The organism is Tardiphaga sp. (genome assembly GCF_044336785.1).
In the GTDB taxonomy this organism is placed as follows: Bacteria; Pseudomonadota; Alphaproteobacteria; order Rhizobiales; family Xanthobacteraceae; genus Tardiphaga.
Genome location: NZ_JBIIOT010000001.1, coordinates 55,452 through 112,316 on the forward strand (window position 1 = coordinate 55,452; position 56,865 = coordinate 112,316).

The 56,865-nt window shown below is 60.6% G+C and carries 55 protein-coding genes, 1 tRNA gene and 2 pseudogenes (2 of these 58 running past the window's edge); 19 read left to right on the forward strand and 39 right to left on the reverse strand.

The window, feature by feature from the left end:
• On the forward strand, positions 1-611 hold the 3' portion of the coding sequence (locus ACIQ2A_RS00300; protein ID WP_398474521.1) for a transglutaminase-like cysteine peptidase. It extends 7 nt beyond the left edge of the window; 611 of the gene's 618 nt are visible here — the last part of the coding sequence; the start codon falls outside the window, past its left edge; its stop codon occupies positions 609-611.
• Positions 612-784: 173 nt separating this feature from the next.
• On the opposite strand, the gene ACIQ2A_RS00305 is transcribed toward ACIQ2A_RS00300, so the two are convergent.
• The 3 genes from ACIQ2A_RS00305 to ACIQ2A_RS00315 all read right to left on the reverse strand — a co-directional run bounded on the left by ACIQ2A_RS00305 (position 785) and on the right by ACIQ2A_RS00315 (position 2,012).
• The gene (locus ACIQ2A_RS00305; RefSeq protein WP_398474523.1) at positions 785-973 is read right to left on the reverse strand and encodes a hypothetical protein; all 189 of its coding nucleotides are present in this window, start codon (positions 971-973) and stop codon (positions 785-787) included.
• Between the two features lie 235 nt (positions 974-1,208).
• Positions 1,209-1,562: a hypothetical protein gene (locus tag ACIQ2A_RS00310; RefSeq protein ID WP_398474525.1), complete on the reverse strand. Its 354-nt coding sequence runs from the start codon at positions 1,560-1,562 to the stop codon at positions 1,209-1,211.
• A gap of 147 nt (positions 1,563-1,709) precedes the next feature.
• Positions 1,710-2,012, reverse strand: coding sequence for a hypothetical protein (locus ACIQ2A_RS00315; protein ID WP_398474527.1), 303 nt, complete (start codon positions 2,010-2,012; stop codon positions 1,710-1,712).
• 104 nt (positions 2,013-2,116) lie between these two features.
• On the opposite strand from ACIQ2A_RS00315, the gene ACIQ2A_RS00320 reads away from it, so the two are divergent.
• A complete protein-coding gene (locus ACIQ2A_RS00320; protein WP_398474529.1) occupies positions 2,117-2,395 on the forward strand; it encodes a hypothetical protein in 279 nt (92 codons plus the stop codon).
• Between the two features lie 236 nt (positions 2,396-2,631).
• Here the strand turns inward: ACIQ2A_RS00320 and ACIQ2A_RS00325 are convergent, their stop codons facing one another.
• Positions 2,632-3,162 carry a gamma carbonic anhydrase family protein gene (locus ACIQ2A_RS00325; RefSeq protein WP_398474531.1) on the reverse strand — a complete coding sequence of 177 codons (531 nt, stop codon included), beginning with the start codon at positions 3,160-3,162 and terminating at the stop codon, positions 2,632-2,634.
• 81 nt (positions 3,163-3,243) lie between these two features.
• Complete coding sequence (locus ACIQ2A_RS00330) at positions 3,244-3,573, reverse strand: DUF6949 family protein (protein WP_398474533.1); 330 nt, start codon at positions 3,571-3,573, stop codon at positions 3,244-3,246.
• Between the two features lie 238 nt (positions 3,574-3,811).
• On the opposite strand from ACIQ2A_RS00330, the gene ACIQ2A_RS00335 reads away from it, so the two are divergent.
• Positions 3,812-4,516 carry a hypothetical protein gene (locus ACIQ2A_RS00335; protein WP_398474767.1) on the forward strand — a complete coding sequence of 235 codons (705 nt, stop codon included), beginning with the start codon at positions 3,812-3,814 and terminating at the stop codon, positions 4,514-4,516.
• Between the two features lie 63 nt (positions 4,517-4,579).
• Here ACIQ2A_RS00335 and ACIQ2A_RS00340 read toward each other — a convergent pair whose 3' ends face one another.
• From ACIQ2A_RS00340 to ACIQ2A_RS00360, 5 genes are all read right to left on the reverse strand, one after another.
• The gene (locus ACIQ2A_RS00340; RefSeq protein ID WP_398474535.1) at positions 4,580-5,485 is read right to left on the reverse strand and encodes an exonuclease domain-containing protein; all 906 of its coding nucleotides are present in this window, start codon (positions 5,483-5,485) and stop codon (positions 4,580-4,582) included.
• A gap of 147 nt (positions 5,486-5,632) precedes the next feature.
• Positions 5,633-5,851 carry a DUF3126 family protein gene (locus ACIQ2A_RS00345; protein WP_211909241.1) on the reverse strand — a complete coding sequence of 73 codons (219 nt, stop codon included), beginning with the start codon at positions 5,849-5,851 and terminating at the stop codon, positions 5,633-5,635.
• 175 nt (positions 5,852-6,026) lie between these two features.
• On the reverse strand, positions 6,027-6,854 hold the full coding sequence (cysE, locus tag ACIQ2A_RS00350; RefSeq protein WP_398474537.1) for a serine O-acetyltransferase: 828 nt from the start codon (positions 6,852-6,854) through the stop codon (positions 6,027-6,029).
• A gap of 233 nt (positions 6,855-7,087) precedes the next feature.
• Positions 7,088-7,840 carry an alpha/beta fold hydrolase gene (locus tag ACIQ2A_RS00355; protein ID WP_398474540.1) on the reverse strand — a complete coding sequence of 251 codons (753 nt, stop codon included), beginning with the start codon at positions 7,838-7,840 and terminating at the stop codon, positions 7,088-7,090.
• A gap of 50 nt (positions 7,841-7,890) precedes the next feature.
• Positions 7,891-9,069 carry a hypothetical protein gene (locus tag ACIQ2A_RS00360; RefSeq protein WP_398474542.1) on the reverse strand — a complete coding sequence of 393 codons (1,179 nt, stop codon included), beginning with the start codon at positions 9,067-9,069 and terminating at the stop codon, positions 7,891-7,893.
• Between the two features lie 225 nt (positions 9,070-9,294).
• On the opposite strand from ACIQ2A_RS00360, the gene ACIQ2A_RS00365 reads away from it, so the two are divergent.
• Together ACIQ2A_RS00365 and ACIQ2A_RS00370 are read left to right on the forward strand one after the other, a co-directional pair.
• Positions 9,295-9,540, forward strand: coding sequence for a zinc-finger domain-containing protein (locus ACIQ2A_RS00365; protein WP_398474544.1), 246 nt, complete (start codon positions 9,295-9,297; stop codon positions 9,538-9,540).
• A 9-nt stretch (positions 9,541-9,549) separates the two neighbouring features.
• Positions 9,550-10,716 carry an FAD-dependent monooxygenase gene (locus ACIQ2A_RS00370; RefSeq protein WP_398474546.1) on the forward strand — a complete coding sequence of 389 codons (1,167 nt, stop codon included), beginning with the start codon at positions 9,550-9,552 and terminating at the stop codon, positions 10,714-10,716.
• A 10-nt stretch (positions 10,717-10,726) separates the two neighbouring features.
• On the opposite strand, the gene ACIQ2A_RS00375 is transcribed toward ACIQ2A_RS00370, so the two are convergent.
• On the reverse strand, positions 10,727-11,131 hold the full coding sequence (locus ACIQ2A_RS00375; RefSeq protein WP_398474548.1) for a twin-arginine translocation pathway signal: 405 nt from the start codon (positions 11,129-11,131) through the stop codon (positions 10,727-10,729).
• A 127-nt stretch (positions 11,132-11,258) separates the two neighbouring features.
• Between ACIQ2A_RS00375 and ACIQ2A_RS00380 the strand changes: the two genes are divergently transcribed.
• A tRNA-Leu gene (locus ACIQ2A_RS00380) sits at positions 11,259-11,344 on the forward strand.
• 787 nt (positions 11,345-12,131) lie between these two features.
• Here ACIQ2A_RS00380 and ACIQ2A_RS00385 read toward each other — a convergent pair.
• The 12 genes from ACIQ2A_RS00385 to ACIQ2A_RS00440 form a co-directional block, all read right to left on the reverse strand.
• Positions 12,132-13,166: an ATP-grasp domain-containing protein gene (locus tag ACIQ2A_RS00385; protein ID WP_398474550.1), complete on the reverse strand. Its 1,035-nt coding sequence runs from the start codon at positions 13,164-13,166 to the stop codon at positions 12,132-12,134.
• Positions 13,163-14,146, reverse strand: a complete 984-nt coding sequence (locus ACIQ2A_RS00390; RefSeq protein ID WP_398474553.1) for a putative zinc-binding metallopeptidase — start codon at positions 14,144-14,146, stop codon at positions 13,163-13,165. The genes ACIQ2A_RS00385 and ACIQ2A_RS00390 overlap by 4 nt, the downstream gene beginning before the upstream one ends.
• Before the next feature lie 411 nt (positions 14,147-14,557).
• A complete protein-coding gene (locus ACIQ2A_RS00395) occupies positions 14,558-15,754 on the reverse strand; it encodes an ABC transporter substrate-binding protein (protein WP_398474555.1) in 1,197 nt (398 codons plus the stop codon).
• 37 nt (positions 15,755-15,791) lie between these two features.
• A complete protein-coding gene (locus tag ACIQ2A_RS00400; RefSeq protein ID WP_398474557.1) occupies positions 15,792-16,571 on the reverse strand; it encodes an SDR family oxidoreductase in 780 nt (259 codons plus the stop codon).
• A 70-nt stretch (positions 16,572-16,641) separates the two neighbouring features.
• Positions 16,642-17,502, reverse strand: a complete 861-nt coding sequence (locus ACIQ2A_RS00405; RefSeq protein WP_398474560.1) for a VOC family protein — start codon at positions 17,500-17,502, stop codon at positions 16,642-16,644.
• A gap of 26 nt (positions 17,503-17,528) precedes the next feature.
• Positions 17,529-18,392, reverse strand: coding sequence for a VOC family protein (locus ACIQ2A_RS00410; RefSeq protein WP_398474562.1), 864 nt, complete (start codon positions 18,390-18,392; stop codon positions 17,529-17,531).
• A 25-nt stretch (positions 18,393-18,417) separates the two neighbouring features.
• The gene (locus tag ACIQ2A_RS00415) at positions 18,418-19,041 is read right to left on the reverse strand and encodes a TetR/AcrR family transcriptional regulator (RefSeq protein WP_398474564.1); all 624 of its coding nucleotides are present in this window, start codon (positions 19,039-19,041) and stop codon (positions 18,418-18,420) included.
• Positions 19,042-19,096: 55 nt separating this feature from the next.
• A complete protein-coding gene (locus tag ACIQ2A_RS00420; RefSeq protein ID WP_398474567.1) occupies positions 19,097-19,411 on the reverse strand; it encodes a non-heme iron oxygenase ferredoxin subunit in 315 nt (104 codons plus the stop codon).
• A 9-nt stretch (positions 19,412-19,420) separates the two neighbouring features.
• On the reverse strand, positions 19,421-20,182 hold the full coding sequence (locus ACIQ2A_RS00425; RefSeq protein WP_398474569.1) for an SDR family NAD(P)-dependent oxidoreductase: 762 nt from the start codon (positions 20,180-20,182) through the stop codon (positions 19,421-19,423).
• A gap of 10 nt (positions 20,183-20,192) precedes the next feature.
• On the reverse strand, positions 20,193-20,681 hold the full coding sequence (locus ACIQ2A_RS00430; protein WP_398474571.1) for an aromatic-ring-hydroxylating dioxygenase subunit beta: 489 nt from the start codon (positions 20,679-20,681) through the stop codon (positions 20,193-20,195).
• Positions 20,682-20,698: 17 nt separating this feature from the next.
• Positions 20,699-21,970: an SRPBCC family protein gene (locus ACIQ2A_RS00435; protein WP_398474573.1), complete on the reverse strand. Its 1,272-nt coding sequence runs from the start codon at positions 21,968-21,970 to the stop codon at positions 20,699-20,701.
• A gap of 18 nt (positions 21,971-21,988) precedes the next feature.
• The gene (locus tag ACIQ2A_RS00440; RefSeq protein ID WP_398474575.1) at positions 21,989-23,206 is read right to left on the reverse strand and encodes an NAD(P)/FAD-dependent oxidoreductase; all 1,218 of its coding nucleotides are present in this window, start codon (positions 23,204-23,206) and stop codon (positions 21,989-21,991) included.
• A 230-nt stretch (positions 23,207-23,436) separates the two neighbouring features.
• Between ACIQ2A_RS00440 and ACIQ2A_RS00445 the strand changes: the two genes are divergently transcribed.
• From ACIQ2A_RS00445 to ACIQ2A_RS00475, 7 genes are all read left to right on the forward strand, one after another.
• Positions 23,437-24,423 carry an amidohydrolase family protein gene (locus tag ACIQ2A_RS00445; RefSeq protein WP_398474577.1) on the forward strand — a complete coding sequence of 329 codons (987 nt, stop codon included), beginning with the start codon at positions 23,437-23,439 and terminating at the stop codon, positions 24,421-24,423.
• Between the two features lie 50 nt (positions 24,424-24,473).
• Positions 24,474-24,953, forward strand: a complete 480-nt coding sequence (locus tag ACIQ2A_RS00450) for a hypothetical protein (protein WP_398474579.1) — start codon at positions 24,474-24,476, stop codon at positions 24,951-24,953.
• Positions 24,954-24,988: 35 nt separating this feature from the next.
• On the forward strand, positions 24,989-28,456 hold the full coding sequence (locus tag ACIQ2A_RS00455) for an indolepyruvate ferredoxin oxidoreductase family protein (RefSeq protein WP_398474581.1): 3,468 nt from the start codon (positions 24,989-24,991) through the stop codon (positions 28,454-28,456).
• A gap of 99 nt (positions 28,457-28,555) precedes the next feature.
• A complete protein-coding gene (locus ACIQ2A_RS00460) occupies positions 28,556-30,217 on the forward strand; it encodes an AMP-binding protein (protein WP_398474583.1) in 1,662 nt (553 codons plus the stop codon).
• A 44-nt stretch (positions 30,218-30,261) separates the two neighbouring features.
• Complete coding sequence (locus ACIQ2A_RS00465) at positions 30,262-31,488, forward strand: ABC transporter substrate-binding protein (RefSeq protein ID WP_398474585.1); 1,227 nt, start codon at positions 30,262-30,264, stop codon at positions 31,486-31,488.
• A 73-nt stretch (positions 31,489-31,561) separates the two neighbouring features.
• Positions 31,562-32,722 (forward strand): acyl-CoA dehydrogenase family protein, encoded by a 1,161-nt coding sequence (locus ACIQ2A_RS00470; RefSeq protein WP_398474587.1) that lies wholly within the window; start codon positions 31,562-31,564, stop codon positions 32,720-32,722.
• 208 nt (positions 32,723-32,930) lie between these two features.
• Positions 32,931-33,191 carry a hypothetical protein gene (locus ACIQ2A_RS00475; RefSeq protein WP_398474590.1) on the forward strand — a complete coding sequence of 87 codons (261 nt, stop codon included), beginning with the start codon at positions 32,931-32,933 and terminating at the stop codon, positions 33,189-33,191.
• 278 nt (positions 33,192-33,469) lie between these two features.
• Here ACIQ2A_RS00475 and ACIQ2A_RS00480 read toward each other — a convergent pair.
• From ACIQ2A_RS00480 to ACIQ2A_RS00500, 5 genes and pseudogenes are all read right to left on the reverse strand, one after another.
• A pseudogene (locus ACIQ2A_RS00480) lies at positions 33,470-34,458 on the reverse strand (formylglycine-generating enzyme family protein).
• 148 nt (positions 34,459-34,606) lie between these two features.
• Entirely contained in the window at positions 34,607-35,308 is a 702-nt protein-coding gene (locus ACIQ2A_RS00485; protein ID WP_398474592.1) for a response regulator, read from the reverse strand.
• 66 nt (positions 35,309-35,374) lie between these two features.
• On the reverse strand, positions 35,375-36,283 hold the full coding sequence (locus ACIQ2A_RS00490) for a sensor histidine kinase (RefSeq protein WP_398474594.1): 909 nt from the start codon (positions 36,281-36,283) through the stop codon (positions 35,375-35,377).
• A 73-nt stretch (positions 36,284-36,356) separates the two neighbouring features.
• The gene (locus ACIQ2A_RS00495; protein WP_398474597.1) at positions 36,357-37,412 is read right to left on the reverse strand and encodes a DUF1214 domain-containing protein; all 1,056 of its coding nucleotides are present in this window, start codon (positions 37,410-37,412) and stop codon (positions 36,357-36,359) included.
• Between the two features lie 80 nt (positions 37,413-37,492).
• Positions 37,493-37,849, reverse strand: a pseudogene (locus ACIQ2A_RS00500) (hypothetical protein); the annotation flags it as partial.
• Between the two features lie 500 nt (positions 37,850-38,349).
• Between ACIQ2A_RS00500 and ACIQ2A_RS00505 the strand changes: the two are divergent.
• From ACIQ2A_RS00505 to ACIQ2A_RS00515, 3 genes are all read left to right on the forward strand, one after another.
• Positions 38,350-39,357 (forward strand): transporter, encoded by a 1,008-nt coding sequence (locus ACIQ2A_RS00505; protein WP_398474599.1) that lies wholly within the window; start codon positions 38,350-38,352, stop codon positions 39,355-39,357.
• 131 nt (positions 39,358-39,488) lie between these two features.
• The gene (locus ACIQ2A_RS00510; RefSeq protein WP_398474601.1) at positions 39,489-39,923 is read left to right on the forward strand and encodes a DUF3551 domain-containing protein; all 435 of its coding nucleotides are present in this window, start codon (positions 39,489-39,491) and stop codon (positions 39,921-39,923) included.
• A gap of 343 nt (positions 39,924-40,266) precedes the next feature.
• Positions 40,267-40,530 carry a hypothetical protein gene (locus ACIQ2A_RS00515; RefSeq protein ID WP_398474603.1) on the forward strand — a complete coding sequence of 88 codons (264 nt, stop codon included), beginning with the start codon at positions 40,267-40,269 and terminating at the stop codon, positions 40,528-40,530.
• 36 nt (positions 40,531-40,566) lie between these two features.
• On the opposite strand, the gene ACIQ2A_RS00520 is transcribed toward ACIQ2A_RS00515, so the two are convergent.
• The 5 genes from ACIQ2A_RS00520 to ACIQ2A_RS00540 all read right to left on the reverse strand — a co-directional run bounded on the left by ACIQ2A_RS00520 (position 40,567) and on the right by ACIQ2A_RS00540 (position 45,234).
• Positions 40,567-41,790, reverse strand: a complete 1,224-nt coding sequence (locus tag ACIQ2A_RS00520) for an ABC transporter substrate-binding protein (protein WP_398474605.1) — start codon at positions 41,788-41,790, stop codon at positions 40,567-40,569.
• A gap of 179 nt (positions 41,791-41,969) precedes the next feature.
• Entirely contained in the window at positions 41,970-42,926 is a 957-nt protein-coding gene (locus ACIQ2A_RS00525; protein WP_398474607.1) for a PDR/VanB family oxidoreductase, read from the reverse strand.
• Entirely contained in the window at positions 42,926-43,438 is a 513-nt protein-coding gene (locus ACIQ2A_RS00530) for an MOSC domain-containing protein (RefSeq protein ID WP_398474609.1), read from the reverse strand. The genes ACIQ2A_RS00525 and ACIQ2A_RS00530 overlap by 1 nt, the downstream gene beginning before the upstream one ends.
• 85 nt (positions 43,439-43,523) lie before the next feature.
• On the reverse strand, positions 43,524-44,840 hold the full coding sequence (locus ACIQ2A_RS00535; RefSeq protein WP_398474611.1) for an MFS transporter: 1,317 nt from the start codon (positions 44,838-44,840) through the stop codon (positions 43,524-43,526).
• A gap of 235 nt (positions 44,841-45,075) precedes the next feature.
• Positions 45,076-45,234: a hypothetical protein gene (locus ACIQ2A_RS00540; RefSeq protein WP_398474613.1), complete on the reverse strand. Its 159-nt coding sequence runs from the start codon at positions 45,232-45,234 to the stop codon at positions 45,076-45,078.
• Between the two features lie 110 nt (positions 45,235-45,344).
• Between ACIQ2A_RS00540 and ACIQ2A_RS00545 the strand changes: the two genes are divergently transcribed.
• Positions 45,345-45,911, forward strand: coding sequence for a helix-turn-helix domain-containing protein (locus ACIQ2A_RS00545; protein WP_398474615.1), 567 nt, complete (start codon positions 45,345-45,347; stop codon positions 45,909-45,911).
• An 86-nt stretch (positions 45,912-45,997) separates the two neighbouring features.
• Here the strand turns inward: ACIQ2A_RS00545 and ACIQ2A_RS00550 are convergent, their stop codons facing one another.
• The 5 genes from ACIQ2A_RS00550 to ACIQ2A_RS00570 all read right to left on the reverse strand — a co-directional run bounded on the left by ACIQ2A_RS00550 (position 45,998) and on the right by ACIQ2A_RS00570 (position 52,153).
• On the reverse strand, positions 45,998-46,789 hold the full coding sequence (locus ACIQ2A_RS00550) for a DeoR/GlpR family DNA-binding transcription regulator (protein WP_398474618.1): 792 nt from the start codon (positions 46,787-46,789) through the stop codon (positions 45,998-46,000).
• 110 nt (positions 46,790-46,899) lie between these two features.
• Positions 46,900-47,895, reverse strand: coding sequence for a 4-hydroxythreonine-4-phosphate dehydrogenase PdxA (gene pdxA, locus ACIQ2A_RS00555; protein WP_398474620.1), 996 nt, complete (start codon positions 47,893-47,895; stop codon positions 46,900-46,902).
• Positions 47,892-49,145, reverse strand: a complete 1,254-nt coding sequence (locus ACIQ2A_RS00560; protein ID WP_398474622.1) for a four-carbon acid sugar kinase family protein — start codon at positions 49,143-49,145, stop codon at positions 47,892-47,894. Before ACIQ2A_RS00560 ends, pdxA begins: the two co-directional genes overlap by 4 nt.
• 2 nt (positions 49,146-49,147) lie before the next feature.
• Positions 49,148-50,170: a 2-keto-3-deoxygluconate permease gene (locus ACIQ2A_RS00565; RefSeq protein ID WP_398474624.1), complete on the reverse strand. Its 1,023-nt coding sequence runs from the start codon at positions 50,168-50,170 to the stop codon at positions 49,148-49,150.
• A 357-nt stretch (positions 50,171-50,527) separates the two neighbouring features.
• A complete protein-coding gene (locus ACIQ2A_RS00570; protein WP_398474626.1) occupies positions 50,528-52,153 on the reverse strand; it encodes an ABC transporter substrate-binding protein in 1,626 nt (541 codons plus the stop codon).
• A 790-nt stretch (positions 52,154-52,943) separates the two neighbouring features.
• Between ACIQ2A_RS00570 and ACIQ2A_RS00575 the strand changes: the two genes are divergently transcribed.
• Entirely contained in the window at positions 52,944-53,252 is a 309-nt protein-coding gene (locus ACIQ2A_RS00575) for a GIY-YIG nuclease family protein (protein ID WP_398474628.1), read from the forward strand.
• Between the two features lie 703 nt (positions 53,253-53,955).
• On the opposite strand, the gene ACIQ2A_RS00580 is transcribed toward ACIQ2A_RS00575, so the two are convergent.
• The gene (locus tag ACIQ2A_RS00580; protein ID WP_398474769.1) at positions 53,956-55,575 is read right to left on the reverse strand and encodes an ABC transporter substrate-binding protein; all 1,620 of its coding nucleotides are present in this window, start codon (positions 55,573-55,575) and stop codon (positions 53,956-53,958) included.
• A 303-nt stretch (positions 55,576-55,878) separates the two neighbouring features.
• Here ACIQ2A_RS00580 and ACIQ2A_RS00585 point away from each other — a divergent pair, with 303 nt between their 5' ends.
• Positions 55,879-56,865, forward strand: partial view of a M20/M25/M40 family metallo-hydrolase gene (locus tag ACIQ2A_RS00585; protein WP_398474630.1) — the 5' portion only. 147 nt of this gene lie beyond the right edge of the window; the window shows 987 of its 1,134 coding nt (coding positions 1-987); its start codon is at positions 55,879-55,881; the stop codon falls past the right edge of the window.

The window sequence follows — 56,865 nt, forward strand, 5'->3', positions numbered from 1 at the left end:
GTAACACGGGGCGTATCACTGGATTTGTCGTTGCGGCAATCCTGTGCGGACTTTCTGCGACAGCGCATGCTGCTGGCGAAAAACTTTATGCAAGTCTCGGCGACACGACACGTGCGCCGATTGGTTGGGTCGAATTCTGCTCGGAGAATCCGGGCGAGTGCCGCGGTGGTGCCACGCAGCCACGCGACATCGTAATTACGCAGACGGCGTGGAAGGATCTGGTGCGGGTCAATCGTTGGGTCAACGAGACGATCAAGCCGATCACCGACATGGATCATTGGGGTGTGATCGAGAAGTGGTCGCTGCCCGACGACGGCTACGGCGATTGCGAAGACTACGTCTTGCTGAAGCGCAAGATGCTGATCGAGGCCGGCTGGCCGCGTGAAGCGCTGCTCATCACTGTAGTGCGCGACAAGAAGGGCGACGGTCATGCCGTGCTCACCGTGAAGACCGACAAAGGCGAATACGTGCTCGATAATCAGAACGAGAACGTGCTCGCCTGGACCGAGACCGGCTACCGCTTCGTCAAGCGTCAGTCGCAGAGCGATCCGAACCAGTGGGTTTCGCTCGGTGACAACCGCCCGGCCACAGCGACCGCCAGCGCTCGCTGATCACAACAGGAATTGGAGACACGCGACCCGGTCACATCCCCACCCCTCCCCGTCCCAGACCGGATCGCGCGCGGCCGAACCTCCCCCAAGGTTCGGCCGCAACTTTTTTAGGATCAGAAGAAAGCACGAGCGCAGCGCGCCAACGCGTCATACAGATCGCGTCATGCAGAGAGCTAGCTGCGGCGAATTCTGTTGGGATCGCGCGTACCATCAGCCCGGTAACCGAAGCGCGCGAGCGCTGTCGCCGCGATGCGTTGGCCGAAGCGGCGCTCCAATTCGCAGAACATCCAGACAAAGGCCGTGGCGAGCGCGCACACAATCGCCACGAAGAAAAGCGTGAGGTGAGAAATGTCAAAGGTCATGATCATCTGCCCGGGCCTGCAAGCCGAAACTTGCAATTGACGAACCAGCCGACCTGACGTCCCCTCGCGCTTATCGGGCTGCGCAAACCTCAAGCGACGCGCAGCACAGAGATACCGCAACAGCGCTCGATTGCGACTTTAGTAGCATAATCGCCGCCCACCTTTAAGCGCCGTGGGCGAAGCGCTCCCCTACGCCGGACGCATAAGGGCACTCGCACTGCACGGATCAATTTACCTATTCGCAGACTTCAACGCGGCGAACGCGCCAGCCTTTGGCGGTGCGAACCCGCTGATTGGCCAAGCGACAGCCGCCGATATCCTCGTAGCGATAGATCGAGGGGTAGCCATAGCCATACCCGTAATACGGGCCGTAGCCGTAATAGCCGGGGTAACCCAGACCAAAGCCGAAACCAGCGCCGCGGTAGAAACCGCCACGATAGAAGCCACCGCCATGGAAACCACCGCCGCGGAAACCGCCTCCATGAAAACCACCACCACCATGGAAGCCGCCGCGTGCAGAGGCCACCGACGGCACCGCAAGTGCAAGCGTTGCAACCGCGACTACTCCCAATATCACCTTGCGTAACATAGCCACTCTCCACCAGCGCCTATCGCGCGACCGTTGGTAGCTATCTAACCCATTACGGAGGGCTTGCGGAATTCAAACACCGTCACTTGTTCGCGACCGGTTGTGATGGTTCTTCAATATTAAAAACGCGACTCCGCCCCCTGCGGATCAACAGCCCTTGCAGATATTCTTGACCTTGCGGTCGACGTCGCGATCCTGCTTGTCGACGAGATCGTTGCCGGTGCTCGGCTTGCCATCAAGGGACTGCCCGGTGCCGCTGGCACCGGTTGTGATACCGGCTGGCGCGCGGCCTCCGCTTGAATTCGCGGTGCCAGCACTATTTGTGCCTGCAGCGCCGCCAGTTGCACCACCACCGCCTGCTCCGCCGGCGCTGCTCTGCGCAAAGGCCAGTGTCGATGACATCAGCGTAACAGCGGCGGCGATTGCGATAAATTTCGATGTGTAAGCCATTGGAGATCTCCCTTTCGAGGGCAACGACAGTTGGACGCACCAGTTCCCGCATCCGGAACGAATCCGCCATGCGAGGCTTGATCCGCACAACACGGATTCATGCCATGCGAAAGCTGATCGGCTTCGACGACGACACGCTGGCCAAGCTCACCCAGCTCGGCCGCGATCGCATGGCAACGATCCAGGAGCTTGCCGATGAGGCTTTCGCCGATCTTCTCAAAAAGCACGGCGTGCCGATCGACCTGCCGGATGCGCTGCGCAAGAGCGTGAAAAATGCCAGTCAGCCGCCATCACCGCGCCGAACGAAAGTGCGTGCAAGCAAGTCACCCACAACAAGGAAGCGACCACATGCCAAACGAGCCGCAAAAAGATCCGTTCGTTGAGGGTGAAGGCGCCGCGGAAAAGAACATCCCCGCCGAAGCCAATCCGTATCAGGAAGGGACTGAGGACTTCGCACTATGGAGCGCCGGCCATGAGCGCGTGGCCAGCGCGATAGAAGCGCGGGAGTCGGAAGGCACGTAACATGTAGGGTGGGCAAAGGTACGCAGCACCGTGCCCACCGTCTCATGTTCGGGCGAATGGTGGGCACGCTTTGCTTTGCCCACCCTACCGATGCGATTCAGCCGATTTTTTTCATGCCCTGCGTGAAGCGTGGACCGTTGGCCGCATAGAAGCGCGCGGCGCTGCCCATGGCGGTCACCTGCTCGGGGGACAGCGTGCGGATGACGCGTGCGGGCGAACCGATGATCAACGAGTTCTCCGGAAATTCCTTGCCTTCGGTGATCACCGAACCGGCGCCGACGATGCTGTTCTTGCCGATGCGCGCGCCATTCATCACGATCGACCCCATGCCCACTAACGCACCATCCTCGATGGTGCAGCCGTGCAGGATCACGTTGTGCCCAACGGTGCAGTTCTTGCCGATGGTGAGCGGAAAGCCCTTGTCGGTGTGGCAGGTGCAGTTGTCCTGCACATTCGAGCCTTCGCCGATCTCGATCCATTCATTGTCGCCACGCAACACCGCGCCGAACCAGACGCTCGCCTGCGATTTCAAACGGATCTTGCCAATTACATCGGCAGTATCGGCGATGAAGTAATTTCCGTCGGCCGGAAGGTCCGGGCCCTGCCCGTCGAGTTCGTAAATTGCCATGAGTGCTTGGTCTCCCTATGCGGATCACACTGCCATGAAGCAGCATGCGGAGACCAGTGCGCGTAAACGCGAAGGTTATGCTCAGGCGATAATGCCGAGGGCCTGCAGCGTCAGGACGATGAAGGTGCCCGACATCAAGCTCCAAAATCCGGCAAGCACTGTCGCAATCATCACGAACTGGATGCGATGCTGATCCGGCGCACCGGAACGCAGCGTGTTGCGCATGATGATGAAGGGCGCCGTGAAGACCAGCAGCGGCACGGCTGCAAAACCTTCCGGGGTCGGACCCTGCTGCAGCAATGCGAAGCTCGGCGGCCGGCTGACAAAAGCCTGGTAAGCGCTGGCGATCGCACCGGCGATTGCAAAACCGATAGCGAGCTGAAGGAAACAGTTGAGTGCAATGGGAGACATAAGAAAATCTTCTGGGTCAATTTGTTGTTCTCTCTTGCAATGCACCATATTGCGACCGAACGCCACAGTTACGTTAAAAAATCGTTAACGCGATCTCTTCAATTTTACGTGGAGGAAAAGAGTATGTCGGTTCCACTCAGCGAACAGCGAGGCGTTAACCATTCAAGTGCATGTTCGACCAGTTGATTCGCCCATGGAGAAGCCGTGGGTTTGTTGAGTGGTAGCTGCTTACGCGCGCATGTCCTTGCTGTTCCCGACCCACCCGACGACCCGGCCACGTCGCCAGCGTCGTCATAGCCATCTCGTGCCAATTCTGTTTGGTGTGGCTCTCGCCGCCCCTGCTGTGGCGGTGGTGGCCTATCTGCTATGGCCGACCTGGCAGAGCCAGAAGGCTGGAGATCCCGACCGCATTCCGGTGAGCGTCGGCTCCACGCTGTTCAACGTCCAGACCCATGCATTCCGCCGCAAGGTGCAAAAGCATTCGGGCCCGCAGGAGCGTGTCGATCTCAGCTATGTCTATCCTTCGCTGGAAGCGAGCGAAGCACCGCGTCATGTGACCGTGGAGAATTTCGACGAGCATGTGCAGCCAATCGACCGCATCTTCCTGTCGATCTCGGCGCATCACAATGCAACATCGCCGGATGCGCGACTGCGTACGATCTATCCACTCTATGCAGATCAGGCGTCACGCAGTGCCGACGGGCTGACCATTCAGCCCTTCTATGACAACACGCCCTATGCGAAGGAAGACCTGTTTCTGGGCAGCGCGCCGAAGTTAGCCGCGCGTTGCACGCGAGATGGGGCCACCCTAGGTATGTGCATGAGCGAACGCCGCGTCGGCGGCGCCGATCTCATCTTCCGCTTCCCACGCGCCTGGCTCGACGACTGGCGCACAGTCGGTGAGGCCATGGACCGTCTGTCGGCGCAGTTGGGCGGGCAGTGAGCGAGCTGCATCCTGACTGCACGTCCCAGTCATCGACTGGGACGCCTGCTTTCCGTTGATGCTTTATCCAACCATCTGCAGAAATTCGCTTTCCCCGACGATGCGGACAGATAAGCCCTCCGCGATCATCTCTTCGACCTTGCGATGTTTCCTGCTCTTCACGTTCCCGCGTGTCAGCCTGAGATCCTGATCGCCAACGACCAGCACTGTGACCTTCCTGCTGACCGTATCCACGACATTGCAGCCTGCCTTTGCGGCGAGGCTGGCCGCCTCGCTTCGATGCATCTGTAGAAAACCGGTGAACAGGACCGTCTCGCCGATGAGCATTCCATTACGTTCACCCGGCTGCGCATAACGCGCAAAGGCCTCGTTTCTTCGCGGCACGACCACACGCGATGCTTCGCGGACAGTGCGCCTGGCAGCCTGTCCGACCACACCGAGCCAATCCTCCAGATCGAGCCCGGAATCCTCAAGCGCCTTGAGCATGATCAACCCGCACGCCCGCGCGTCCTCTTCTGCCTCGTGATGACGGAATTTGATCTCGAAGGATTGGCTGAGATTGGCGAGGCCGAAACCGCCAGCATCCGCAAATTCGCGCCATGTGCGCCGCGCAACAGCCAGCGTGTCGAGCCAGAAACACTCCAGCTCGGTAACGCCATAACGGGTGGCTGCGCTTGCGAAGGCGCGACGATCGAACGAGCTGTGATGAGTAACAATCGTCCCGTTCAGCGACTGCGCAAGAACGGGAAAGACCTGGGCCATTGTCGGCTTGCCGACGACATCGCTCGGGCGAATGCCGTGAATGGCAATATTTCCGGGATCAAAGGGTCCTTGCGGGTCCACAAGGATCGTCAGCGACTTGAAGATCTTTCCGGCACGAAAGTGCACCAGCCCGATCGAGCAAATGCTGCCCACATCGGCGTTGGCCGTCTCGACATCCAAGGCAATGAAATCGGTAACGCGTGCCATCCCCATCCCCTCGCTGAGGATCACTCAACTTCGGGGCGATCGCAAGCATACTCGCACGCGAAACGGCTTGTGTTCTGCAACTGCATGGCCGGCATCAAGCCGGCCACAAACGCGTAGCTGCCCGCACCTTGCGGACAGTCGTTCGCTTTACTCGCTGTCGGCGAGATCTTCTTCCAAGATCGCCATCTGGAACTGGAAGGAGCGATCATCGTCTTCGTCATCGACAAACAACACGCCGACGAATTCTTCACCGATATAGACTTCGGCGGAGTCGTCCTTCTTCGGGCGCGGCACGACGCGAATCTTCTGGTTGCCGAATACGCGCTTGAGATAGGCGTCGAGTTTTCTGACTTCCTGAACGTCCACAGGCGTCTCCAATGCAGGTGATGTGGGATGGGCTGATGGAGAAACGTTTAATCCGAGATGACGCGTACGGCTAGGCCGTTTGTCGAAAATTCACGTCATCCACTGCGCGAATGAGACGCGCATTTTGCTTGCACATGCGTCGGAATTCGTATTCCGGCGCAGATCGTCGCAACGCTTACAAACCGAGTGCGTTGAGCATCTGATTCATGGTGCGCGACGGCTCCGAACACCCCGCCTCGCCCACGATTTTCGCCGGCACACCAGCCACCGTGACATTGTGCGGTACCGGCTTCACGACCACCGAGCCCGCAGCGATACGCGCGCAATGGCCGACTTCGATATTGCCGAGAATTTTTGCGCCCGCGCCGATGAGAACACCGCGACGAATTTTTGGATGGCGATCCTCGTTTTCCTTGCCAGTGCCGCCGAGCGTCACACCATGCAGGATCGAGACATCGTCTTCGATCACAGCCGTTTCACCGACCACGAAGCCGGTGGCATGATCGAGGAAAATGCCTCGACCGATCTGGGCTGCTGGATTGATATCAGTCTGGAACGCGCTGGACGCGCGGCTCTGCAGATACCACGCAAAGTCCTTGCGACCTTTGTTATAAAGCCAATGCGCAAGACGATGCGACTGGATCGCGTGAAAGCCTTTGAAATAAAGCAATGGGTCGATGAAGCGCGAGGTCGCGGGATCGCGATCGAACACGGCGACCAGATCCGAACGGAAGGCATTGCCGATATCAGGGTCGTCGCGCAGCGCTTCATTATAGGTTTGGCGGATCAGGTCGCCGGACAGCGCCGCATGATCGAGGCGCTCGGCGACGCGATGCACCACGGAATCTTCAAGGCGATTGTGATGCAGCACCGTCGAATAGATGAAGGATGCAAGCTCAGGCTCGCGATGCACGATATCCTCGGCCTCACTGCGGATTCGATCCCAGATCGGGTCCAGAGTTGCGAGTTTCGCAGTGATCGGAACGGTGCTCTGCACGGCCATGGCGGACTCGCAAATTCATCAATTGGGCAGGGACTATAGCACAGTGCCCGACGCTGTCGTAACGGGCCTCATGCCATCGTGAATGCCGGCTTACTCGGTAATTGCGCGTTAACCCTTTGGATTCGCGTGACTTACCAGGAACGATCCAGCACGCCCAATTACCGGGCGTGCGAAAGAAGTGGGCGGTCCCGCGGTGGAATCAAGGCCCCGCATCGCCGCCAGCGATGACGTGATCAGTTCTGCCGCGACAGGAAGTCGAGCACGCCTTCCTTGTAGACGCGGTCCCCAACCGCCCGCATGTGGTCGCGGTTGGGGATATCCAGCACTTCTGAGCCCGGAATGACCTTTTCGAGATCATGCGCGGAACCGGAGACATCGTCGGTGGTACCGACCGCGATCAAGACCGGCACCTTGATCGCGCCAGCCTCTTCATAGGTCATCAGCCGGCGTGAGCCCCGCAGGCACGCAGCGAGGGCGCGGCGGTCCGATCGTGTCTGGTCCGCGAAAGCACGGAAGGTACGGCCCATGGGATCGGAGACGTCATCGAGCGACGCTGCCTCAAGGGCAGTGGCGACATTTTCGCCGGGACCACCGCCCTTGATCAGACCGATGCCGATGCCGCCGAGGATCGCACAACGCAGCACCTCCGGATGGCTATAGGCGATATAGGCGGTGATGCGCCCGCCCATCGAATAGCCCATCATGTCGGTGCGCTCGATATTCAGATGCTTGAGCAGCGCACGCACATCGGCAGCCATGGTGCCAATGCCGTATTGTTCGGAATCGTAAAGTTTGGTGGAATCGCCGTGGCCGCGATTGTCGAGCGCAATGACGCGGCGGCCGTGCTTTTTCAACTCGGACACCCAGGTCGGATATACCCAGTTGACGTTCTTGCTCGAGGCGAAGCCATGCACGAGCACGATGGGCTCGCCCTCGCCTTCATCGAGATAAGCAATTTCGACTGCGCCGTTTTGGAAGCTCGGCATCCAGGATTCCGTATGATTGAGACATGCAATGTGGGTGGGAAGCGGTGAATTTAGCCGTGTGCGAGGACCGGCGCCAGTGCAGGAGGTGACACGTTAGCGCGTGTGGCCATGTTCTGAAGTAATACGTCCTGACGTGCGGCGAGCTCGCGCCTGATCCGGCGGAGCTTGGATCGCTGCAGATATGACCAGGTGATGCGCTCGGTGGTTGCCTTGATCGAGATGACGAGCCCGATCAGCATCCACAGCGCCCAGAACAGCCATAGACCAAGCTGGAAAGCGCCTGCTGCGAGGACGACCGCGCCGCGGCCAAATAATTTGATGATCGCCCGCGTCTGACCGCCTTTGGCGACAGCAAGCTTCGATGCTCGCGCCACATCCTTCGGCCCTTGCGCGATGCGCAGCGTATCCAGCGCGCCGCGTGTACCCGCCTTCTCGCCAACACGGCCAACATCCTTGGCAAAGCGCACAATGTCGCCCGCTTTCTCGGCACGGAACGCGGTCTTGATCGCAGCCACTGTTTGGCCTGGCCGAAACACCGAGGCGTTCGCCATCGCATCCTTGAGCACCGGCCCATCCACCATGCCGCGCGCCGAACGCGCTGCCCATGTGGTGAGCCCCTCGCCGATCCGCCCGACCTTTCGCGCGTCTTTCACAAGTGTCAGCCCAGCCCGCACCGGCGCGACACCGCCCGCACTGGCATAAGTTGCTGCAGTGACGGCGAGGCCTGCCGCCGCAAGGCCCAGAATCAGGTGATCGGTCTCCTCGCCGAAAGCCAGATGCTTGCCTTCGCGGATCGCGTCGCGGATATCACCGAACACGAAAAGATCGCCGGCGACGGTTCCCGACAGGCTGCCGATGTCATCGGCATTGCCGGTCACGAAGCCTGTCGCAAAGCGTTTCGCAAAATTGGCTGCGGATGTATCCACCGCCACGGCATCCCCGACACGCTGAGTGAGATCCTCGGGCAGCTTCACGTTGCGCGCTGCGGCGAGGTCGACAAAACTCTTGGCGAGATCGGCGTCCTTAGCCGCTAAAGCCTCCTCGGCCTGCTTTGCCAGCATGTCCGGGTCGCGGCGCAGCGCGGCGCTCACTTGCGCATCAGCCAGCGCCACGGGATCGTCCTGCGCCAGCAATACCGCCCCTGCGTCGCGCGCATGCGGCCACACGAGCAGGCTCACGGTCGCGCAGACCGCAATCCCCGTCAGAGCCGTATCGAGCCGAAAGCGCATTCCGAAACCTTATCCTTGCACCTCTTATCAAGTGGTGCGTCACGGTTCGGACACAACCGCCCCGACGAAAGAAGGGCTATCCGGAAACGCCTAAACTGTGTCGAATTTGCAGGACTGAATGCCAGTTCCGCAGTCTAGGAATCAGCGTCCGAGGCCAGTATGGTGCACCGCACTGAACGGCCGCGCGACGTCAGCGCGCGACTGTTGCAAGCAAAGGTAGATACGATGTCCGACCACGTGGTTCCGCACTTTCACAATGACGCCGGCGTTCCGATCATCGAGATCGGCTCGAAGGAGTTCATGTGCGTGGGCGCCAACCCGCCGTTCGACCATCCGCACGTGTTTCTCGACCTGGGCGACGATAACGAGATCATCTGCCCGTATTGCTCGACGCTGTACCGCTACGCTGCCGATCTGCCTGCCGGCCAGGCCCGGCCGCCGGAATGCGTGGTGACGGACAAGGCGGCCTGATCGCCTGACATGCCGTCGCCGCGCACCATCGTCATCGCTGGTGCGGGCATCGGCGGGTTGACTGCGGCGCTTGCTTTGGCGGCTAAAGGTTTTCGCGTTATTTTGCGCGAAAAGGCCGAGCGGCTGGAAGAAGTCGGCGCCGGCCTGCAACTGTCGCCAAATGCCAGCCGCATCCTACTCGATCTCGGCCTTCAACCGCAGCTCGCAGGCGCAGTCGTTTGCCCCGAAACAGTCAGCATCAGGACGGCGCGCAGTGGCGGCGAAGTGATGCGCCTGCCGCTGGCTGCGAGCGCCCATGCCGATGCCCCCTACTGGCTGGTGCACCGCGCGGATCTGCAGGGTGCCCTTCTGGCAGCCGTGCAGAGCCATCCCAATATCGATCTGCGCCTAGCCTCGCCGGTGCAGGCCATCGAGGCTGCCGCCGACGCCATTCGCATCGACGATCTAGAAGCCGCTGCTCTGATCGGCGCTGACGGCGCCTGGTCGGCAGTACGCGGTAAATTCTTCCCGGGCGTCCAACCGCAATTCTCCGGCCTCATTGCGTGGCGAGGCACTTGCAACGCCGCGGCCTTGCCGAGCGACCTCCGGCCCTCCGGCGTACAGCTCTGGATGGGGCCGCGCGCGCATCTGGTGATCTATCCGATGTCGGCCGGCCAGCGCATCAATCTGGTGGCCATTGTCCCCGGCGCATTGCTTGCGCCCGGCTGGAGCACGCCCGACGGCAGCGATGACCTCAATGCGCATTTCAGCAAGGCGCGCTGGCCCGCCAATGCGCGCGCCATGATCGCTACCATCGATCATTGGGGGCGCTGGCCGCTGTATACGATGCCGGATGGCGGCGTCTGGCACAGCGGCCGTGTTGCGCTGCTCGGCGACGCCGCCCACGCCATGGTCCCCTTTGCAGCGCAAGGCGCCGGCATGGCCATCGAGGATGCGGCTGTGCTGGCAAAATGTCTCGGCGAAACGCGGAACGATGGCGATATCCCTGCCGCACTGGCACGCTACGCCGCGCAGAGAGAGCCGCGCGTCACCCGCGTTCAGCGCACGGCGCGCCAGCAAGGCCAGATTTATCACCTGCAGGAGCCTATGGCTTTTGCACGCGATACGGTCATGCGTCTGCTCGGCCCAAAGCGGCTGCAGGCACGGCAGGACTGGATTTATAATTGGCGGCTCTAAAAACGAGAGATCAGTGCCCGCGCGACCGTTTGGCGGGAGCCGCAGGCGCCGGGGCTGGTGGCGGGACCGACGCCACGCATTTGCTTTTCTGCCACTGCTCATCGGCGAGCTTGGCCTGCGCGCGGGTCGAAATATAATCGTTGCGATAGGCGACTTCGCCAACCACGCTGCCCGCCGTGCCGGTCTGCGCCTTGTCGATCAGACCTTGCAATTCAGCTGTCCGCGTCTGCAGCCGCTTGCGTTCGGCCTCGAGCTGTGGGCAGTCGGAAAGATCATAGATCGACGGATCGACGAACGCACCAGACAGCATGCCATCACCCATGCTGGCGCAGCCGCCAAGCTGGACGGTTAACAGCAGCGCAGCCGCCGCAGCAATGCGAGACGGCAGATAAGGGCGAGGCACACGAGCGGTCATCGGAGCTTTCTAGGCGGTCCATGTTGAGGTTGCGTAAAGCAGCGCCGGGTGGCCGGATTGAGGCCGGAACAGCTGCGATAGATCCGATTTGGCGTGGGACGCATTTGCGGCTATGCAGACGCGGCCTGCCCCCTTGATGGAATTGGTAGACATACAAGACTTAAAATCTTGAGTCCTCTGGGCGTGCCGGTTCGAGTCCGGCAGGGGGCACCAGCAGTTGGTCCGAGGTCGCTTTCCAAGAACAGCAAACCAGCCAAAATCCATCAACAAACCATTGATATTGTGCAAGTTTAACTGAGGCGCGACGTCCGCGGTCGTCCTGGTTGTCCAGCGACATCCACGAGCTTTGTTGGTCCGGGCGCCCAATGTGTTGGTCCGCGCTTTGGATTGCTTGAATGCTCACTGACGCTAAATGTAAAAACGCAGAGGCTAGAGAGCCGACCTACAAACTCTCCGATGGTCTCCATCTACTTGTCCGCTCTAGTGGCACCAAGGCTTAACGCCTGGCCTACAGCTTCCTTGGCAAACAGAAGTCCCTCGCATTGGGGACCTACCCCGCAATCGGATTGAGCGCAGCGCGAACAGCCAAGGACGAAGCAAAGCAATTGCCGGCGCGTCGCGTTGGCTCATCGCACCAACGCAAGCTTGACCGGAGCGCAATTGAACGATCACACGCGAGCACATTCAAAGCCGCAGCGGATGAACTCATCGACAAACTCGAAAAGAGAACTACGCCGCAGTACCCCTGCAGAAAAAGCGATGGCTCGCTTCTTTGACCGAACCTGAGATTGGCAGTCGTGCGGCACGGACGACCGCGCGGGGCGCGCCTTCCACCTGAGCTCCTGCGGCCGCTTTGCGCCATAAGCGGACATCCATTCTGTCTGAGATGAAGCCTGATCATCTCATCCGTTCGCTCGACGGCTGTTCCCGGTGAAAGGGGCGGATATATTTTCCATCGAGATCGACAAAGCCGCTTGATAGGCGCCATTTTCGGATCCGCCTAGCCGATCGACGCCCCTGCTTTCGCCCGGCTGATTGCCAAGGTCAAAATGCGCTGCAGCAAGCTCGTGTAATCAATCCCGTCATACAGGGCCGCCTTGGCAAATTCCTGACTCTTCGCGATCTCTGGATTAGGGTTGGCTTCGATGAAGTAGGGCGTGCCATCTGCAGACAAACGAAAGTCGATGCGCGCATACCCATCTAGCCCCAACGTTCGGTAGATGCGCTTTGCAGTCCGCTGGATGCGAGCGGTGACTTCTGGCGCAAGATCATCAGCAGGCCCATCGAAGATGCCGACGCGCTCCTGATAGTCGGTATCGTGTTTTGCCTTTTCGGTCGCGATCTGCCGTGCGCCCTGGCCACCCAGATTACCAAACTTCAGTTCCCAGACAGGCAAAGCACGTAGCCGATTATTGCCGAGCACGGCCACATAGAGCTCACGTCCCTCAATATACTGCTCAGCGATCGCGGCTGTCTGGAGCCGCTCGTGGACAAAGGCGACGCGCTCCGCAAGTTTCTCGTCGCTATCAACGATTGAGGCCTGCGAAATCCCATTGGACCCATCTTCGCTGAGACTCTTGACGATCAAGGGCAAAGCGAGCCGCGCGGGGCGTTTGACCTTGCGATGCATCGGAAACACACCGAAGGCCGGCACCGCGATTCGGCGATTCTGCACCAGCGTCTTGGACAGGTCTTTGCCACGCGCCAGGATCAGGCCGCGCGGGTTGCACCCCGTGTATGGAATCCGCATCAGCTCGAGCAGGCTCGCGATGTGCTGATCGAACGTGGTCGTGTAGTGAAATTCTTCCAGCAACGTATAGACCACATGGGGTTTGAAATTTTCGACCTCGTCGCGGATCGGCCGGATCTCCTCCTGAACGGCGAGCGGACGAACGTCATGGCCGGCCGCGCGCAATGTGCTGACGACGTCAAATTCCGTCTTCCAGAGATTGATCTCCTGTGCGCTGTAGCCATCGGTTGAGTCCGGCGGTACGCAATCGGGGTGCATGAGAACGAGCACGCGCAGCCGCCTCATAGCGCAATCCATTTGCGCCTGGACGGACCAAACAACGCGTGCATGGTCTTGGCCGTCAGAAGAATGGTGAAATTGACCAGCAGTTGCTGTTCGGGTCCGGATGCACGTAGATCCAGCTCGCGACACCGTGAGATCATGTCGTCTAAAACGGCATCGAGTGTGAGCTGGTTCTCGCCCGTCCATCGCGCAACCATCTGCCTGACCTGCGCTCGATGCCGCCTGATGAAGGATGCCGCCGGCTGCGCGCGTTGATGCCGAGGATCGGCTGAGAAAAGACGATTGAGGTCGCGATCGTAGGTTGTCTGCGGCGTGAAAGCATAGAATGCCTGTTTAGTCTGATAGTGTTCGCTGAGCGTTTGGCGCAGCTTGGACAGAGAATCGACACGCTCGCGTGTGGTGACCAGCTGCTTTGCGCCGGCGATCTCGCTCATCAGCTCATCGACATATTCAAGCTTCTTCAGCGCCGGCCAGCCGGCATAGCGGGCTCGCCAGTTCGACCGTGGTCGCAGCCACACCGCAAAGGTCTCCGCGAAATCCTCGTCCGGATGACTCTGTGCATACCAGCGCCGTAGGTGCTGAACGTAACGCCGGCTGGCGGGATTTGGCCGATAGTAAAGTGGATAGCGCTTGGACGACAGGCCGAACAGTTGTTGCCAACGACGGCGACGTTGCAACTGGTATGCATGCTGCACGGCGTGGCCCGTCTCGTGACGAAGAATAGCCATGCACTCCGATCGGGTGCTGCCCTCGGCCTCGAACATCATCTTCTTCTCAAGCTTCATCAGGCGCGGATGAGCGAGATAGAACGGGATAGCAACGCCTGGCACATGCGCCGGACTGAACCATTCGCTCGAAATCCACATATGCGGCCGAAGCAGAATGCCGCGATCCCCGAGCTCCTCATACAGAGCGCTGATACAATCCTCGAGCCAGGTGCCTGCGATCGTCACCCTCAAACTGCTGAAGCGTTGCTTGAGCAACTCCTCATCCGACAATTCTTCCCAAGGATGCTTCCGAAGCGGCATAAAAATCCGTGACGATAGAGAACTTTGCTTTGGATGGTGTCATAGGATTCGGATCGCAACAACCAACTCGCCTTCGCGTGCAACTCTCAACACTAATACCATCCAGATTCAGCGACGCCCCCATTGCGCCAAGGGCGGTCATCCCGAATTCGCTTCTTACGGCTCAAACCAGCTGAAACAATCTTCGCATGCAACATATTCTAGCTTCATGGCTACACCGTCAACGCTTACGCGCAGCATGTTGCGCTGATCCGCTACGGCGGCGGCCTCAGTTATTTTGCGAGCTGGCTTCTTGCCTGTGAATTTGCTGCAGCATCACAATGCTGCGCTTAGTCCGCAGCATCGATTAGAGCACGATTATTGTCGTTACTGGATCGGACAGCCTCCCTCACCCTGCGGACGAAAGGCGCGCGCTGCCGGAACACGTGCGATTTGTTTGTAGTAATCATAAGGTCCAACAGATTCTTCGGGACTTTTGACCTGAAAGACATACATGTCGTGCGTAGCACGACCATCCGTCCGAATGGTCACTGTTCCAAACAGCGTGTTTTCGATGGGACCACGCCGCATCTCAGCGTAGACGCGAGAGACTTCTGTCGATCTGATCCGTTCTACAGCCTCGAGATAGGCAAGCAACTGTGAATAAACACCAGCGTGATTCATAGTGGGCATTCTACCTTTGTTCTTCGCGGCGAAGCGCCTGCTCCAGGAGCGCGTCGCATCATTAGTGTCCCAATAAAACGCCTCGCTCAGCACAAAATTCTTGGCGGACGCCAGGCCGAGACCATGCACATCGTTGATTGTCAGTAACATCGCAACCATCGTCTGCCTCGGCTTCGGCAAGCCGAACTCGACCGACTGCTTGATCGACGTTGTTGTATCTCCGCCAGCATTGGCCACTGCAATGACGTCCGGGTCCGCGGATGCGGCCTGCAATAAATATGACGCGAAGTCCGACGTATTTATCGGATGGCGAACAGTTCCGATCACGTCACCGCTGGCCTGCTTGATGGCGACACCTAGATCTTTTTCGAAAGCGAGGCCAAACGCATAGTCAGCGGCAACGAGAAACCATCGCTTGCCACCGCGTTTCACTATCTCGGTACCGATCGCATTCGACAGGGACCAGGAATCGTAGGTCCATTGCATGGTGTTAGGCGAACAAGCCGTTCCGGTGAGATCCGAGGTCGCCGGGCTCGACGCCAAAAACGCCGCTCTACTTCCGCGCATCAGTTCGGAGACCGCCAACGCCACGCCGGAATTGGGAACATCGAGCACAGCATCGACTTTATCGATCTCAAGCCATTTCCGAACAATACTCGTACCGATATCGGGCCGGTTCTGGTGGTCAGCGATCTTCAGATCGACGGTCCATCCAGGATGTTTGCTTTGGAAGTCGATGATGGCGAGCTTCGCGGCCTCGACCGAGCCCGGCCCGGCTGCATCGGCATAAAGGCTGGATTGATCGTTCATCAGGCCGATACGCACTGTCTCTGCCCCTGCTGCGGCCGGTAGCAAGCCAGCCACGACGCAGGCGACCGCGCGCCAATGTCGATTGCTCATTCGAGGCCTGCTGCGCCATACGGGTTCGGGTGCCATGTCAGAACGTTCCCGGATAGGCACCGCCATCAATCAGGATATTCTGACCTGTCATATATGCGGCCTGCGCCGAGCATAGAAAGGCGCAGGTCGAGCCGAATTCGTCGGGGTGACCGAAACGCTTTGTGGGATTTTCTGCGATGATCTCGCTGGTCACGTGATCCACGGGACGCTTCGTGCTGTTGGCCAGCGCCTGCAGGTTGGTCTTTAGCCGGTCTGTATCAAAAGTGCCCGGCAGAAGATTGTTGATGGTGACATTGTGCGAGGCCGTGCTGCGCGCCAGGCCGGCCACGAAACCTGTCAGACCGGAACGGGCACCGTTGGAGAGTCCGAGCATGCCGACCGGCGCCTTCACCGCATGCGAGGTGATGTTCACGATGCGGCCGAAACGGCGCGCGATCATTCCATCGATGGTGGCCTTCATCAGTTCGATCGGCGCCAGCATGTTGGAGTCCAGCGCTTTGATCCAGTCCTCGCGCTCCCAATTGCGGAAGTCGCCAGCGGGCGGGCCGCCAGCATTGTTGATCAGGATATCCGGATCCGGACACGCCTGCAGGATAGCCCGGCGCCCTTCGGCCGTCGTGACATCCGCAGCAACGATGCGCGGTTTCGTCCCGGTCGTAGCCGCGATATCATCCGCTGCCTGCTGCAGCACGGCCTCGCGACGGGCGACGATGACGAGATCGACGCCTTCATGGGCCAGTGCCATGGCGCAGCTTTTTCCGAGCCCCTGGCTCGCCGCACAAACGATCGCCTTGCGACCGCGCAATCTAAAATCCATGTTTCCTCGCACTCATTGCTCCGCGCGTGCATGATGCCGCGCGGTTTCCAGTGATCGTGTCAGGTCGAGGTCATTTGCTGGGCAGCGGCATACCGGCCGGCTTGGCACCCCACATGCAGAAACTCGACGGCTCAAAGCCGAACTGGCGCGGCTGATGCGTGGCCTCGTCCTCGATCTCTTCCACGCCGACGGAATATTCGAACACCATGCCGTCTGGGCCTTTGAAATAAAGGAAGCGCGCACCCGAGGTCGGATGACGTCCGGGGCCGAAAACGATCGGCACCCGGCGCTCGCTGAGGAAATAATACGAGCGCAGCACGTCGTCGCTGCTCTGCACCTGATGATTGACGTGCTGGATGCCGGCCTTTGGCGCACGGACGAGCGCAATGGTGTGGTGGACGGCGTTGACGCGCATCAGCGGGATATCGCCGATCCGGTCACTGACCCGCGCGTTGCAGACCTGAGTCCAGAAATGTTCGTCCCGTGCAGGATCGGTCGAGTTCAGTCCGATATGGCTAAAGCCGGTGATCCCCGCATCACGGGTGGCGAAATAGCGGCGGCCACTGCGCTCCGGCCGCACCACCAGCTCGATGTGATTGCCGGTCGGATCGCGAAAGCCGATGAAACTGCGCACCTTGCGCTGCTCGGCCTCCTCGACGGAGCCCGCATGCACATGATGGCCCAGCCGTTCGAGCGTCGCCGCGGCCTCCTGCAGGCTTGCCTCGTCCTCGACCTCGAAGCCGACGGTCTGACTGGCGGGATCGCCTTCCGTGTAGCACAGCGTATGCGAGCGCTCGTCGGACCGCAGATAGAGCGCCTTCTTGCCGCGCTCGGCGACCTGCAGCCCCAGGCAGCTGGTGGCGAAGGTCTCGGCCGACTCCATGTCCGGCGAACCGAGCCTGACATAGCTGACATCTTTCAGATTGATCATTCGCTTTCTCCGAGTTCAACGCATCGTCACGGGGCGCGCAATTCGGCCACGTCCTTGCTTTCGCTTCCCCAACTGCAGAGCGACTCGAGAGCGAGCGGAAACTGGCGGGCCGGTCGGCGCATCGCGCCGGGCTGGGCCATTCCGCTCACATAGGAAAAGATGATTCCAGCAGGGCCTTCGACGTGAAGGAACATCTGCTCCGACGCCGGCTCGCGACCCGGTCCCTGCACGATCCGCACCTGGCTTTCCTGCATGAAATAGCTGTTCTGCATCACGTTATCGAGGGCCTCGACCTCGAACGCCGCATAGAGCAGGCCATTGCGATCGGAGGGATAGAGCGCCACGCGGTGGTGATAGTCGTCGATCTGCAGATAGGCGATGTCGCCGACCCAGTCGCGGACCTGCGCGCCGACCGTTGCCCAGAACTCGCAATCCCGCGCGGGCTCTGTCGATCGCAGGCCGATATTGTGAAGCGTTGTGATGCCGGCATCGCGGCTCGGAAAATAGCGACGCCCGCTCTGGGCTGGGCGAAGCACCAGATCGATCGCATTGCCGGATCCATCCTGAGCCAGCAGCGCCATCCGTACGTATCGCGTACGGCAAGCCTCAGGTGTCGCACGCGAGACGACGAAATCCCGCTTGCGCAGTGCCTGCTCGATCTCGTTCAGGGCCTCCTCGCTCCAGACCTCGACGCCAATGCTGGCGCCCTCGCGCGCATCGCTTGAAAAGCTGACGGTGCGGAACCGATTGTCGGATCGAAAGGCAATCTCGCCCTCCCCGTTACCGACGCTCTGCAGGCCAAACATTTCTCCGGCGAACCGCGCAGCTGCCGGCAGTTCCGGCACCGCCAGCCGCACATAGCAGATCGATGTGATGAGCATCTTCGACATCTGCGACATCGCACCCTGCTCCGTACTATCGTGATCGCGACGATGGCTGGCGGTCGGCGAGGAACACCTTGATCATCTTGCGCCAGAGCGAGAACAGCTCATCGAACCATTTCGGATCATTGTCCCACAGTGTCCGCAACGCCATGCCGCGCACCAGGCTGAGGGTCAGCGCCACAATGTCCGACGCGAGCGGCCCGGACACACCGCTGGCCGCCAGAGCCTCGGTCCAGGCCGTCTCCACCGGACGCCGCGCCTTGCGCGAGATTTCGAGAATCTGCTTGCGCACCGATTTGTTGGTCGAAGTCGACAGCACGATGTCGATGGCCACCATGAAATGTTCGCTGAAGAAGAATTCGCGCGCATCCTCGATTACGGCTTCGATCAGGTCGCGCGGGCGATCGACGGACGATGCACGCTTGCGACTGACCGCCTGGGCCTGGTCGAACACGAATTCGAGTGTGGCGACGACCAGCGTGTCCTTGGTCGGGAAATGGTGCAGTTGCGCGCCTCGTGAAAGACCTGCCTGCTCGGCAACTTCGGCCGTGCGAAACCGCGCATAGCCACGCTGGCGGATCAATGCCGACGCTGCTTTCAGGATGCGTGTCCGCGTCTCCTCGCTGCGTTCGGCCTGGGTGCGCCTGCGCACCACCGGCGCGCGCCTCGCCGATTTTACTGATGACGTCCGTTTGGCCTGTTCGTTCATCCTAGACCTCGATGCAAACCTGCCCGTCCACGAGCGTGACGGGATATGTCTTCAAAGCAACTTCGCAAGGCATACCGGTAGGTTCGCCCGTCGTGACGTCGAACGTGCCGAAATGGAAGGTACATTCTACCGTCGTGCCTGTGATGATGCCTTCGTCCGACAGCGACACTTCGCCGTGCGTGCATTTATCCGCGGTCGCGTAGATCGTTCCATCGACCCGGTAGAGCGCGACGAAGGAGCCGTCGGGCAAGGCCGCCTTCCTGATCTCGCCATCGACCACATCATCCACGGGACATAGCTTTATCGTTTCTGCCATTCCGCCGTCCTAGAGCATCGTGCTGCCGCCATTGACGCTGATGACCTGACCGGTCACGAACGACGCTTCGGCGGATGCAAGATAACTGACCATGGAAGCGACCTCCGCCATTTCGGCGGGACGCCCCATGGGAATGACGCTCACGAACTTAGCCGCCAGCGCCGGTTGCTGCTCGGTGATGGCGACCATCTGCGGCGTGTTCACCGCGCAGGGCGCCACCGTATTGACCGTGATTCCCTCGCGCGCGAATTCACGTGCCATGCCCGTTGTCAGGCCATGGACGCCGCCTTTGGCCGCGTTATAGGCCGCATGATCCCACAGCCCATTGCGTACGGAGTCCGCGCCAAGATTGATGATGCGTCCATAGGACTGCGCCCGCATCGGCCGGATCGCATACCAGGAACACCACAGAACCGTCCACAGATTGCGATCGATGGTGGCTTTCAAAGTCTCGGGCGTATGCTCGCTGAATGCCTTGATAATCCCACCGCCGGCATTGTTAACGAGCACGTCGAGCCGCCCGAAACGGGAGGTCGCGAGATCGATCGTCGCTTTCGCCACCTCCTGGTCCGACAGATCGCCTGCCTGGCTGGCAACCTCGACATCGAACTCCCGGCCAAGCCGCGCCGCAGCGCGACCAAGCTCGGCTTCGTCGAGATCCGCAATCACGAGTGTCGCTCCGTCCACGGCGAGCCGCTCGGCAATCGCATAGCCGATACCACGGGCGGCACCGGTCACGATTGCAACATTACCTTTCAATTTCCCGGTCATTGACTTGCTCTCACAGAATGATGCTGACGCGGCCCTGGGCGCGCAGACCCTCGCTATCCAGCAGGCAGCGCTTTTCCTTGATACGGAACGAGCCCTGATGCGGGGTGAGCAGATAGCGGTTGCTGCCAAAATAGGTGTCGGTGACCGCGTCCTTGGTCCGGTACGTGATGAAGGCAGACGCGACTTCGACGTCGCTTCCGATCTGGCGCCTGATCCGGACGTTGCTGACCAGATGCCGGGTCCGCGAATGCGGAAATTCCGCATGCGCCGTGCGCTTCATCAACCGCTTGACGCGCTCGCTGAGCCGGAAACGATCGTCAGCCACGTAGAACAGGTTATTGTCGGGCGATGCATCGACGGCGAGGTCCGTCGCCGGCACGTAATAGATGGCATCGTCGGTGAACAGCTCCAGCCATTCCGGCAACCGCCATTCGTCGAGCAGTTCGGCCTCAGCGAACAGGAAGTCTTCGATATCGGCGCGCACGAATGTCTGCATCATGACCACCTCCCCGTCACTCATGCCGGCACCTGAAACACGCGTTCGTTCCAGTTCGACCAGAATGCCCGCATCTGCGCCTCGTCATCGTAAGACGGGCTCTCCTTTCCCATGCCCTTTGAAATGTCGTTCCATTGCGCCTCACCAGCATTGCGGAAGCCGCGCTGACATTGCTCCAGCGCCTCGACGTCATCGGGTGTGGCAAAGCCGCCGGGACCGAGGAATTCGAGAAAGTTGAACAGGCGATATTTGCGCGCCCAGTCGGTTTCTTCCTTCGGTGCAAGCGCCCAGGCACTGATGGTCATATGGTCTGGTGCAGTCGGGTAATAGGTACGCACCGTCACCGCCATGATGTCGTTGATGACCAGATTGGGGAAGATGAACAGGTTGCGGTTATAGGTGGCGATGCGATCGGCGCGCTCCTTGCCGAAGCGTTCGAGCAGGCGTGCATAGAGCCGGTCGAGCTCACGTTTGCCGTCCTCGCCCCATGACGGGATCCACTGGGCCACCGGACGGCCCCAGGGCGCCTTGTATTCAAGCACGGCATGACCCCTGCCGAGATCGTAAGCCGTACCGGCGAAGGCGACGGGCGCCAGACTGCCATTGGTGGCTTTGAGATAGTCGAGATAGGTCGCATGCGTCGTCAGCGCGTGATAGCCGTCGATGCTGTTCTCGGTCAGCAGCTTCCAGTTCGCGCGCATGGAATATTCCTGCGTGCCGCCGACGATCGTCATGCCCTCTTCGGCCTGATCGCAGATCACGTCGAGATACTCCAGCACCGGCCCAAGATAGTCGGTCAGGCTCTCGACCTTGGCGTCGAAGCAGATGAAATTGAGGCCGCGATAGCTTTCGAAACGCGGAACCTGCTGCATGTTGGACGTGCTGCGCGACTTGAAGTCTTCTGCATAAGATTCCTCGCCCGGCTGGCTGCGCAGCGTGCCGTCGAGACCGAACACCCAGCCATGATAGAAACACTGGAACGATTTTGCGCGACCGTGCTTCTCGCGGCATACCTGCGCTCCGCGATGCGGGCAGGTATTGAGCATCGCCTTCAACTCGCCCTGTCCGTCACGGGCGAACAGGATGTTACGACCGCCGACCGAGCGGGTGACGAAATCGCCGGGCTTATCAAGCTCCGAGCTATGGCCCAGATAGAGCCAGCATTTGTCGAAAATGTTGCTGCGCTCAGCTTCCAGGATCGTCGGATCCGTGAACGCCTGACGCGACACCTTGAAGATCTTTTGCGCCTCATCGATCTGGAGCGCCGTATTCATCTTTGTGAATGCGTTCATCTCGTTTCCTCGCCGTTTTTAGTTTTTAAGCGCTTTTCGCAAATCGAAGGCAGGCGACTCGAAGTCGGCCCGGGCCGCAGACGTCGCCTTTCCTGCAAGCCGCCGCAGCATCGCCATGTCTTTGGCAGAATTGATCGCGACCGCGCCTGCCACCATGCCGTCGCGCAATGCGATCACCGAAAACCTGCCGCTGGCCATGTCACCGCGCACGATCACGTCATCGGCCACGGGATCACCGACCACCTGAATGTTCAGGTCATACTGATCGGACCAAAACCAGGCGGGGTCGGCATATGGCCGTTGGATGCCAATCATGTTAGCAGCCACGCAGGCCGCTTGGTTCTGTGCATTGGCCCAGGTCTCGACCCGAAGACTTCGGCCATGACACGCGCTCCATTGCAGCGCGACATCGCCCGCGCTGAAAATATTATCGATCGCTGTCTTGCCGAATGGATCGACTTCGATGCCAGCCCTGGCGTCGAGACCGACACTCTGCGCGACAGATGCGATCGGATCGACACCGATTCCGACCAGCAAGACGTCGGCTGCGACCTCTCGCCCGTTGCTGAAGCGGACACCTTGCGTTGTCCCCTCGACAACAGTCGTATCGAAGACAAAGTCGACGCCATGGGCACGGTGTCGGGCCTCTACAAAATCGCTGATCACCTTCGGGAATGCGCGCCCCAGCAGCCGCGGTCCGGCTTCAACCACAACGACACTGCAATTCAGCGTCGCGGCAGCAGCCGCAGCCTCCAGACCGATGACGCCACCACCCAGCACCACGACGCGCGCGCCCGCCTCCAACGATTTCCGCAACTGCAGCGCATCCTCGATGCTACGGAGATATTGGATTCGCGCCGACGTCCGTTCAATTCCGTCGATCCGGCGCGGTTGCGTGCCGGTGGCGATTAGCAAGCGGTCATACGAGACCTTATCGCCGCGCGACGTCGAGACTGTCTGCCGCTCGGAGTTGCAGGCGACAACGGCTGTCCCGGTGACGATATCGATATCGAGCGCTCCGCTCCACTGATCGATCGGCTTGAGATAAACAACCTGATATCCAGACTTGGTCAGCATCTGCTTTGAAAGCTGCGGTCGCTCGTAAGGGGGATGCGCCTCTTCACCGATCATCGTGATCGCGCCTTGATAGCCGTTGGCACGCAACGCTTCGGCTGCACGGCCACCTGCCTGGCCCGCGCCTGCAATCACAATGCGACCGATCTCTGCTGCCGGCACATATCCTCCCTTGCGACACTCGTCGCGGCATTCTTGCTTTTTGCTTTTCGTTTTTTTGTTTTGTTAGTTGTCGCTGCCTGCGACGATCGGCACCTGAACGTCGCAATGAGTTTTTGCAAATCTTCGATTGCATCAATCTTAGAAACAGTCCAACCTGCTTGTAAAGCGATAAAGTGCCGCTGCCGTAACTCTTGCAGTGCAGCACTAAACAAGAGATCGGGGAGCAGCGCGTGACCACGAGGGTGGACGTTCATACGCACTTTGTGCCGAAGGCGATCCCGCAGGCGGAAGGCCGCAATCCTCTGTGGCCGTCGATCCTTCATAAAAGCGATAGCAGTGCGGTGATCGTTGATGGGAAGGTCTTCCGGATCATCGATGATCGTAGTTGGAGTGGCGAACGCCGCTTGCATGACATGGCGGACGACGGCATCGACATCCAGGTGGTGTCACCGATGCCGGAACTGCTGTCGCATTGGTTCCCTGCGGGCGACGCCGATATTCTCGCGATGCATATCAATCGCGAAATTGCTGCATTGTGCGCTGCACGACCGGATCAGTTCGCCGGGATCGGCATGGTGCCCATGCAGGACGTCGCACGCGCAGCGCGGCGTCTTGATGACGTGAAGGCGCTCGGGCTTTGTGGCGTCGAGATCGGCACGCATATCAACGGCACGGCGCTTGGTGCGGCAGCGCTGGACGAGTTCTACGCGGCTGCTGAGGCAGCCGATCTGTGCGTGATGATCCATCCGTTGCATCCGGCCGGGATGGATCGGATGGCAGGCCGCCCTGAACTTGCAGCGGTCGCCGCCTTCCCGCTCGAGACCGCACTCGCTGCGACATCACTGCTCACGCACGGAGTAACCGAGCGCTTCCCCAAACTGCGCATCTTGCTCAGCCATGGCGGCGGTGCACTTCCGTGGTTATTGCCGCGCATGCAGCATGCGGTATCGCTCGGACCTCCTTTGCAGAGCCTGTTTGCGCGCGATCCGCATGCCATGGCGCGCAGCTTCTTCTACGACACCGTACTCTACGATCCGCGCGCGTTGCGCTTCCTCGCAGACCAGGTCGGCATCGACCGAATCGTGGTCGGCTCGGATTATCCCTTTACGATCAAGCAGGATCGCCCCTCCGCATTCGCGGAAGCTGCGCTGGCGTCGAGCCCTGCCGCATTCATCGCCGCCACGGAACAGTTGTTGCAGCGACAGCTTCAAAGCTGAACCACCAAGCCACCAACGCCAACAGTTGGGGTGACTGACGGGAGAGACACTTGGGCGTTTGTTATTCATACCGGCAATCCTGCTCGCTTGGACCGCTACCGCCTCGCACGCCAGGGCGCCCTGATCCGCAGGTCCCGCGCGATGCAAAGTTCGGTTCCTGCCGGCACGGCAAGATCGGTGCATTCTACTTCTATGCAGCGGGCTCTCGCGACGATCCGGCATTTGGGTTCTTCGACATCGAACTATCGGTGCAACTGATCAATGCAGATACTCTCAGGGTCGAGCTTTACTGCGTCGCCGACGGATATCAGACCGCTCGAGGCATCGGTAGCGACCATCCGATCCGCATCGCTGTGCTGGCTGGCAACGAAGTGGTGACCACGGTGGAATGGCGCTTCTCGGATGTCATTTGCGGGCACGCCGATCCAATGAACTTCTCGACGGATATTTCAGTGCCCGGCGTCGCTTTCGCTGGGATCGACGGCATCGCCCTCGACAAGGTCGAGGGACGGTCAGCTCCCTGCCGATGACGTGCCCCTTTTTGTGAAGCGATTGGACAGCCTCGATGAGCCTGATGCAGGTCGATCTCGACGATAAATACCAGCTCGAAGCGAAGCGGATCTACCTGTCCGGAACGCAGGCGCTTGTCCGTCTGCCGATGCTCCAACGCGAGCGCGACCGGATTGCAGGCCTGAACACGGGCGGCTTCATTTCGGGCTATCGCGGGTCGCCGCTCGGCATGTACGACAATGCGCTGTGGCGCGCGAAGGCCTTCCTCAAACAGCACGATATCGAATTCGCGCCGGGGCTGAACGAGGATCTCGCCGCCACCGCGGTGTGGGGCACGCAGCAGGTCGGCCTGTTTCCCGGCGCCAAGGTCGATGGCGTATTCGGCATCTGGTACGGCAAGGGGCCTGGCGTCGACCGCTCGGTGGACGCGCTCAAACACGCCAATTCGGCGGGCACATCGCGCCACGGCGGCGTGCTCGCGCTGGCTGGCGATGATCATGGTTGCCAATCCTCGACGCTGGCGCATCAGAGCGAACAGGTCTTTGCCGCCGCCCTGATGCCGATCATCAATCCTGCGACCATTCAGGACTATCTCGACCTCGGCCTCTACGGCTTTGCATTGTCGCGCTATTCAGGCTGCTGGGTCGGCTTCAAGGCGATCTCGGAGACCGTGGAGAGTTCTGCATCGATCATCAATGATCCCACCCGACTTGAGATCGTGACGCCATCGGATTTCGAGATGCCGCCGGGCGGGCTCGGTATTCGGTGGCCCGACGCGCCGCTGGAGCAGGAGCGGCGCCTGCACGGGCCGAAGATGGCCGCTGTGGCCGCCTTCGCCCGCGCCAATGGGCTCGACCGCGTGGTGATCGACGGCAAGCCCGCCCGGCTTGGCATCGCTGCTGCCGGCAAGGCTTATCTCGATCTGCGCCAGGCGATGGCGGATCTTGGTATCACCGAGTCCATTGCCCGCGACATCGGGCTCCGCGTCTACAAGATCGCGATGACCTGGCCGCTCGAGGAAAGCGGCGCCCGGCGGTTTGCCGATGGGCTGCAGGATATTCTGGTGGTCGAGGAGAAACGCAGCTTTATCGAAGACCAGCTCGTCCGCATCCTCTACAACCTGTATGCTGCACGGCGGCCCAGCATCGTCGGTAAGTGCGATGAATCCGGGGCCGTGCTGCTGCCCAGCGAGGGCGAATTGTCTCCCACGCTGGTCGCTGGAGCTCTGGTTGCACGGTTGCGGCGGCTCGGCCATCACAGCCCGGAACTCGAACAAAGGCTGGCCCGGCTCGAAGCCTTCGATCGGCCTGTCGCTGCTGCGGCGCCGACCCAGCGCACCCCGTATTTCTGCTCCGGCTGTCCGCATAATTCGTCCACCAAGGTGCCCGAAGGCAGCCGCGCGATGGCCGGCATCGGCTGCCACGGCATGGCGCTCTATGTGCCGAGCCGGCGGACAGCCACTGTGGCCCATATGGGCGCTGAAGGCGTGACCTGGATAGGCCAGGCGCCCTTCACCAGCGAGCCGCACATCTTCCAGAACATGGGCGACGGCACCTATACGCATTCCGGATTGCTGGCGCTGCGCGCCGCCGCAGCTGCCGGCGTCAGTATCACCTACAAGATCCTCTATAACGACGCCGTGGCCATGACCGGCGGCCAGCCGGCCGAAGGCAGCCTGACCGTTTCGCAGATCGCCCATCAGGTCGCAGCCGAAGGCGCCAGGCGCGTCGCCATTGTTTCCGACGAGCCCGATAAGTATCCGGCCGGTTATTTTCCAGCTGGCGCGACGGTGCATCATCGCCGCGACCTCGATGCCGTGCAGCGTGACTTGCGCGACATCAAGGGCCTGACGGTGCTGATCTATGACCAGACCTGCGCGGCCGAGAAACGCCGCCGCCGCAAGCGCGGCCTTTATCCCGACCCGCAAAAGCGCGTTTTCATCAACGATCTCGTCTGCGAGGGCTGCGGTGATTGCTCGGTCGCATCGAATTGCGTGTCGGTGCAACCGCTGGAAACCGAATTCGGCCGCAAGCGCAAGATCGATCAGTCGAATTGCAACAAGGACTATTCCTGCGTCGAAGGCTTCTGCCCGAGCTTCGTGACCGTTCATGGCGGCGCGCCGAGGCGCGCGAAGAAGGCCGCTGACGCCGCCGGCGATCTGTTTGCTGACCTGCCGCTGCCTGCCCTGGCGCCGCTCGATTCGCCCTACAGCATCCTGGTCACCGGGATCGGCGGCACCGGGGTGATCACCATCGGCGCCCTGCTCGGCATGGCCGCGCATCTGGCAGGCAAAGGCTGCTCGGCGCTGGACTTCACCGGTCTCGCGCAAAAGAACGGCGCGGTGATGAGCCATGTGCGCATCGCCAACACGCCGGACGAACTCACGACAGTGCGAATTGCACCGGGCGGCGCCGACCTCATTCTCGGCTGCGACGTGGTGGTCTCGACCAGTCATCCGGCTCTCAGCCGGATCGATCGCGGCGCTACCCGCGCCATCGTGAATGCGGACCTGCAGCCCACCGCGAGCTTCGTCATCAATCCCGATCTCGATTTCGAGATGGGCACCATGAAGCGCATCCTTGGCGACGCCGTGGGCGATCGCAATCTCGACGTCATCGATGCCACCGCCATGGCGAGCGCATTGATGGGCGACAGCATCGCCACCAACGCCTTTATGCTGGGCTTCGCCTTCCAGCGTGGTGCCGTTCCGCTGCCGCTCGACGCGATCATGTCGGCGATCGAGATCAACGGTGCGGCCATTGCAATGAATAAGCAGGCCTTCACCTGGGGCCGGCTCGCGGCGCATGATCCATCGCGTATTCGCAGCGTGCTTCAGTTTCGCAGCCGCGCCGCCGAACCGAGCCGGACATTGGACGAGACGATCGCCCGGCGTGTCACGTTCCTGACCTCGTACCAAAACGCCGCCTATGCGAAGCGCTATCGCAGCCTCGTCGATGCCACTCGCCGCGCCGAGACGGCTGTTGCTCCGTCCTCGACCGCATTGACCGAAGCGGTGGCGAAGAACTTCTTCAAGCTGATGGCCTACAAGGACGAGTATGAGGTCGCACGCCTCTACACCGATGGTGAATTCGCGGCCAAGCTCGGCGAGCAGTTCGAGGGCGATTACCGGATCAGCTTCAACCTCGCGCCGCCCCTGCTGTCCCGCCGCGACAAGGCGACCGGGCATCTGCGCAAATCGGAATATGGCGCATGGATGATGCCGGTATTCCGTCTGCTCGCCGCCCTGAAGGGCCTGCGCAATACACCATTCGATCCGTTCGGCCGCACCTCCGAGCGGCGGCAGGAACGGCAACTGATCGACGATTACGAAACGCTGCTGCGATCTCGCCTGGGCACGATGCAAGGCGCGCAACTGCCGTTACTGGTGAAACTCGCAACAATCCCGGAGACGATCCGGGGCTACGGCCATGTCAAGCACGCCAATATCGTGAAAGCCGCCGAGGAGCGCCAGCGCCTTATCCTGCAACTGGATAATGAAAGATATGCAAACGCGGCCGAATAGAGCCGCGATTCAATAATCACGACTGCAAGCTTTCTATCAACACAGACCCAGTCAATGGGCGCGCGATCAAGAACGTCATAATCGCGGGAGGATGCCACCATGCGTGGCCTGATGATGGATACGCCGTTGCTGCTGACGGATATGCTTCGCCATGCGGCGATTGCGCATGGTGCGACGGAAGTCGTGTCCCGCATGATCGACGGCGGGATACATCGCTATTCCTATCGACAGGCACTCGATCGGTGTCGCCGGCTGTCTGCGGCGCTGGCCGCCTTCGATCTCGCGCCCGGCGACCGCATTGGATCGCTGGCCTGGAACACGCATCACCACTTCGAGCTGTTCTACGGCATTCCAGGTCAGGGCTATGTGCTGCATACGCTCAATCCGCGTCTGCACGAAGACACGCTGGTCCAGATCATCACCCATGCCGAGGACACGTGGATCTTCATCGATGCGGCGACGCTGCCACTGGCGGAATTGCTGGCGCCACGCCTCCCCCAGATCCGTGGCTGGATCTATATGGACGCGACCGAAACCATCCCGCAGACATCACTCGGCAACGTCATCAGCTACGAAGCACTGATCTCCTCCCAACCGCCCGGCCACCAGTGGCCGATCCTGGACGAGAACGCCGCCAGCATCATGTGCTACACGTCCGGCACCACGGGCGCGCCCAAGGGGATCGTCTATTCGCATCGCTCCATCGTGCTCGCCTCGCTGTTCATGAGCATGGCCGACATGGTCGGCGGCTATCGGGGCGGACACCGTGAAACGGTGATGCCCGTTGCGCCGCTCTTCCATGCCAATGGCTGGATGATGCCGTTCACCGCGCCCATGAACGGGCAGAAACTGGTGCTGCCTGGCCGCAATTTTGAGGCCGACAGGCTTTGCGACCTGATCCAGTCCGAAGAGGTCACGGTGGTCGCGGCGGTGCCGACAGTCTGGCTCGCCATCGCCGCGCATCTCGATACGGCAAACACAGCCCTGCCCTCGCTTCGCGCAGCCATGGTGGCGGGAACCAAGGCGCCCAGATCGCTGGTCGAGAATCTGGAGCGGCGCGGCATCTCGGTCGGTCAGGTCTGGGGCATGACCGAGGCCGCCGGCGGCGTGCGCGCCACGCCTGCGCCGGGCGTCGCCGATCTTGCTGCCGACGAGCAGTTCGCGCGCAAGATGCGCCAGGGCCGGATCGGCTTCGGGACCGAGCTCAGGATCATGAGCGACACCGCCGAACCGCTACCGCATGACGGTATCGCGCTCGGGCATCTCGAGGCGCGCGGCCCATGCGTTTCCTCGGGCTATTACAAGCTCGACCATCCCGTTTCGAATGGATGGCTGACGACGGGAGATGTCGCACGCATTCATGCGGATGGCAGCATCGAGATCGTCGACCGCTCCAAGGATGTCATCAAATCCGGCGGTGAATGGATCAGCAGCCAGGCCATCGAGGTGGCCGTCCTCGAACATCCCGCGATCTTCCAGGCTGCGGTGATCGCAATGCATCACGATCGCTGGCAAGAGCGGCCATTGCTGGTCGCGGTCGGCAAGCCGGGTGCCACCGTCACCTCCGACGATCTGCTCGATCACCTGCGGACACGAATTCCCAAATGGTGGATGCCCGATCAGGTCGTCTTCATCGATGCGCTGCCGGTGACAGCCAGCGGCAAAGTGCGCAAGGCCGAGCTCCGGGAGACGCTCATGCGCGATCAGCAATTTCACATTCCGCAACCACCGCCGACGGACCCATTGCCGTCGGCGCTCTAAGCAAGCAGGCAGATTCATACAAAAACATTTGAGGGGAAACGACGATGAGACAGACGACATTCTTGCACGGACTGACGATCGCACTATCGCTTGGCACCGCTGCGATGAGCCATGCAGCTGACAAGAATTACGGTCCGGGCGTCTCCGACACCGAGATCAAGCTGGGGCAGACCGTGGCCTATAGCGGCCCAGCCTCCGCCTTTTCAAGCTATGGCCGGGTGATGACCGGCTACTTCCAGATGCTGAATGAAAGCGGCGGCATCAACGGCCGCAAGATCGTCCTCAGTTCGCTCGACAATGCCTTCAGCCCGCCCAAGGCGCTGGAGCAGACCCGCAAGCTGGTGGAAGACATCGGAATCTTCGCCGATGTCGGCACCGTCGGCACCACTCCGAATGTGGCGATCCAGAAATATCTCAACCAGAACAAGGTTCCGCATGTCTTCATTTCAGCCGGCGGCAAGCGCTTCAACGATCCGAAGAACTTTCCCTGGAGCGTGCCGCTCTATCCGGCCTTCGGAATGGAAGGCAGAACATTCGGCAATTTCATCATGCGCACCAAGCCCGGCGCCAAGATTGCCGTGCTCTATCAGAACGACGATTTCGGCAAGGACTTCCTGACCGGCCTGAAAGCCGCGCTCGGCAATGATGCAACCAAGATCGTCGCTGAAGCCACCCACGAACTTACCGACCCAACCATCGATTCACAGATCATCAAGCTGAAAGATTCCGGCGCTGACGTCCTGATGGAGTTCACCACGCCGAAATTCGTCGCCCAGGCCGTGCGCAAGACGGCCGAACTCGGCTGGCGACCAATGCAGTTCCTGGTCAGCACGTCGAACTCCGTGGAGACCGTTCTGCGTCCGGCAGGGCTGGACAACGCCAAGGACGTCTATACCAGCCAGTTCACCAAGCAGGCCGCTGACCCCGCATGGGCGAATGATCCTGAAGTGATCGAATATGTCGCCTTCATCAAGAAATGGGCTCCGAACGACAATCCCAGCGATTTCGTCGCTTTGTCCGGTTACATCACCGCACAGGCTATCGCCTATGGCTTGCAGCGCTCCGGTAACGAACTGACGCGCGAAAATCTCGTGAAGCAAGCGAGCAGCTTTCATGGCCAGCGTTTCAAGATGATGTTGCCAGGCGTCGAACTCAATAATTCATCACAGGACTATGCCGCCTATCGCTCCCTCCGTGTCGCACGATTCGACGGCACGTCCTGGGTGCTCGCCGACAAACCTGAAACATCCGGCCAGGCCTCGAACAAATAGCCCGCCACCCCGGTGCAATGACGTGCAAGACGCACGTCATTGCACCCATTTTCGCCAACCGGAGTGCGACATCATGTTGTTGAGCGACGACCAGCAGAGTTTTCGCGATACGTTACGGCGTTTCATTGCCAGGGACGTCGCACCGATCGCGAATGCGATCGACCGCGACGACCGTTTTCCGAGCGAACTGGTGCCGAAATTCGGCGATCTCGGCCTGCTTCAGCTCAGGCTGCCCGAAGAATATGGCGGCCCCGGCGCTAACCTCACCACCGTCTGCCTCGCCGCCGAAGAATTGGCGAAAGTCTCGGAATCGGTGGCGCTGATCTCCGGACAGAACGGCATCGGCATGATCGTGCCGCTGATGCATTTCGGCAATGAGGAACAACGCCAGCGATTTTTTCCGGAAGTCGCCAAGGGCCGCATGCTCACCGCGGTGGCCATCACCGAGCCGCAATCGGGCTCCGATGTCGGCAGCATGCGCACGCGGGCCACACGCGACAGCGACGGCAACTATGTGCTGAATGGCGAGAAATGCTACATCACCTTCGCCCCCGTTGCCGACTACATCACGGTGTTCGCCAAGACCGGCGATGACGGCGACGGCACCCACAATATCAGCGCCTTCATCGTCGATACCAAGACCCCAGGATTCAGTGTCGGCAAAAGCGAACGCAAGCTTGGCCTCAACGGTATTCCAAACGCACCACTCCATTTCGACAATGTGCGCGTCCCCTCCGAAAACAGGATTGGCGCGGAAGGTGAAGGCTTCAAGATCTGCATGCGCATCCTCGACCTCAACCGGCCGACCATCGGCGCCGTTGCGGTCGGCCTCGCGCAAGGCGCGCTCGATCTCGCGATTACCTATGCCAAGGAGCGTAGGCAGTTCGGCAAATCGATCGCAGAATTCCAAGGCATGCAGTTCATGCTCGCGGACATGGCCATGCAAGTCGAGGCCGCGCGCTGTCTGGTTTATGAATGCGCGAGGATCGCCGATCTCGGCTTTCCGACAGAAGCCGATTTCCGTGACTTCTCAGCGAAAGCGTCGATGGCAAAATGTTTCGCCAGCGACATGGCCATGAAAGTGACGACCGACGCCGTGCAGATCTTTGGGGGTGCCGGGTATATGCGCGATCTTCCGGTCGAGCGTTTCATGCGAGACGCCAAGATTAATCAGATTTTTGAGGGGACAAATCAGATCCATCGGCTGATCATCGCACGGCAGTTGCTGTCATAACTGTCGTCGTAACGCAGTCTCTTGGGAATGTCTACTTTGTATCATGAGCCGTCATTGGTCGTGCGCTGTCGATGGCGTGTGGGCGTGGATTAGTCCGTAACTAGCAATTCAGGAGAACAACGAACAGATACAGGGTTTCTCCCGATGGATTACTCGAGGATGGTCAGCGACGATCCCAACGCTATTCACGAGAAATCTGGAGTAAAACATGCGCATCAGTGTTCCTGCCCGACACCAACTAGCTGCGGCCAGTATCACGGCCTTGATCACATTCGCGCTGGCGGCACCAGGCCATGCGCAACAGGGTGGGAAGAAGGCAAGCGCCCACAACACCTATTCCATCCGCGAAAAATGCATCGCCAAGGCACAGGCGGCCTATCCTGACAATGGCCTCGGCACGACGAGCGTCATGACGCAACGTACAGGAGTGTACATGGACTGTGCAAAGAGCAATGGTATCAGGCCATAGCAGCTCAAACCTGTATGAACTCGCGACTGCAAATGTCCGCCGCAGCACACTTCGATACGTTTTGCGTCTGAGCTGAGACGCGCTCCCCTCTCCGTTCGGGACGTACATCCACGACACAAATTCCCGAAGCGCGCCGCCGACGTCGGCACCCTTGACCTTCCGTTGGTGGATGGCTCCGGCCAGTCTAGACCGCAAATACCAAGCATCAGCTCGAGTCCGCGGTTGCATGCACCGCTCTCATTCAATCGATACTTCCGACGAACGATATCTCATCAAAACTACTGGCTGGCTGAGTGGCTCGGCGAGCGCTCGACGCACCTGAACCCGACGTGACAGGTAGACGTGTCGATCGGCTCCGCATGACGAGCAGCAGGACGATAGCGCCGACAGTAATTCGGAGCGCAAAGATGGGATCCTCCCTTGAGGACCTTCCGCGGGATGCGGATCGCAGGCTGCCGCATGTCGAAGCTTCCGGACTGCGTCCCTCCTCTCGGATTAGAAGGAACGCAGCATGCCTTGGCAACCTCATCGATGTGACGCGCGCTGTACCAATCCAAGGTCCACTCCCAGACATTGCCGTTCATGTCGTGGACGCCGTAGCCATTTGGCGGAAATGCGTTCACCGGGGAGGTTCGATCGAATCCGTCGGACGTCAAGTTTACGCTCGGAAAATCTCCTTGCCAGGTATTCGCCATGTGGCGACCGGCAGGCGTGAACTCGCTCGCCCACGCAAATTCGACTCCATCCAGACCGCCACGCGCCGCGAATTCCCATTCGGCCTCGGTTGGCAAATCGCGCCCCCGTCAAGCGGCATAGGCCTGCGCGTCGGCAAAGGCCATATGGACGACCGGACGATTTTCTAGACCATCAATGCTGCTTCCCTGCCCGTAGGGATGTTTCCAATCAGCGCCCCGCATAAAGGACCACCATTGGCTCCACTCACCAAGGTCGGATATCGATGTCGCCTTCCGGAAGACCAGCGAGCCCGCATAAAGCATTTCCGGCCATGCGCCAGGATAGTCGGAAGCGTCCGGGACGATCTCGGCAACGGTGACGTGCCCCGTTGCCGCTACGAATTTGGCAAATTCACAATTTGTCACAGGCGTCCGCTCGATTCAGAAATCGTCAACGCGTACGCGATGAACGGCGCCTCCTCGGGATAATGATGGTTAGATCCCATCCGGAATGCCCCGCCGGGTATCCAAACCAAATCGTGCCGAAAGGGAACGTTTGGCGCACTTTTCTCGTCGATGGCACCGATCGTCATATGGCGCTCCGCGGACAACGATGGCCCGGATCGCAGGCGGAAGACGCTTTTGTGGGCCTGCTGCTCCGGCGGACTGCAGAAGCCAATCGCAGCCGTCTATCAGGGAAAACCCTATCGATGGAACGGTCGTCACGTTCGAGTACCAGACCTAAGGTTCGATGAGCTTATTCCGAATGGCGTAGCGCACTAGACCCGCAGTCGAGGTCGCATCGATCTTCTTCATCGCAGCCGAGCGCTGAGATTCAACGGTTTTTATGCTGACATTCAACAGCGCACTAATCTGCTTGTTGCTGTTTCCTTCCGCAATCAATTGAACGACCATGCGTTCTCGCGGCGTCAACAGCGGTATCACCCTCTCCGTCTCCTTTGCCAGATAGGAGTGAAGCATGCGTTCTGAGAGTTTTCCTGTAAAGAACGGCTTGCGGTTCGCCAACGCTTCGATCGCGGATACCAAATACTGCTTCGCGTCGCTTTTGAGAAGAAAGGCTTTCGCACCCGCCGCCAACGCCTGGGTGATGATCTCATCAGTATCGTGCATCGTAAACATCAGCACTTCCGTCCGATCGAGGCGTTGTCGAACCTGACGGGTGACCTCGACGCCGTTCATGAGTGGAATAGAATAATCCGTAATCAAAATGTCAGGCTTCAGCGCCAGCGCCATGGTGAGCGCAGCCTTGCCATCCCCCGCTTCACCGACCACTTGCCATCCGGCACGAAGCTCCACGATCGAGCGGAGACCAGAACGGACAACGTCGTGGTCATCAGCGATCAGGATACGAACCGCTGTCGGGCCATTGACCACACTGACCTCCGTCTTAGGCCGCGAAAGATTGGAAAATAGCGTGTTCAAAACGTTCCCCCTATTCGTGGAAACCCTAGAACAAAGCCCCGGTACCCCGAAATCGCAATCGTGGTCCTACGCTGCTGGCATTATGGCGTTTGCTAGCGGAAGTGGGATGCGAACAAATACCATCGTGCCCCTGCTAGATGACCGGATACTGAATCCCCCTCCGAATTGGTGCGTGCGGGCGCGCATTCCGGAAATGCCCACACCGGTTTTCATCAACGTCCCATCACCGTCGCGCGCAATCCCCGCGCCGTCATCAGCAACGCCCAACAGGATGCGCTTTGCATCGACTTTGATGCCAATATGAACCGTGTTGGCATGAGCATGCCGATGAACATTCGCCATGGCTTCCTGCACGATCCGCAAGATCGTGCGCTTCAGACTGATAGATAGGCCATCGAGGGTTCCGGACATGCGCAATGTCGTCTCGATTCCGGTGCGTTCAGAATAGCCCGAAACGAAACGTGACAATGTCGGCCTTAGACCATCTTCGTCGAGAGCCCGAGGGTAAAGCAGATAGCTAACCGACCTGATTTCGCGCTGCGCCTCCGACACCGATTGCTCGACCGCCGATACGATGGAATCCAGCTCTCTCGAGCTCATTCTGTCGCGCAGCGACATCAAGTTAAGGCTCGCTGCCGTCAGATGCTGTACCGTGGAATCATGCAGTTCGGCAGCGTAGCGCTGACGCTCCTGTTCCTGCAGATTGACCAAGCGGACCGCAAGATTGTCCATTTCGTGGAGCGCAGTTTCAAGCTCAGTTACATCGTCCCGCGAGACGAGCGTACGTCGCCAGCTCCGCGAGTCCATCCGAGACGCGCGTAGGCGATAGTTGCGGTAGGAGCGATTAATTGCTGTTTTGAAGTTCAGGCCGAACTCCGGCGTATCCCCGGCAAGCACAGATTTGATACCGACTCGGAAGGCGCTTAGTTGGCTTCGGACAGGATAAAACGCTGCGGCGATCGACGGACTTTTCACGACGATGATCGACTGTCATGGCATCTCCTTACGGTAACGTAAAAGATCCGAGATAAGTGCTGACCGACGGAAATCAGCTGACTAACTCGAAGTCCGACAGCTTGAATGTCTTGTCGTTGAAGGCCTCTGTTGGACCGTAAAAACGCATCGCCGGCAGCGGCCGCTTTCCGGACGTCGGAATCCAGTTGGCCTCCCGGCCACGTGGCGCTTTCGGACCGACATAAAGGGTGACGCCGCCATCGGCGTTCTTCTTCATCTTATCGAGATCGTAGGAAGATAGCGTCGTGCGATTCAGGTCGCTGTAAATGAACGCATTGGTGGCGCGGTCGTACACGGTCAGCGCCCAGAACTGCTTCACCGGCATATGGGCCGGCACATCTATTTTGTAGAGCTTGCCTGCCTGCAGCAAATTCCCGTCCCTGTCTGCCAGCGCCATCATGTATTGCGTGGCGGGCACGTCGCTGAGAACCCGTGGCATATAGGTGCACCAGAAGTATTCGGCAGCCCGCGGGATAAGGTCAACGTAGTCGTCATAGATGAACGAGAACGTCCTGTTCGCGTCGGCTTGCAGCAAAGACACATAGTGCCGATCCGGCCAATAGCGCATCGAAGCAGGTATATTGTCGAACCAGTGCTGAAGATAGAACCAGGCATCGATCGCGGCCTGACGCATTGCCCGTTTGGCGGTCGCGTCCGGGTTGAACGGCTTGCCTTTCTCGATACCGAGGGACTTGATCATCCCCATTATGACTTTGTCGTGCTCCCTCACCGGCTCGACGCTCATGATCGCATGCATGTCCTCAAAATGGCGTTCATCATAGAATGGCAACGTTGGATAGCGCATGCTCGCCGGATCGACGAACTTCTGTTGGGGCGGATTTGCAGCGTCGGAAAGATAGTACATGCGCAGTTGCTTGGAATATTGGTAGGCGTCTGCGGTCGACTTGCCCGCTCCCGGAACGGACCGAAACGCAAATGCAATTCGATAATTTGGTGACGACACGTGAATATAGCCGTCAGGCACCGTCCCTCGAAAATCGGGTGGCGTGAACAGCATCTTGCCTCCCAGGCCCTTGTCCAACCCCGTTGGTCCGACATCAGCGACGGTGAATTGCCAGGCATCGACCACCTGCCCGTGAGGCTGCCGTCGGGTCCGGCGACCGGAAGCTCGAGCACGACTGGTCCCTTGCGCAGATCGGTAAAAGCGCTGATGTATGGAGTCGTGCTATTCGCCGTGATGGCCTCGAGCTTTGGCGTCGCCATCGTCGAATAGGCAATGATGTCATTGTCTTTCATGCCGAGATCGTTGAAAGCGGCACGTCGAAAAGAATAGATAGCAATCGCTGGCATATTCCAGAGCACAGCCTCGAAGGCGCGCTGATACTTGATCTGGTAATCGAAATTCTTGATCGAACAGATAGCACCAGCGGGCGGCTGCCCACCGAGCGGTTCAGTCATGTCTTGAGCATGGGCTTTATCAGTCGCGTCAAGATTGAATTGCTGGGCCGCGGCGCCAGCGACAAGCAAACCTGCTGATGTCGTTACGAATTGTCGGCGATCCATCATTCACTCCGAGAGTTGAGATCTGCGTTGTTTCCGGTCTGTTGAATTCGTAGGTCTTCAACGCTTGCTCGACGAATGCTTCCGTTTCACTGCAACCGCGGAAACCGACAACGGATACTGCGCAGAAGTCTGCCCCGCTCCATTTCCTGTCCTTCGCCATCGTGACGTTACGGTACGCAAGGCAAGTTCGTTTATCTCTAGGTGAAAACCCGCGACGCAGATCGAAGAAACCCTAGATCGCTCTCGATCCATGACGCCTCAATGCGCAACCTCACAGCATGCGAAAAAGAACCCGCGGCATGGAACGAGATCTGACATGCATCTGAAACTGGGCATCGCAGATGCGGCTTTGCCTAGCTGAAAAGACCATGTCACTCGGATGCAACAGCGCATGACGTTCTGAGCCTTACGGCTAGGATTCAGGGTTTTCCCTGATAGCAAAATCCCCGGGAAGCCAGATGCTTTTCGATTGCAAAAATCGATGTGTCCTGGGGAGAATCCAAGTGACCAGCAGTTTCAAGACATTGACGCCACATGCGGCCGTGATCGCGGCGCTTCTCGGTATCACCGCTCTCCCCGCTGTCGCGGATGAGGGTGGCGTTCCGTTCTGGCTGAGCGGACAACTCGGGAGCATGGCCGCTGTGCCGTCAACGCCAGGCTGGCAGGCTGCCGTGATCTACTATCATTCCTCCCTGTCAGCCGGCAGTGGCACATCCATTCCGAGAGGCGGCCGCGTCGAACTTGGTTTGAACGCCAAGCCCGATCTTGTTTTCTTGAACTCCACCTATGTTTTCGCTCAGCCACTTTTCGGCGGACAGGCATCATTGGGACTTACTGGCGCTTTCGGCAATATGGGCGCCTCCATCAGTGGCACGGCCACAGGGCCACTCGGCAATAATGTCACCGGAAGCCGTAGCGAATCCACATTCGGCGTCGCCGACCTCTATCCGATGTTCCAGATCAAATGGAATCACGGCGTGAACAATTTCATGACATATGTGACCGGCGACATTCCCGTTGGCACCTATGATGTCAACAGCATAGCCAATATCGGCATCGGTCATGGTGCAATCGACGCGGGCGGCGGCTACACGTATTTGGATCCCAAGTCCGGCTACGAATTCTCCATTGCCACCGGCTTTACATACAACTTTCGCAATACGGACAGCGACTATCGCAACGGCGTTAACTGGCACGTCGATTGGGGCGCGTCGAAATTCCTGACCAAGCAACTCCTCGTCGGCGCTGTCGGCTACTACTATCAGCAGATAACAGCCGACACTGGATCAGCGGCAATTCTCGGCGACTTCAAGTCCCGCATCGCGGGGGCTGGCCCGCAGATCGGCTACATCATTCCGATGGGAGAGACGCAGGGATACCTGAACTTGAAGGGGTATTACGAGTTTGAGCACCAGAACCGACCGCAGGGTTGGAATGTGTGGCTCACATTCGCGATGTCTCCCGCGGCCCCACGTCCCGAGAGTTCTCCGCCTCCGCGTATTCGGAAGTAGGTCACGTTGGCTCCGGGATTACCCTTGGATCGTCGCGGAATCGCATCCCTTGGAAGTCGGGATAAGCCTGATAGCTGTCGCGCAATCTCCTTGGCACCCTGAACCGGTCAAACCGGGCAAAGGAGAATATCATGCGTAAAGCATTCCTCGACGTCACCGCGCGGTCGCATCTGGCTGCCGGCGCAATCTTTGCTGCTTCGATTCTTGCAGGCGCGATCGGTGGCTCGAATGCGTCTCTGGCCGGAGCGAATCTGCCTTACTGCACAGCAGGCGACAATGATCTCGAATGCGACTATGTCACCTTCCGGCAGTGCATGGCCACAGCGCAGAACACCGGCCAGAGCTGCATGACGAATCCGGGAAACCTCCTTTATGTGAGTTCGGGTCTGTCTTCCGGCGCGGTGCGCGATAGTCAGGCGTCAGCGAGCACCGAAGCGATCCGTCAGGACTGCATCGCCCGCGCCCAGGCGCGGTATCCGGACAGCGGGCTCGGCACAGTGACGGTCATGACTCAGCGGACCGAAGTTTACAGGGATTGCGCCCGCGCGAACGGCATCAATCCGTAGCCGGCCATGGGAGCTGCGAGCGGTGTAGTTGGAACCTCCCCCGACCTCGCCCCTCCCGTGAAGATCCGGCCAGCGATGGTTGAGCCATTCTTGCTGGCCGGATCTGCCACGGAATTTTTCCGTGTCTTCAACGGCTTGTCATATCTGGCATCGATCGAAGAGCGAGAAACAAGCAGCCGGACAAAAAAACGACAGACGTGCCGGCAGACGGCGACGGGGAGCAACTGATGCCCGTTTCGCCTGGGCCGGCAGCAATCCTTGTTGTCGGACCTGGAGAGGGTCAAGGTATGACAGCGAATTCCCGACGATAGACGAAATGCCCGCCACCGCCTAAATCGCTGTTATGAAGAATCAGGCACCATGGGCCGGCAAGGTATTCGACGAGCCGCGTATAGGCTTCGTCGCCGAATATGGCTCGCAATTGCATCCGCTGGCAAAGCCGCCGGAGCCGCCGCCGCCTCCAGCCGCCTCGCCCCTCGACAAGATCGTCGATGAAGACCGCCTCGGTTTTGCCGAGGCGCAGCGTGCTGACGAAATACGGATACGCGAAGCCCTCGCATCGAAGGTGCGCTACGGGCGCGGCAAACGGCCATCGGCCGCAGGATAGGCCGAGCGGCGCCCGGCCCATCCTGCGGTCGTCAGCTTACTTCTTGGCAGTCACCATCGGGCATGCGCTGGCCGAGAGCGGCGGAAACGCTTCTTCGGCCTTCACGGTGGCGAGGATCTTGAGCACGTCATAGGGGTCCTGAACCTCGCCGGGCTTCTTCACCTCGCCGAGATACATATCGTGCACCATCAGATTGTCCGGACGCAGCTTGCCGTTGCGCAGGAAGGCATCGTCGAAGGTGCGGCCCTGCAGATCCTTCACGACAGCGGCTGGATCCTTGGTATTCGCCGCTTCCACCGACTTGATGTAGTTCAGCGTCGATGAATAGACGCCGGCCTGCATCATGCTCGGCGGCTTGCCCATCTTGGCCGCATAGCGCTTGGAGAATTCGCGCGTGCGATCATCCATGTTCCAGTAGAAGCCGGACGTCACCAGCAGCCCCTGCGCGCTCTTGAGACCGACGCTGCGGATATCGTTCACGTCGAGCAGCAGCGCGATCATCTTCTGATCGCCGCCCATCAGGCCGAACTCCTCCGCCTGCTTGATGACATTCTGCGTATCACTGCCGGCATTGGCCACAGCGATGACCTTGGCGCCCGACGATTTCGCGGTCAAAATCTGCGAGGAGAAATCTGCCGTGTTGATCGGATGCGGCGCACGGCCGAGCGCCTTGCCGCCGCCCTTGACCGCCACTTCGGTGACGTCGCGTTCCAGCGCCTGGCCGAAGGCATAATCAGCCACGATGAAGAAGAAGGTGTCGCCGCCTCGCTGCAGCATCGCCTTCCCTGCGACATTGGCCAGCGCATAGGTGGTGTAGGTCCACTGGATGAAGTTCGGCGAACAGAATTTGCCGCTCAGATCCGCCGAGCCGCCGGCGGATGTGATGAACATCTTGTTGCGATCCTTGGCGAAGGTCTGCACCGCGATACACACCGACGACACCGGCACGTCGAGGATGACATCGACGCCTTCCTGATCATACCACTGGCGCGCGATATTGCCGCCGACGTCGGGCTTGTTGAGATGGTCCGCAGAGATCAGCTGGATCGGCTTGCCAAGCGCCTTGCCGCCGCATTCGTCAATGGCGAGCTGCGCTGCCGCCACCGAGCCTGCGCCGCCATTGTCGACAAACAGGCCGGTCATATCGGTGAGCACGCCGAATTTCAGCGGGGTATCACTCGCTGCGCGGACGATGGCCGGCGATGCGAGGAGCCCCAGACCCGTGGCACCCACGCCAGCCAAAAACGTACGACGCTTCATGTTTGTTTTCTCCCTGTTTGATTTTATCTTTGCGGGGAGATTGCGTGGTGATGCGCTGCGAAGCAAGGCACAGTGGCGTACTTTTACGCTAAGGCGTACCCATTGATGCATTGACGCGATCGCTGCAACGCGAAATCAGCGACCGGTTCACATATGTGAATGAGGTGCCGCAAGCGGCCCTAGAGATCCAGCACCAGCCGTTCGCTGGCCGAGCCTGCGACGCAGACCAGCAGGCTGCGCGAGCGTTCTGCTGGAGATAACGCGCGATCGCGATGCACCGGCTCGCCCTCCAGCCAGCCCACCTTGCAGGCGCCGCAGATGCCGCCGCAACATGACGTCGGCACGTCGATACCCAGCGCCGTCAGCGCCTGCAGCATGCTCTCGCTGGCCCCGACGGCGATGTCGCGCCCCGATCGAGCCAGCACCAGCGTATACGGCCGCGCCTGGGGATCCGCCGGCAGCGGTGGTGCGACGAAACGCTCCACATGGACCTGCTCCGCCGACCACGCGCACGCCGCTTGTTCGAAATCACCGATCATGGATTCCGGGCCGCAGCAGCCGATCCCCGCATCCGTCGCTGCGGGGCCGATCAAAGCCGCAAGATCCGGCCGCCCGACCACCGCCGTGTCGTGGATCACCACATGACCGCTCTCGATCATTGGTGCGAGCAGATCGGCAAGCGGCGGCGGGCCGCGCGTGATCATATGCAGCGTAAAGCCATTGCGCCCCGTGCGCTTGAGCAACGCGGCCGCCGACAGAAACGGCGTAACCCCGATGCCCCCGGCCACGAATGCAAACCGCGACAGATGCGCGGGCAGCGACATTCCGCCCCGCGGCAGCGACACGCCGATCACATCGCCCTGTCTGACCTCGTCATGCAGATGGATCGAGCCACCGCGCCCATCGGCCTCGCGCTTCACCGCAAGCATGTAACGCGTCTTGTCCGCGGGATCGTTGCACAGCGAGTAGGTGCGGATCAGCCCGTTGGCCAGATGCAGGTCGATATGTGCGCCCGGCTTGAACGGCGGCAGCTCCCAGCGCTCGGGATCAATCAGCGTGAACAGCTTGATCCCCTCGCCGCCATCCTCGATCCGGTCCACCACCGTCTTGACGGTGGTGACGCGCACCGCTGCCATTATGCGCTCCGCACGCTATCGCCGACTCGTACGGTGCCGCCCTGCAGGATCTTGCAATTGAGGCCCGAGCGATTGATCAGCGGATCGAAGATCGACTTGCCCGTGATCTCCTCGATATGCCGGCACGGGATCGACAGCCGTGTCGCCTCCAGCAGTGTCTCGCCGAGCCAGAACTGCTTGCCGACCAGATGGGTGAGCGGGACGCCGACGGTGGTGACATTGCGGCGATGTTCTTCAACGCCAAGGTCGATATCATGATCACGCTTAAGCGCGATCAGCGTTTCATATTCGAACAAAGTGACCTGACGGCCTTCCTCGGGCTTCGGCGAGTAGAAGCCTTCCTCGCGGCCGATCATGTAGCGATCGCCTTCGATGCCCTTGCCGGCAATCAGCGTCAGTTCCTGCATCTCGCGCATCGGCAGGAAGGCACGCGCAGTGATGTGGAGATGACGGACGACACCGGTCCAGGTCGAGGCGGCGGTGTCGGATTTCGATTTCACGATATCGAGCATAGCCTATGTTCCTTTCGCGCTCATACAGCACGACAAGTGATGGGAATGCGGAGCGGCATTGCGTGCCGCTCCGCATGTGACGCGATCAGGTCAGTTCCTTGTTCGCCATTTCCGGCGCGAACCAGGTGGCGATTCCGGTGACGCAGGCGCAGAAGATCAGGAACAGTGACACCGGCCAAGTGGCGCCGGCCCAGGTCATCAGCGCGGCCGCGATCAGCGGCGAGAAGCCACCGCTGATGGCCGCGCCGACCTGGAAGCCGAGCGACGCACCGCTGTAGCGCAGCTTTGCCGTGAACAGTTCCGAATACCACGGCGCGCCGATGCCGAACATCACCATCTGGCCGAACGAGATCGCCACCACGATGGTGAGGATCACGATGGTCGGATCGCGGGTGTCAAGTAGCCAGAACATCGGGAATGCGAAGCCTGCGCAGAACAGGCAGCTCGCATAGAACATGGTCTTGCGACCGACCTTGTCCGACAGCCAGCCGAAGAACGGGATCGAGAACAGTGCGACGAAGGACGCGATAAAGGCACCGTTGAGCACCAGGCTGCGTGACAGGCCGAGCTTGGTGGTCGCATAGGACATGATGAAGACGCCGGCGATCGAGGCATAGGAAATCTCGGCGATCTTCAGGCCCACGGCAGTAAAGAACGGCCTGCGGTGATATTTGAAGATGTCGACGATCGGCATCTTCGCGACTTCGTTCTTGGCCTTGAGCGCACGGAAGGCCGGAGTCTCCTCCATGCTCATGCGGATCCACAGGCCGACGCCGACCAGCAGGATCGAGATCAGGAACGGAATGCGCCAGCCATAGCTCATGAACTGTTCTTCCGGCAGTTGCGACACCAGCGCGAACATGCCGATGGCCGCGAGATTGCCGACGGGATTACCGACCTGCACCATGCTGCCGAGGAAACCGCGTTTGTGCGTCGGGCAGTTCTCCACCACCATCAGCACCGCACCGCCCCACTCGCCGCCGAGGCCGATGCCCTGCATGAAGCGCAGCACGATCAGCAGGATCGGCGCCGCAATACCGATTTGCGCATAGGTCGGAAGCAGGCCGATGGCGAAGGTACCGATGCCCATCACCATGATCGTGATGGCCAGCATCGCCTTGCGGCCGACGCGGTCGCCGTAATGTCCGAAGATCGCGGCACCGAGCGGACGCGCGAGGAAGCCGACGGCATAGGTGCCGAAGGCGGCAATGACCGCGGAAGCCGCATCACCGGTGGCAAAGAAGATCTTGTTGAACACGAGCGCGGTAGCCGCGCCGTAGATCAGGAAGTCGTACCATTCGACGGCGGTACCGATGACGCTCGACCAGACGATTTTCCGCAGGGCTGCGTCGTCAGCGCTGCTCGTGGCAGTAGCCGTGTTGAATTCCTCAGCGACGGTCATGTTCACTCCTTCAAAAGACATGTTCAGTTTCAGGCGCGCAGTTTCTCGTTCCGCGTCGCGACATCTCGCGGCGCAGTCCGGTCGTCTCGTGAACTCTTGCGTTGGTGGCCGCGCACGCGAATGCGACGGCCAATCGTCAACCCTCTCAGCAGTAGTGGGGAAACGTCCCGCTTGACGGGCTACAATCTTCCGTCATCCCTCGTGCTCACCGATCCCCGTCACAAAGCCAACATGTTTACTGTGGGAAATCAACGGCACGAAAATCGGCAGATGCCAATGAATGCGGCAGGGCACTGATTTTGCCTGAACCAGACGCAAGATTTGCCGGATTCCAGCCTTCTCTGCCTAAATTATCCTTGCCCTTGCCGGAAATATCTGCAGCTATGTTTTCCATTGGAAACACCTCGACACCGCGATAGCCGTGTCGTCACCAGCACGCGCGGCGGCGCTTTCTTTGTTGGCGGGTCTTTTCTACAAGGACAGCCGCTCAAGGGGAGATCGAGGTTGCTTGACGTCAGTAAGAATGCGGTCGGCTTCAATCTGAAGCAGTTGCGCACGACCAAGGGCCTGACCCTCGATCAACTGGCAAGCCAGAGCGAACTCACGCGCGGCTATATCTCGCTGGTCGAGCGCGGGCTGAAGACGCCTTCGGTGAACGCCCTGCTGCGTCTTGCAGCAGCGCTCGATGTCAACGTCACCTATCTGTTCGATCCCAATCCGACACCGGCACCGCGCTACACGCTGTTTCGCCAGAACGAGCAGAATGCACCGATCCAGGAAGACGGCTTCGACCTGATCGCCCTCGCCGCCAGCCGCACGCGCAAGATGATGGAGCCGTTCGTCATCCGCCCGCCACTAAAATCGGCGCCCCGCGCCTCACATGCCGGCGAAGAATTCCTGTTCGTCATCTCGGGCAAGATGGCGATCAAATTCGAGGACGAGGAGATCATCCTCGCAAAAGGCGACTGTCTGTATTTCGCAGGCGAGACCCCGCACTGGGTGCGCAGCATCGGCAAGACCAAGGCGGATGTTCTGCTGATTGTATCGGCGACGTCACCGCAGAAGCCGTAGGGCGGATGAGCCGAAGGCGTAATCCGCCGGCCGACTGCATGTGGCGGAGAAAGGCGGATGACGCTGCGCTCATCCGCCTTACCGCCTCACCTCGCCACCACGACGCGTGCCCCACTCGCAGCAAACATCACACGCTGATTGTTCGGTGCATCACCGTCCGTCACCAGCGTCCAGTGCGGTGGCAGTGGCGCCCAGGCGTCCTGTTCGGCGCGGCCGAGCTTGCCGGCATCGGCCAGGATGATCACGTCCTTGGCCTGCTGCATCATCAGCGATTTCAGCGCCACCTGTTCGAGATCGGCCTCGCAGAGTCCACGGCCTTCGACGACGCCGTCAGCGCTCATAATGGCGCGATCGGCGGTCATGCGCCGCAAGGCTTCCGCCGCCAGCGGTCCCATGGTGCTCATGCTCGTCGCACGGATGGTGCCGCCAAGCACGATGAGCTCGATCCCCGGCGCCTTGGCGAGAAAGGGAAGCAGCGCGAGATTATTTGTGATGATACGGAGCTTGCGCTGCAGCAGCAGCCGGCCGAACGCCGCCACCGTGGATCCGGCATCGAGGATCAGCGTTTCGCCATCCTTGATCAGATCGGCAGCCGCCAGGGCGATCGCCTGCTTGGCCTTGCCTTGCACCGCAATACGCTGGTCGAGCGTCGCCTCGGCAACGTGGCCGGTGAGGATGGCGCCGCCATAGGTGCGGCGCACGTGGTTGTTCTTTGAGAGAAACTGAAGGTCGCGACGAACCGTCGAAGCGGAGACGTCGAAACGGCGGGCGAGATCGTCCACATCGATCTCACCGGCATTCAGCGCGTCCAACAGGCGCGCCCGCCGCTCCTTGCTGCGCATCGACATCGAATCCCGGCCCTTCGTCACACTCGTCATTCCGGGGCGTCGGCGCGCCTTCGCGACGGCGAACCCGGAACCTTGCTATGGCTCAAGCACAACGGGATTCCGGGTTCGCGCGCAAGAGCGCGCGTCCCGGAATGACAGCATTAGGCGGCCTTCGGTGCGAGATCGACCGCCTGACGCAGCGCCTCGATCAGGCTGCGCTCGTCGGCAATGCCCTTGCCGGCGATGTCGAAGGCGGTGCCGTGGTCCACCGAAGTGCGGATCACCGGCAGGCCGACGGTGATATTGACGCCTGATTCGAGGCCCAGCACCTTGATCGGGCCATGTCCCTGATCGTGATACATGGCGACCACCATGTCGTAGTCGCCGCGGCCGGCCAGGAAGAACAGCGTGTCGGCCGGCAGCGGGCCGTGCACGTCCCAACCCTTCTTCTGGCAGATCTCGACGGCCGGCGTGATCTTCTCGGCTTCCTCGCCATAACCGAACAGGCCGTTTTCGCCGGCATGCGGGTTGATGGCGCAGACGCCGATCTTCGGGTTCTTGATGCCGGCCTTCACCAGCACCTCATGGCCGCGGGTGATGACGCGCTCGACCAGGCCCGGCTCGATCTTCTTGATGGCATCGATCAGGCCGATATGGGTGGTGACGTGAATGACGCGCAGCTTGGGCGACACCAGCATCATCGACACTTCCGGCGTGCCGGTGAGATGCGCGAGCAGTTCCGTGTGGCCGGGATATTTATGGCCGGCGGAATGCAGCGCTTCCTTGGAGAGCGGCGCGGTGCAGATGCCCTGGGCGATACCGGACTGCACGATCTCCACGGCCTTCTCGATATAGCGATAGGCCGCCTCGCCGCCGATCGGCGAATTCTTGCCGAATGGCAGATCGGCCGGCACATTCTTCAGATCGACGCACTGGATGTTCTTCGAGGCGAAATCCGCATCCTTGGCATCGGCCAGCGAATCCACGCCGAGCGACACGCCGGTCACTTCGCCGGCCTTGCGCAGGCGGCCAGCATCGCCGATCACCAGCATGTTGCACAGCGCCTGCGCTTCCGGCTTGGCCAGCGCCTTCATGATCACTTCGGGGCCGATACCGGCCGGATCGCCCATGGTGATCGCAATGGTGGTACGGCTCATGAGAAGCTTCCTTTGGTTCGGACGGCGCGAAGACGTTCGCTGATACGGATAAGGCTCATCTCGTCACCGAAGGCACCAGCCTTGGTGGCGATCGGCACGGAGAGTTGGCCAAGCGTGAGGCCGAGCGACACGCCCGGCTCGATTTCGTCGGCAAGGCGGATGCCGTTGACGCCGAAGCGCGACAGCAGCGCAGCAGCGGTCTCGCCACCAGTGGCCGCGAAGGCGCCGATCGCAGGTGCCACGCTTTCGAGCGTGACGGCGAGGCCTTCGGCGAGCTTGGGGCCGAGTGCCATGTTGAGCTCGCCTTCCATCATGATCTCGACCAGCGCGTCGCCGCCGGAGGCGAGATGCGTCGAGACGGCTGCGGCGAGTGTCGCGCGCTCGGTTGCGTTGGCATCGAGCAGCGTCTCGGGCGACACGGGGAAATGCTTGACGGTGCCGGTAGCATCGAGCTTGCGCGCAGCAGAGCGCGAGGCGCCGGCAACTGAACCAACAACGATCAGTGTCCCCTGCTTGCTCGTCGGAATCTTGAGTGCTTCGCCTGCGGCATCGTCATCGAGGCCAGCCAGCGCATGTGCGAGACCGGCGCTGCCGATGAAGAATGTCGCCTTCGAGGCATGCAAGCTCGCTTCGGCAATCAGATGCAGATCGTTGTCGGTCTCGGCATCACAGCATGCGACAACATCGCCTTCAGCTGCGAGTTTCGCAAAAACGGATTTGAGATCGCCGCCGCGAATGGTGGCGAGCGTCACCTTCTCGCCGCGGATGCCGGCGGTGGCCAGGACATCGACGAGATCGGCATTGGGATAAGTGTGGTCGCGCTGCCAGACTTCGGCGTCTTCCAGCGGAGCACCCTTCACGAGGATACGCCCGTCGATGGTGGTGCGGCCGGTGGCCGGAAAGGCCGGCGCGAAGACGCCCAAGCCGGCGCCGACATTCGCCTTGAGATAATCGAGCGCGGCCTTCGTCTCAGCTGCGGGTTGGCCCCGCAGCGTCGAGTCGATCTTCTTGAACAGCGTGCGGCCGGGCTCACACAAACGAGCCAAGATATCCGCATGCCGCGCAGCTGCGTCCGCGGCAGGCATGCCGCGGCTCGCTGCGTCATAGGCCATGACCGGAAGCTGGTGATCCGACGCATCGGATACTTCGCCCCATGTCACCGCGGCTGCCTGTCCCCTTCGACCGAAGGCGATGGCGCAGTCCGCAGCACCGGTGAGATCGTCCGCGAGGATCAGCCAGCGATCAGTCATGCTTAGCGTCCGGTTGCCGGAGCGGTTGCTGCCGGGGCAGCAGCTTCGGTGTCTTCACCCTCGGGCTCGACATCCTTGCCGACGATGCCGGCGATCCATGCCGTCGCGATCGGCGTCAGGATGGCGGTGACGACCACGCAGGCTGCGATCAGGATCGTGGCCGGGCCGGCAGCTGCTGCGTAGTCGGGATTGGCCGCAGCGACGATGGCCGGAACGGCGGCCGCATTGCCTGCAGTCGAAGCCGCAGCGACACCCGCGACGCCATTGCCGCCGATCAGACGGTCAGCGAAGAACATCGGAATGCCCGTGAGGATGACGACGCCAACGCCCATCGCGATGCCGAGCAGACCAGCCTGCCAGACCATCGAGAGATTGAGGCCGGTGCCAAGCGCAAAGGCGAAGAACGGGATCATCACCGGCACGGCCTTGCTGAGGAATTCGCGCATTTCCTTGTCGAGATTGCCGATAATCATGCCGATCACCAGCGGCAGGATCGCGCCGACAAGTGCGGGCCACTGGAACGACGACAGGCCGGCAACGCCGAGCGTGATCATGGTGAGGAACGGGCCGCTCTCGAGCGTCATGATGGTGTAGGCACCGACGTCGCGCGGACGGCCATACTGGCCCATCAGCGCCATGTAGAGACCGCCATTGGTATCATTCATCGCAGCGACGATCGCGAGCGTCGAGACGCCCGCGAAGATGCCTGCGGTGATCGGGGCTTCGCCGAGGAAGCGCCCGAAGATCAGGCCGAGGATCATCGCCGTGCCAACCTTGACGGCCAGCAGCGTGCCGCCCTTCTTCACGATATAGGGGGTCGCCTTGAAGGAAATGCTGGCGCCCATGCAGACATAGAAGACTGCGAGGATCGTCAGGGCGCCGCCAGAGAACAGCGCGCCGGTGAAGGAGCCGAAGAATTTCGGAGTGTTGGGGAAGAACGTCGCGACCAAAGCGCCGAGCAAAAGCGGGACGGTCATCATGCCGCCGGGGACTTTTTCAATCGCGCGCTTAATTGGAACCTGCATTTTCATTTCCTCTGATTATTTTGCGCAATTTGCCCATCCGGCCCCAGCGCGGCGGCGGTTTATGCGCATGACACGCAAATGACAACCCCGTTTTGCGCAATGTGCGCATCCTCTAACAAGGCCTTAACGGCGAGCGGGTTCCGTCCGTTGCCTCAAGAATGCCGCAAGACCGCATCGAAACGGCCGGGACCTGCGACTGTCGCCATTACCAAAATACCGTTTTCCGCGAGAATGCCACCGTGATGCCGCTGGTTTGCCGCTACCGCCCCCGGTTTGCCGCAAGAAAAAACGCCGGCCTGAGGGGTCAGGCCGGCGCGTCGCTTGGTTCGGTGCGTCAGAAATAAGGCGCGCGACCGATCAGTCCTTCTTGTCGATGTTCCAGAACACCGGGGTCGCGGCACCCGGCAACACGCCGGTCAGCGAGGTCCGCCACACGCTCGGGATCTGATATTCGCCGAGCGGCAGATAGGCGACTTCCTCGAGCGCACGGGCCTGGACTTCCGCAGCGATCTTCTTCTGCTCTTCCGGCGTCGTGGCGCGGGCATATTTGTCGCGCAGCTCTTCGATCTTCGCATCCTCGAACCAGCCGAACCAGCCGCCATTCTTGCCGCGGCCCGACACCGAGACGTTGGAGACCGGATTGAGAATGTCCGCACCGACCCAGTTGGTGAAGAACATGTTCCAGCCGCCTTCCTTCACCGGCTTCTGGCTCGCACGACGCGTCACGACGGTCTGCCAGTCGGTGGCCTGCACTTCGACCTTGAAGCCGGCATCGCGCAAGAGCTGCGCCGCCACGATCGGCTGCGCCTTCAGCGACGACACGTCGGTCGGCGCCATGATCACGACGGGCGTGCCGTCATAACCGGATTCCGCGAGCGCCTTCTTGGCGGCCGCCATGCCGCTGCCCTTGACCAGGGTCTCGGCACCGACATCGGCGGCGTTCGGCGTATCGCAGCCGAACATCGCGCCGCAGATCTTCATGTATTTCGCATCGCCGACCAGCGCGTCGAGCACCGGCTTCTGGTTCATCGCGAGGAAAGCCGCGCGGCGAACCTTCACATTGTCAAACGGTGGCAGCAGGAAATTCATGCGGCCGAGCGTCTGGTAGCCGAGCTTGTTGAGGATCTCGATCTTGAGCTCCTTGTCCTTGGCAAGGATCGGCAGCAGGTCGTAAGGACCGTTCTCCATGAAGTCGATGTCGCCGGACTGCAACGCGTTCACCGCGGTCTGCGCATCGGGCATGGTGATCCATTCGACGCGGTCGACCTTCACCACCTTGCCACCCGAGGCCCAATCGGCAGGCTCCGAGCGCGGCACGTAATCCTTGTTCTTCTCGTAGACGGCCTTCACGCCCGGCTGGAATTCCGACTGCACGAATTTGAACGGACCCGAACCGATCTGCTCGGCGATCGACTTGCCCGCCGGGGTTTCGGCGAGACGCTTCGGCATCATGAACGGCGTCAGCGACGACGGTTTTGCGATGGAGTCGAGCACGAGGCCGTAGGGCTCTTTCAGCGTCAGCACGATGGTCTTGGCATCGGGCGCCTCGATGCTCTTGGTGAAATCCATGAGCTTCTGGCCCATGCCGTCATTGCGGCCCCAGCGTTTCAGCGAGGCGACGCAGTCTTCGGCCGTCACCGGCGGACCGTCGTGCCACTTCAGGCCATCGCGCAGCGTGAAGGTGTAGACGAGCTTGTCGTCCGACACTTTGAAGCTCGCCATCTGCGGCTGGATCTGGAATTTCGAATCGATCGCCAGCAGCGTGTCGTAGACCATGTAGCCATGATCGCGCACGATATAGGCGGTGGTGATGCCGGGATCGAGCACGCGCAGATCCGAATGCATCACGGCGGTGATGGTCTTGCCGGCCGCATCGGCGGGCGAGGACATCATCGGTGATGCGAGTGCCATCGCAAGCGCGATGCTCGGCAGCGTCATTTTCGTAAAGGCTGCAGAGTGCCGCCAACGTGACATGATAGACATTCGATCTCTCCTGACTGGATTCTGATCACAGGCCGATGATTGCTTATGCAACGCGATCTATTTTTGAGCGCCTCGCAGTGTGTCTTTATCGTTTAGACTTCAAAGACTTGCATCAAGCAGGAAGCACGTCAATCGGGATTTCGACGGCGTGTATGAACGTCGCGGCGCACGATGGAATGCGGGGGCACGAGCGACGACAAGCAGTCGCAGGACGGCTTCGCGTTCACTCTGTCCCTCATCTGAAGAGCGCGCTCCGGCGCGCGTCTCGAAGGATAGCGGCATGCTCGGGAGCCAGGCCAGCTCATGGTTCGAGACGGCGCTGCGCGCCTCCTCACCATGAGGGTGGGGTGTGGGACTGATAAGCTGAACGCAGCCGCAAACTCTTGCCCGTGCCAAACTGCGCCCTCATCCTGAGGAGCGCGCCCTTGCGCGCGTCTCGAAGGATGGCGGCACGCTCGGGAGCCAGGCCAGCTCATGGTTCGAGACGGCGCTGCGCGCCTCCTCGCCATGAGGGTGGGGTGTGGGGCTGATAAGCTGAACGCGGCCGCAAACTCTTGCCCGCGCCAAACTGCGCCCTCATCCTGAGGAGCGCGCCCTTGCGCGCGTCTGGAAGGATAGCGGCAAGGTCGGAGCCAGACCAGCTCATGGTTCGAGACGGCGCTTCCGCCTTCGCTCTGCGAGCTACGGCGGACAAGCCGCGCCTCTTCACCATGAGGGGCGGCGTTGAGACGCTTGACTCGCTGATATCAGACGCCATCCTCGCCCCTGCTGACAGCGGGGCGAGATGCGCATGCTGGAAGGGGCTTACGTCTACATCCTGCGATGCGCGGATCGCAGTTATTATGTCGGCGTCACGCGCGGTGATCCCGAACTGCGATTGGCCCAGCACAATGCCGGAAGCTTTCCGGGTTATACAGTCACGCGTCGTCCCGTCGACATGGTGTTCGTTGAATGGTTCGAGCGGATTATCGACGCGATCGAGAGCGAGCGCCAGATCAAGCGCTGGAGCCGCGCCAAGAAGGAGGCGCTGATCCGCGGCGATTTTGCTGCGCTGCGGGTGCTCGCGTCACGGAAGCGGCGGAGCAAGTCGGACGCGTGATTTTCTGTCGGAGCCGTGCTGCACATGGTTCGAGACGCGGCCTGCGGCCGCTCCTCACCATGAGGGTGGCGTGTGGGGCGGATATGCACAAGCAGCTGCAAACGCTTACTCACACCAAACTGCGTCCCTCATCCTGAGGAGCCGCGCAGCGGCGTCTCGAAGGATGGCCGCACGCTCGGAGCCAGGACAGCTCATGGTTCGAGACGGCGCTGCGCGCCTCCTCACCATGAGGGTGGGTGCGTGGGGCCGAGGCGGACAACGCGGCTGCAAATTCGTCGCCTCATCAAACTCTTCCCCTCATCCTGAGGAGCGCGCCATTGCGCGCGTCTCGAAGGATGGCCGCACGCTCGGAGCCAGGACAGCTCATGGTTCGAGACGCGGCCTGCGGCCGCTCCTCACCATGAGGGTGGCGTGTGGGGCCGAGGAGGACAACGCGGCCGCAAATTCGTCGCCGCATCAAACTCTTCCCCTCATCCTGAGGAGCGCGCCCTTGCGCGCGTCTCGAAGGATGGCCGCACGCTCGGAGCCAGGCCAGCTCATGGTTCGAGACGGCGCTTCCGCCTTCGCTCTTCGAGCTACGGCGGACAAGCCGCGCCTCCTCACCATGAGGGATGGTGGGTGTGCGCTTAAAAACAAAAACGCCGGCCTGATTGCTCGGGCCGGCGTTCTGGCACTTCACACGGACCGCCGCAGCGGTGCCGGCTCAGTCCTTCTTGTCGATGTTCCAGAACATCGGGATCGCAGCGCCCTGGGTGACGCCGGTCAGCGACTTCCGCCAGATGCTCGGCACCTTGTATTCGCCGAGCGGGATGTAGATCACCTTGTCGTAGATCTCCTTCTGCACGTCGGCAGCGAGCTTCTTCTGCTCCTCCGGCGTGGTCGCACGCGCATATTTGTCGCGCAGCACTTCCAGCTCGGCATCTTCGCTCCAGCCGAACCAGCCGCCATTGCTCTTGCCGCGGCCGGAGGTCGCGACATTGCTGATGGGGTTGAGGATGTCGGCGCCGACCCAGTTCGAGAAGAACATGTTCCAGCCGCCCTCTTTGACCGGCTTCTGGCTCGGACGACGGCTCAGCACCGTCTGCCAGTCGGTCGCCTGCACCTCGACCTTGAAGCCGGCATTGCGGAGCAGCTGCGCGGCCACGATCGGCTGCGCCTTGAGCGTGGTCACGTCGGTCGGTGCCATGATGGTCACCGGCGTGCCGTCATAACCGGCTTCGGCAAGCAGCTTCTTGGCTTCCTCGAGGCCATTGCCCTTCACCAGGCTTTCCGAGCCGATATCCGTGGCATTCGGCGTGTCGCAACCGAACACGGCGCCGCAGACCTTGTAATATTTCGGATCGCCGACCAGCGCATCCAGCACCGGCTTCTGGCTCATCGCCAGGAACGCGGCACGGCGAATCTTCGGATTGTCGAAGGGCGGGTTGAGGAAGTTCATGCGGCCGAAGGTCTGGAAGCCCAGCGGGTTCAGCACTTCGATCTGAAGCTCCGGATCCTTCGCCAGGACCGGCAGCAGGTCGTAGGGACCGTTTTCCATGAAGTCGATGTCACCCGACTGCAGCGCATTCACCGCGGTCTGTGCATCGGGCATGGTGATCCACTCGACGCGATCGACCTTCACCACCTTGCCGCCGGCCTGCCAGTCGGTCGGCTCGGAACGCGGCTTGTACTCCTTGAACTTCTCGTAGACGGCCTTCACGCCGGGCTGGAATTCAGCCTGCACGAATTTGAACGGACCCGAACCGATCTGCTCGCCAATCGCCTTGCCGGCCGGGGTTTCAGCCAGACGCTTCGGCATCATGAACGGCACCAGCGACGACGGCTTGGCGATCGAATCCAGCACGAGGCCGTAGGGTTCCTTCAGGGTCAGCACGATGGTCTTGGCGTCGGGCGCCTCGATGCTCTTGGTGAAGTCCATGAGCTTCTGGCCCATGCCGTCATTGCGGCCCCAGCGCTTCAGCGAGGCGGCGCAGTCTTCCGCGGTCACCGGCTTGCCGTCATGCCACATGAGGCCGTCGCGCAGGGTAAATGTATAGACAAGCTTGTCGTCGGAGACTTTCCAGTCGGCCATCTGCGGCTTGATCTCGTATTTCGAGTTCATGCCGAGCAGCGTGTCGAACACCATGTAGCCGTGGTCGCGGACGATATAGCCGGTGGTGATGCCGGGATCGAGCACGCGCAGGTCGGAATGCATTACGGCGGTGATGGTCTTGCCGGCCGCATGCGCGGGCGACGACAGCACCGGCAGCGAGAGGGCAACTGCAACTGCCAGACCCGGCAGCGCAAATTTCGTGATGGCCGCGGAACGCAGCCAACGTGACATATCAAACACTCAAGTCTCTCCTGACTGGAATCTCATCATCGATCGATGATCGATTGTGCAACGCGATAGAATTTTAGGCCCCTTCGCGTGTTGCCTTTATAATTTAGGCATCAAAGCCTTGCATCAAGCGCGATGCGGGTCAATCGTGTTTTCAGCATGCTGGAAAATGCGTCGCTTTGCACAGCGTCAATTTGCAAAGGCAATTGCGCTGCTGCTAAGTCAGGCACGAGTTCTCGCAATGCGCAGGTGCAAGTTGCACCCGTCAATCTGTGACAGAAATTCTCATCCAAGAGGAATGACTTGATGAATCCCGCCGAACTCCCCTTCGATCTCGAGGACATGCTGAAAGGCCTGCGCGTCTGGGTCGAATGTGAAAGCCCCACCTGGGATGCGAATGCCGTCAACAGCATGCTCGACCTCGCTGCGCGCGACATGCAGATCATGGGCGCGACCATCGAACGCATCGCGGGGCGTCAGGGATTCGGCGGTTGTATCCGCGCGCGTTTTCCACATCCGAAATTCGGCGAGCCGGGCATCCTGATCGCGGGTCACATGGATACCGTGCATCCGGTCGGCACCATCGAGAAACTGAAATGGCGCCGCGACGGCGAGCTCTGCTACGGCCCCGCGATCTGCGACATGAAGGGCGGCAATTATCTGTCGGTCGAGGCGATCCGCCAGCTGATGCGCATCTCCTACACGACGCCACTGCCGATCACCGTTCTGTTCACGCCGGATGAAGAAGTCGGCACCCCCTCCACCCGCGACATCATCGAAGCCGAAGCCGCACGCAACAAATATGTGCTGGTGCCCGAACCCGGCAGCGCCAATAACGGCACCACCTCGGGCCGCTACGCCATTGCCCGCTTCAATCTCGAAGCCATCGGCCGTCCCAGCCATTCCGGCGCCACGCTGTCGAATGGCCGCTCCGCGATCCGCGAAATGGCGAAGCGAATCGTGCAGATCGACGAGATGACCGGCCCCGATTGCACCTTCAGCGTCGGCATCGTGCATGGCGGACAATGGGTCAATTGCGTCGCCTCCTCCTGCACCGGCGAAGCCCTCAGCATGGCCAAGCGCCAGGAGGACCTCAACAAGGGCGTCGAGCGCATGCTCGCGCTCTCAGGCACCGAGAATGACGTTCAGTTCAAGGTCACCCGCGGCGTCACCCGCCCGGTCTGGGAACCGTCTGCGGCAACGCTGGAATTGTTCGAGAAAGCCAAGGCTATCAATGCGCGCCTCGGCCTGCCCGAGCTCACCCATGGCAGCAAGGGCGGCGGCTCCGACGGC

Bases quoted from the DNA above. Each gene is read 5' to 3' on its own strand.
- ACIQ2A_RS00365 (WP_398474544.1), top strand. From the start codon at position 9,295: ATGTCCGACCACGTGGTTCCGCACTTTCACAATGACGCCGGCGTTCCG.
- ACIQ2A_RS00535 (WP_398474611.1), bottom strand. From the start codon at position 44,840: ATGACCGTCGCTGAGGAATTCAACACGGCTACTGCCACGAGCAGCGCT.
- ACIQ2A_RS00520 (WP_398474605.1), bottom strand. From the start codon at position 41,790: ATGAAGCGTCGTACGTTTTTGGCTGGCGTGGGTGCCACGGGTCTGGGG.
- ACIQ2A_RS00370 (WP_398474546.1), top strand. From the start codon at position 9,550: ATGCCGTCGCCGCGCACCATCGTCATCGCTGGTGCGGGCATCGGCGGG.
- ACIQ2A_RS00530 (WP_398474609.1), bottom strand. From the start codon at position 43,438: ATGCTCGATATCGTGAAATCGAAATCCGACACCGCCGCCTCGACCTGG.
- ACIQ2A_RS00580 (WP_398474769.1), bottom strand. From the start codon at position 55,575: ATGTCACGTTGGCTGCGTTCCGCGGCCATCACGAAATTTGCGCTGCCG.
- ACIQ2A_RS00475 (WP_398474590.1), top strand. From the start codon at position 32,931: ATGCGCATCAGTGTTCCTGCCCGACACCAACTAGCTGCGGCCAGTATC.
- ACIQ2A_RS00575 (WP_398474628.1), top strand. From the start codon at position 52,944: ATGCTGGAAGGGGCTTACGTCTACATCCTGCGATGCGCGGATCGCAGT.
- ACIQ2A_RS00560 (WP_398474622.1), bottom strand. From the start codon at position 49,145: ATGACTGATCGCTGGCTGATCCTCGCGGACGATCTCACCGGTGCTGCG.
- cysE (WP_398474537.1), bottom strand. From the start codon at position 6,854: ATGGCCGTGCAGAGCACCGTTCCGATCACTGCGAAACTCGCAACTCTG.
- ACIQ2A_RS00400 (WP_398474557.1), bottom strand. From the start codon at position 16,571: ATGGATTTTAGATTGCGCGGTCGCAAGGCGATCGTTTGTGCGGCGAGC.
- ACIQ2A_RS00315 (WP_398474527.1), bottom strand. From the start codon at position 2,012: ATGGCTTACACATCGAAATTTATCGCAATCGCCGCCGCTGTTACGCTG.
- ACIQ2A_RS00335 (WP_398474767.1), top strand. From the start codon at position 3,812: ATGTCCTTGCTGTTCCCGACCCACCCGACGACCCGGCCACGTCGCCAG.
- ACIQ2A_RS00325 (WP_398474531.1), bottom strand. From the start codon at position 3,162: ATGGCAATTTACGAACTCGACGGGCAGGGCCCGGACCTTCCGGCCGAC.
- ACIQ2A_RS00340 (WP_398474535.1), bottom strand. From the start codon at position 5,485: ATGGCACGCGTTACCGATTTCATTGCCTTGGATGTCGAGACGGCCAAC.
- pdxA (WP_398474620.1), bottom strand. From the start codon at position 47,895: ATGAGCCGTACCACCATTGCGATCACCATGGGCGATCCGGCCGGTATC.
- ACIQ2A_RS00330 (WP_398474533.1), bottom strand. From the start codon at position 3,573: ATGTCTCCCATTGCACTCAACTGTTTCCTTCAGCTCGCTATCGGTTTT.
- ACIQ2A_RS00355 (WP_398474540.1), bottom strand. From the start codon at position 7,840: ATGCCGAGCTTCCAAAACGGCGCAGTCGAAATTGCTTATCTCGATGAA.
- ACIQ2A_RS00540 (WP_398474613.1), bottom strand. From the start codon at position 45,234: ATGGAAAACATAGCTGCAGATATTTCCGGCAAGGGCAAGGATAATTTA.
- ACIQ2A_RS00465 (WP_398474585.1), top strand. From the start codon at position 30,262: ATGAGACAGACGACATTCTTGCACGGACTGACGATCGCACTATCGCTT.
- ACIQ2A_RS00420 (WP_398474567.1), bottom strand. From the start codon at position 19,411: ATGGCAGAAACGATAAAGCTATGTCCCGTGGATGATGTGGTCGATGGC.
- ACIQ2A_RS00460 (WP_398474583.1), top strand. From the start codon at position 28,556: ATGCGTGGCCTGATGATGGATACGCCGTTGCTGCTGACGGATATGCTT.
- ACIQ2A_RS00430 (WP_398474571.1), bottom strand. From the start codon at position 20,681: ATGATGCAGACATTCGTGCGCGCCGATATCGAAGACTTCCTGTTCGCT.
- ACIQ2A_RS00305 (WP_398474523.1), bottom strand. From the start codon at position 973: ATGACCTTTGACATTTCTCACCTCACGCTTTTCTTCGTGGCGATTGTG.
- ACIQ2A_RS00435 (WP_398474573.1), bottom strand. From the start codon at position 21,970: ATGAACGCATTCACAAAGATGAATACGGCGCTCCAGATCGATGAGGCG.
- ACIQ2A_RS00510 (WP_398474601.1), top strand. From the start codon at position 39,489: ATGCGTAAAGCATTCCTCGACGTCACCGCGCGGTCGCATCTGGCTGCC.
- ACIQ2A_RS00525 (WP_398474607.1), bottom strand. From the start codon at position 42,926: ATGGCAGCGGTGCGCGTCACCACCGTCAAGACGGTGGTGGACCGGATC.
- ACIQ2A_RS00410 (WP_398474562.1), bottom strand. From the start codon at position 18,392: ATGTCGAAGATGCTCATCACATCGATCTGCTATGTGCGGCTGGCGGTG.
- ACIQ2A_RS00425 (WP_398474569.1), bottom strand. From the start codon at position 20,182: ATGACCGGGAAATTGAAAGGTAATGTTGCAATCGTGACCGGTGCCGCC.
- ACIQ2A_RS00375 (WP_398474548.1), bottom strand. From the start codon at position 11,131: ATGACCGCTCGTGTGCCTCGCCCTTATCTGCCGTCTCGCATTGCTGCG.
- ACIQ2A_RS00320 (WP_398474529.1), top strand. From the start codon at position 2,117: ATGCGAAAGCTGATCGGCTTCGACGACGACACGCTGGCCAAGCTCACC.
- ACIQ2A_RS00360 (WP_398474542.1), bottom strand. From the start codon at position 9,069: ATGCGCTTTCGGCTCGATACGGCTCTGACGGGGATTGCGGTCTGCGCG.
- ACIQ2A_RS00455 (WP_398474581.1), top strand. From the start codon at position 24,989: ATGAGCCTGATGCAGGTCGATCTCGACGATAAATACCAGCTCGAAGCG.
- ACIQ2A_RS00395 (WP_398474555.1), bottom strand. From the start codon at position 15,754: ATGAGCAATCGACATTGGCGCGCGGTCGCCTGCGTCGTGGCTGGCTTG.
- ACIQ2A_RS00385 (WP_398474550.1), bottom strand. From the start codon at position 13,166: ATGAGGCGGCTGCGCGTGCTCGTTCTCATGCACCCCGATTGCGTACCG.
- ACIQ2A_RS00405 (WP_398474560.1), bottom strand. From the start codon at position 17,502: ATGATCAATCTGAAAGATGTCAGCTATGTCAGGCTCGGTTCGCCGGAC.
- ACIQ2A_RS00310 (WP_398474525.1), bottom strand. From the start codon at position 1,562: ATGTTACGCAAGGTGATATTGGGAGTAGTCGCGGTTGCAACGCTTGCA.
- ACIQ2A_RS00570 (WP_398474626.1), bottom strand. From the start codon at position 52,153: ATGTCTATCATGTCACGTTGGCGGCACTCTGCAGCCTTTACGAAAATG.
- ACIQ2A_RS00515 (WP_398474603.1), top strand. From the start codon at position 40,267: ATGAAGAATCAGGCACCATGGGCCGGCAAGGTATTCGACGAGCCGCGT.
- ACIQ2A_RS00550 (WP_398474618.1), bottom strand. From the start codon at position 46,789: ATGACGAGTGTGACGAAGGGCCGGGATTCGATGTCGATGCGCAGCAAG.
- ACIQ2A_RS00565 (WP_398474624.1), bottom strand. From the start codon at position 50,170: ATGCAGGTTCCAATTAAGCGCGCGATTGAAAAAGTCCCCGGCGGCATG.
- ACIQ2A_RS00470 (WP_398474587.1), top strand. From the start codon at position 31,562: ATGTTGTTGAGCGACGACCAGCAGAGTTTTCGCGATACGTTACGGCGT.